This is a genomic window from Pseudozobellia thermophila, from assembly GCF_900141855.1.
Lineage (GTDB): Bacteria > Bacteroidota > Bacteroidia > Flavobacteriales > Flavobacteriaceae > Pseudozobellia > Pseudozobellia thermophila.
In genome coordinates this window covers 7,790-65,460 of record NZ_FQYU01000005.1, presented here as the reverse complement: position 1 = coordinate 65,460, position 57,671 = coordinate 7,790, and the positions used below count along the sequence as shown (strand labels likewise).

The window sequence follows — 57,671 nt, the reverse complement described above, 5'->3', positions numbered from 1 at the left end:
TTTACTTACCGAATTCACCGTTGATCGAATCGAAGGACGGAATTTTATAAGGTTCCTTCAAGCATTTGGGAGCAAAGCGGCCATAATTCGGTTTCATCCCCTAAAAACAAAAAATTAAGTTCATATCCATTTTACAAAAACCCTAAGAATGATGACAGATAGCCTTTCACAAAAATTAAAGAACGGTGCCACGGTCTACGGAACCTGTATTCTTTCCACTTCCCCTATTTGGTCCAAGGTTGTTGAGACGGCGGGCCTGGATTTTGTTTTTTTGGATACGGAACATATTCCCATGGACCGAACCGAACTTACCTTTCTTTGCCAAGTATACAATGCCCGGAACATCACCCCCATCGTCAGGATCCCAAGTCCGGATCCATATACAGCCTGTATGGTCAAAGATGCCGGGGCCATGGCCGTCCTCGCCCCCTATATCGAGAGCGTGGCCCAGGTAAGGCAAATGGTCGGGGCCACGAAATACCGCCCCCTTAAGGGAGTACGCCTACAGAATGTCATTAATGGGGACGAAACCTTAAAGCCCGAACTCAAGGCCTACATCGAAAATTTTAACAGGGGAAGCCTGTGCCTTATAAATATAGAGAGTACCGTGGCGGTTGATGCCCTGGACGACCTCCTACAAGTCGAAGGATTGGACGGCATTATCGTCGGACCCCATGACCTCTCCATAAATATGGGGCTTCCCGAACAATACGATCACCCCGATTTTGAAAAAACGGTAAAGAACGTAATACAGAAGGCACGGAACAAAGGCCTTGCCGCAGGAATCCACTTCCCTGCGGGCCCCGATCGCCAGATCAAATGGATAGGCGAAGGAGCCAATATCGTACTGCACAGTTCGGATATGTTTCTCTTTGGACAAAAGCTAAGGGAAGACCTGGCACTGATAAAGACAGCTGCCGGCGATACAATCATCCAGGCCGAAAACCCCGGTTTGGCCATATAACCTGCAAAACCTCCCTAACCCTCCTATACAATTGTATCGAATGAAAACAACGTGTAACAAGATCCGTTTTTTGAACCCGTTCGTTATGGGCATCTGTTTATTCGTGATGGCCGCCTACGGAGGCCATTCGCAAACCATCGATGTCAGCGGTTCCCGAATTATCCATTTCGAGAAAAAAGACAAGCTAATCAAAAAATCGGTCGAAGTCTTACAGGAAGAAGTGTACAAAAGAAGCCAGATCAAGCTGGGCACAAGCCATACATGGCCCAAAGGGCAAGGTCCCATCATAGCCATTGGTATCGAGGGGCAATTGGCCCCATTTCCATTGGAATATAGAAAAACCATTTCGAACCTGCCCGATATCGGAAGGGAAGGCTATAAAATTGCCGTTGCGCCCGAAACCAATACCGTTTTGGTAGTCGGGCACGATGCCCGTGGCGTATTGTACGGTATCGGAAAAGTATTGCGTAAAATGATCCTGCGAAAAGGGAGCATAAAAGTGCCCGTCGACCTAAACATGGCCTCGACCCCTAGGTACCCGATTCGGGGCCACCAATTGGGATATAGGCCAAAAACCAATGCCTACGATGCATTTTCGCCAAAACAGTTTGACGATTATATTCGAGACCTGGCCATTTTCGGAGCCAATAGCATCGAAATCGTACCTCCGAGAACCGACGACGACCCTACGAGCGTGCATATGAAGGTTCCGCCCATCGACATGATAGCGGAGCAATCAAGAATAGGCCAATCCTATGGTATGGATGTATGGATGTGGTACCCCAATATGGGCCAAGACTATTCACATAAAGATTCCATACAAAAGGAACTCAAGGAACGGCATACGGTTTTTAAGGCCTTGCCCAAATTGGATGCCCTGTTCGTTCCCGGCGGCGATCCAGGCGAATTGGAACCCGACGAACTGTTCGAATGGCTGCAAAAAGTGTCAAACGTGTTACGCCAATACCATCCTGAAGCAAAAATTTGGGTTTCGCCCCAGGTTTTCAGACCCACAAAAAAATGGTTCGATGCCTTCTACAAGAACGTCAACAAAGAACCCGATTGGTTGGGGGGTGTCGTTTTCGGGCCGTGGATCAAAACACCTCTACAAGAAATCAGGAAATTGATCCATCCTACGATTCCGATAAGAAGATATCCCGATATTACCCATAGTTTAAGCAGTCAATACCCAATTCCCAAATGGGATTTGGCCTATGCCATCACCCTTGGGCGGGAATGCATCAATCCCAGGCCTACCGACGAGAAAATGATCCACAATGCCCTTGACGAATATGCCCAGGGAAGCATAAGCTATTCCGAGGGAACCAACGACGATGTCAACAAGTTTGTGTGGAGTGACCAAGATTGGGACCCCGACACCCCGGTCATCGAAACATTGCGGGATTATGCCCGGTATTTTATCGGTCCCGATTATACCGAAGCGGTCGCCCAAGGGATCATTGATCTGGAGCGAAATATCCAAGGTCCGTTATTGGTAAACGACGGCGTTATGCGCACATTGCACCAATGGCAGGCCATGGAGGCGAATGCCCCCGAAGAGGTTATGGCCAATCCCCGCTTTCAAATGGGCCTTATACGTGCCTATTTTGACGCCTATACCTATAGAAGGTTGATCTACGAAACCGAATTGGAGCAGGCTGCACGCGAAACCTTGGCCCAAGCCAAGGACATAGGTTCCTTGGCCGCAATCGGCGAGGCCCGGAAAATATTGCGCAAAGCCGTTACCGAACCTGTCTATCCCGAATTAAGGGAGCGCTGTTTTGCCTTGGCCGATTCCTTGTTTAAAAGCATTGGGGCACAATTAACGGTTAACAAGCACAATGCGGCCGCCGGACGCGGCAATTTCATCGATAATATCGACCTGCCCCTGAACGATGCCATGTGGATGAACGACAAACTTAGGGCCATCGAAGCCTATGACCGCGAAGATACCAGGTTGAAAGAGATCGACCGGATGCTGCGAAGAACAGATCCGGGACCTGGCGGATTCTATGACAATTTTGGGTCTCCAAAAAGTTGGGCGAGAATAAAATCGGATGTCCCCCGTGAAGCGGACCCAGGCAATCTGGCCTCCCCGCGCATCAGTTTTGGCATTGGCCTCAAAGGAGAGGAATGGGTACACGAAATAACCGCCATAGGCTTTGAGGGGCAAGCTTCGCCCATGGCATGGATGCAACAAGTTACCACCCTTTACGACCAGCCCCTCGAAATCGTTTATGACCGGCTAGACCCCAAGGGTTCGTACACCATAAGGGTCGCCTATACGGGGCGCTTCCCTTCCAAAATAAGAATGGTGGCCGACGAGATCCCCGTCCACGATTTTATCAAGACAGGCGAAAAGCCCATTTATGAATTCAGTGTACCACAAGAGGCGGTCGCCGATGGAAAAGTCCTGTTCAAATGGACTTGCGGTGAAGGTGAGCGAGGGTCCCAAGTAGCCGAAATTTGGCTAATGAGAAACCATTAGCCGTCATCGGCAACGGGGCCACATAAAGTCAAATGAGGTATTTGGGGAGGATAGGCCCCAAGGAGCGTATCACCCCATTATAATTGCCCTTGCTAAAAACCACCAGGCCTTGGGCATAACCGATTCCCGAAAAAGAGAAGCGGAAGCCAGGGCAAGCAGGTCTAGAGTTTAAGAAAGGATTTGACCTGTCCTTGGAACACATGTTGAAGTTGCACCTATATCCCGGACAAATACCGCCCCTCTTAAATGGTAGCGTTTTCGGGATGGTCAGCGATCATTTGTTTCCCGTTGAGCCGGTGTCCCGACCATTGGCCGCCTTTGCCAGAACCACTTGTTCCAATCCCTTTATGATAACTTGATTGTAATATTCCTTAAGGTCCAAATAGTTGACCGCCGAAATGATTTCACTATTTATATCGAAGATCGTGGATAATTGGATTTTATTGCCCATATGCCGGATCACGTATTTATACTTCCCCAAATTGTCGGGTAGGTTCATCACAATGTTCTTGGGAAGCGATTCTACCACATACCCTTCGGGCAGGGTAATTTCGACCATATACCGGTCTTGAAAAGGAAACCCGTAATCGATCGGATATTCGCGCTTTTCGAGTTTAAAAGGGTTTTCCTCCTTCCTTAAAAAGGCCAAGGGATAAAAGTAGATCTTATCGTTTATGATATCGGCGCCGTTTTCCATTTCGTATGTAAAGGATTCGGTAACATTCCCTTCATAGCCAGCCGCATTTTTTACCTCGTATCCGGAAATTTCGATATTCGAAAGTTTACGCTCGAGGTCATTCAAGAACTCATCTTCTTCTTTCTCCTTATATCTTTCGCGGAATTGATATGCGGAATGATGGGTCAATCTAGATTGGTAGCTTCCCTCAATGGTGCCATCCGCACCGACAACCACCTTGAGCAAATGCATGTTGTCGGCCTTTTTGGGGGCGATACGGCCGATGTGCTTCCACACCTTATTGGGGTTATCGACCAATAGGCCGCCCCAGTTATAGTCCCTGATGGGCAATAGGTTGACGTCGCTGAACTCTTCGGTAGCATCCATATAATAATCCTTGCCGTTGATCGTGGCATGGGCTATGACATAGTTCAACCGGTCCAGTGTAGGAAAAAGGGGAATGGCGTTGTCCTTGGTGCTCAATATTACCGGATTGGCCTTTATACCCGCATACCTGAGCATAGCGACCAAAAGGAGGTTGATATCGGCCACATTACCCTTTTTTTCCTTGAGTGTGGTCTTTATACCGTTCTGAAAGGATTTTCCATCGACCCCGTTCCACGTAATCTGCTCCTTTACATACTTAAAAAGCAGTTTTAAGATTTCCAATTGATTCGTTTTGCCCTGCAACAAGGGGTCGAGTTCATTTTTAAAGGAGCGGGTCTTGTCCAATTCGTTCTTGTAATCGCTCGAACTTCCTATGGTCTTTGCCACGTCTCCCCAACTTTGGGAATAACTTTTGTAAACCGTTCCTGGAATATCGACAGAGACAAGTTCGAACAGGGCCCCTGAGCGATAATTGTCGATATTGTCGACATAACTTTCGGCCTTCAGGGCCGGAATATCCTTTAGGTCGAATCGGGTTACGACCACATCCATACCCAGACGATTGTCCATTTTTTTTTCGGTACTGGGCGTAAAGAATATAAAGCCCTTGTGGGTCTGCTTAAAATTAAACCCCTCGGGAGTTCTTAACTCGGCTTCCAAACGTTTGATGGGAATATCGCGTTGAAAGCGAAACTCGTCGATGTTCCAAATGAACGGTGAATTTATCCTATACATAAATTCAATGACCGACCCCTCCTTTACATTGGGCATGGTAAACTTTACCTGATCGTAGCTATAGCTATACTCGTTTTCAAAAATCTGGTCCTTGTCAAGTTCCGACTTTACGACCTTATCGTTTACCAAGTTGTAGGTAAACGCCTTGATCTTACCGACCGTTTCGCGTGCCGATTTTCCCTTGTACAGGTGGATCGTTTCCGTGGCGTGCCCGAAGCCGTTTTTCGAATACAGTTTTATGCGTTCGTGCACCTCTGTAATGAGCCTGGCCCCGCCGCCACTGGATTGCAGGTAGGTATTCTGGCTCCTATAAAGCACCGCTGCCTCGGCATCGGGGTCAAGCTCGTATTTTTCTTCCAGCAGTTCCTCTTTGCTTATTTCCCCGAACTCTACTTCCTGGGCCTGTAAGACTGCAATTAAAAACAAGGGGATTACCGACAGTATATTCTTGATTCGTGTCATAACATGGGTTTTACTACTACTTTGGCGTTGTCATATTTTGAAACGTTCTTTAAAAAATCTCGAAACCGGTCGTACTCGGTATTGGGATACATACCCGATTTGACCAGCAGTTTTCTTTTAAGCCTTATGCTTCCGTCAAGTAGCTCAAAGGCAAGGTCATACCTACCGTACTTGTTTTCGATTGAAATGGACTCGGGCATGGCCTCGATGGCATATCCTTCGGGAATACCGATGGTTATTTCATCTTCGTCCATAAAGCCCCGTTGTATTTCAAAGGGAAGCCGACGGTTCCTATAGCGGACAGGAACGAAACCGTACTTATTGAAGGCATTGGCGGCGAAGATCAACCTATCCCCACTTTTGGAAGCATAATGGGCGGCGTCAACGGACAAGTGTTCTGTAAAATGCACTTGGTCTTGGTCGTTTTCAAATCGATAGGAACCTATGGTCAGATTATTGACGTAATTCCAATAGTCTTTATAGTGCTCCTTCACCTTATCGTCCGACCGCTCGGCCAAGGTAAATCGATCGTCGTATTGAATCCCATAGGTATCGATCCTCACATCTCCCTCTATACTCCCGTCGACCTGTAACCTGTACGATGCCTTGGTCAGTTGATAGTTCTGTTCGTCAAGATATGCCGGTGTCGAAACGATCTCGCCCCCATCGGGCTTGATGACAAAGGCCTTTCTGTTGTCGGTAAAGTCGCCGACAAATCCGAAAGGATGCACCGACGAAGTACAGTCGATCCAATAATAGCGACCCTTATAGGGGATGGCCAAGATAACGTGGTTACCTTGGGCCAGATCGGCAAATTCCTCATCGAAATCCACCTGCTCCCTGCCCGCTTCGACATGCACGTAATAGGCTTCTACCCCCACTGCTTTCAAAAGGGCCTTAGTGTAGTTTGAAAGCCCCTTGCAATCTCCGTACTTAACACGGTCTACATCGATTGCGCTTATGGGCCGCATACCGCCTATACCCACCTGAACACTGATATAGCGTGTATTCTCCTGTACGTATTTGTAAATAATCTTGGCTTTTTCCAGGTCATCCTCTACCCCATCGACCAATTTTTTCACCTTTGATACGGTCGCTACGGGAAGTTCATCCCTTCCGCGTAACAGGTTGTCCGACATCCAAACGCCCAGATCGTTCCAGTCGTTAATGGTTGCATCGTAACCTTCATAGTGGAAATTGACCGGCCTGATCCGTATCTGCGGCACCAACTTAAAAAAGGAAGGGCACATCCCCTCTTCCTTGATCGCTTCCACATTTTTGGCCTGGAACAGGATACTGTTATTGTTTTCCTCTTTAAAGATTTCGACACCTTCTAGGTTGATTTCCTTCGTCAAAGGCTTTAAATCGGGTGTTGCGAAATTGATTTTGATGGAACTGTTCTCGGTACTCACCCTAAAATCTTCCAAAAATTGCCAAGACGCCGGCAGTTCGCCCGTATTCTTGGTTGATACCTCATAGGTAAATTCCAAGGTATAGGGATAGTTAATGGGGGTATAGGGGTAGTATTTCACTCGGGAATCGGAATAAAGCGTGCCGCCATCCACGGCACTTACATCCTTAAAGTTTTTTTCCCTAATCCTTTCGATTTGGTCGCCGGCAGCATTGTATACCCGTGCCTCAATATTTTTCACCCTACGCCCATTGTCGTATCCTACAAAGGCCACGGCGTATTTATCACCCGATTCATTTAATACGGTGACGACCTTCTTTCGCTTGATGACCATACTTTTTTGGGAAAGGAGGTCTACGACCATCTCATCCTGTCGAATTACCGCGTCGGCATTCCTGGTCAAACTTCCATCCAATAAAAGTGAACTGTAATTCGGGTCTTGTGAGATAGCACCTAGTACGTTGAATAACAAGAGAAGTAAGAAAAATAAGCGCATTGATGTGGTATGGTTGGTCTTTGGTCAACAACAAAACACCTATTTTTCCTACATAATTCCATAAATTTTCGACAAAATGCCCTTATTCTTTGTTCTTTGTATCGAAGACAATGGTCACCGGCCCATCGTTCAACAAGTCGACTTTCATATCGGCCCCGAAAATACCGGTTCCCACTTTTTTGCCCAGATCGGCCTCGATCTGTTGTACGAAGCCTTCGTAAAGGGGTACGGCCACGTCGGGTTTGGCGGCCTTGATATACGAGGGACGATTGCCCTTTTTGGTCGAGGCATGAAGGGTAAACTGGCTGACGACAATGGCCCCACCATCGATATCGATCAACGATTCGTTCATCACCCCTTGGGCATCGTTGAATATCCTCAGGTTGCATATCTTTCGAGACAGCCATTTGATGTCCTCCTGGCCATCGGCCTCTTCTATACCCAGAAGTATCAGAAGTCCCTTTTCTATTTCCGAGATTTTTTTTCCATCTACCGTTACGCTGGCCCTCGCCACCCGTTGAATTACTGCGCGCATATGATACTGTTGTCGAAAAAGATGAATTATTTTTTGTTATCGTGAATGTCGACCCTATAGTTATCTTCATCACCGGTTACCATCTGTACGTAACTCCGGTACCTGCTCCATGCGACCTCTTCCTTCTCCAAAGCCTCCTTGACCGCGCATTTGGGTTCGTCGATATGCAGGCAGTTGTTGAACTTGCAATCTCCCTTTAGGGCAAAAAATTCGGGAAAGTAATCCCCGATTTCCTCCTTCTCCATATCAACGATACCGAAACCCTTGATTCCCGGGGTATCGATAATCCTCGCACCAAAACCCAAATCGTACATTTCGGCAAAGGTAGTGGTGTGCTGTCCTTGCAAATGCTGTTCCGATATTTCGGCCGTCTTCAACTGCAGCTGGGGTTCAAGGGCATTGACCAAGGTAGATTTCCCCGCCCCCGAATGCCCGGCAAACATGCTGGTCTTACCTGTCATCAGTTCTTTCACCTTATCCACGTTCTTGCCCGTCTTGGCCGAAATGCCGATACAGGTATAGCCTACCTTGCGATAGAGGGCGGCCAGGTATTTTATCTCTGCCAATTCCTCTTCGTTATAGGTATCGATTTTGTTGAACAACAAGACCACCGGTACTTCGTATGCCTCCGCCGTTGCCAAAAAGCGGTCAATAAAAATGGTGTAGGTAGTGGGGTTGTTCAAGGTGACCAAAAGAAAGACCTGATCGAGGTTCGCCGCAATAATATGGGTCTGTTTCGAAAGGTTGACCGACTTGCGAACGATGTAATTCGCACGGTCCCTTATTTCGTGGATAACGCCGACCGCATCGTCGCCCACTTTCTCCACATCAAATTCCACTTGATCGCCAACGGCAATGGGGTTGGTGCTTTTAATGCCCCGTATGCGAAACTTACCTTTTATTCGGCACTCATAAAACCCACCATTTTGCGCCTTAACGGTGTACCAACTGCCAGTAGATTTGTATACGGTTCCTAACATTTACTTCATTTAGGCTACAAAGAAAAGCAATACTTTTATATAAAGCGACTTATAAGGTTACGGGACTGCCCATGAATGCCCCCCGAAAAACGCGACACCCCAAAAAACGAGGCAACCCCTCGGGTCGCCGATTGTCTTTAATGCAAATTTTAATCCCATATTTAAAAATGAAAAACATCCTTTTAACCACCGTCTTGGCCCTTGCGGCCCTTGGCCAATCAGAGGCCCAACAATTTAAAGTGATAACCAGCGTCGAATCGATCGTACCCAGTGGTATGGGAAGGTCGAGGATAATCGACGCGCGCGAAGACAAGAATTACGAGGAGTTCACCTCTGAGCAAACGGAGGACGACAACACCCGCAACAAGTCGAAACGCGGGGAGATACGCGTCAAAAACTTCGAGGAAACCAAGCTCTTGAACTTTTACAACATCGCCGGCATACGCTTTCAGAACATTGCGGCGAACGATGCGGTCATCTCGTCAAAACTTACCGACATGGCCGCAGAGGGCTGGGAGCTAGTGTTTGTCACCAGTGCGGTTGAGGCCGATGCGGGCCAAAATGACGGACAGGGTATCTTTATAACCCGCTATGTATTTAGGAGGGATTGATCCCTCCTTTTTACCGTCACAATCAAAAAGAAGCGATCTGGTAGGGCTGTTCCCCGCCAGATCGCTTCTTCGGTATAATACAAGAGTCCGCGAGTCGATTATCCTTTGATAATTTTCTCTTGGTGGTTGATCGATTCTTGGTGTATCGCCTTGAACACTTTCAACACAAACTCTTCGCTGAGCCCTTGTGATTCGCCTTCCAAGATCATGGCTCCCAAAATCTGGTTCCATCTGTTCGATTGGAGTACGGCCACGTTCTTTTCCTTTTTAAGGGCCCCAATGCTATCGGAAATCTTCATCCGTTTGCCCATGGTCTCGATCAACTGGCCATCGAGTATATCGATCTGTGCCCGCAAGTTGTTCAATTTGGAATTGTACTCGGCCTCGCTGTCGCTTTCCTTTCTTATTCTCAAATCCCTCATGATCTGCACCAGGCTGTCAGGGGTTACCTGCTGGGCGGCGTCGCTCCACGCATTGTCGGGATCGTGGTGCGTTTCGATCATCAACCCGTCGAAATTAAGGTCCAACGCGGTTTGCGACACATCGAAAATCATATCGCGCTTACCGGTGATGTGCGATGGATCGTTGATGATGGGCAAATCGGGAAAACGGGTCTGCAGGTCAATGGCCAACTGCCATTCGGGTATGTTGCGGTATTTGGTCTTGGCATAGGTAGAGAACCCTCTATGGATCACCCCAAGGTTTTTGATATTGGCGGTGGCCAAACGCTCAACGGCACCCAACCACAACGATAGATCCGGATTCACCGGGTTTTTGATCAAGACCACCTTATCGGTTCCTTCGAGGGCATCGGCGATTTCCTGAACGATAAAGGGGCTCACCGTAGACCGGGCACCGATCCACAATAGGTCGACATCGTGCTCAAGGGCCAATTCGACATGGGCCCTGTTGGCCACTTCGGTAGCCGTCCTCATTCCGGTTTCCTCCTTGACGCGTTGCAGCCATTTAAGGCCCAAGGCCCCTACCCCTTCAAAGTTCCCGGGTCGGGTACGGGGTTTCCAAATACCGGCGCGGTAGTAATTTACATCGGTATCTTTCAAACTATGGGCAATGCCCAATACCTGCTCTTCGGTCTCCGCACTACATGGCCCGGCAATGACCAATGGATGATCCAAGCCTAGGTCATCCAACCATTTTCTCATTTCTTTGTTGTTTTCCATTGTTTCGATTTTTCTGCGATAAAAGACAGAAAGGTTACTAAAAAATGCTCAGAGCTCTTCTCCTTATCCTTTTTGACTTTATATTTTCCTACTGTTACTATTTATTATTGATAATTGTTAATTGCTAATTGCTAATTGTTCATTGCTAATTGCTTATTGTTCATTGCTTATTGTTCAAGGGTATTCCGTTCAAAATTTCCCTGATCTTGTTGGTATCGTTCATTTCCTTATAGATCCCCTCGTAATCATCGTTCTTCAACAACTCCATAAATTCTTGAAGGTTTTGGATATACTCTTCGAGGGTCTCCACGACATTTTCCTTGTTGTGCCTAAAAATGGGGGTCCACATGGCCGGCGAACTCTTGGCCAGCCTTACGGTACTCTCAAAACCACTTCCCGCCATGTCAAAAATATCACGTTCGTTCTTCTCTTTATCGATAACCGTCTTTCCCAACATAAATGAGCTGATGTGTGACAAATGCGACACATAGGCAATGTGCTTGTCGTGTGCCTTCGGATTCATATACCGGATACGCATCCCCATTTCCCGAAAAAGCTCCAAGGCCCTTTCCTGGAGTTTAAAGGCCGTTTTTTCGACCTCGCAAATAATATTGGTCTTGCCCTCATACAAATTTTCGATTGCGGCCGAAGGGCCCGAAAACTCGGTTCCCGCAATGGGGTGTGCCGCCAAAAAGTTCCGCCTCTTCCCATGGTTTTCCACCACCTTACAGATCAAGCTCTTGGTCGAGCCGCCGTCGAAGACCAGGCAGTCGTCGTTTACGAGATCGAGAATTTTGGGAAGTTGTTCGACCATAACATCTACGGGAATGGTCACGATAACCATATCGGCTTCCCCCAATCGGTCGTAACCGGCCTTCTTATCTATAAGGCCAAGCTCCAAGGCTTGGTCTAAATGATCTTCGTTCACATCAATACCAAACAGGGTGGTATGGGGCCGCAAACGCCTAATGTCCTTTGCAAAAGACCCCCCGATCAAACCAACACCTACAACGAATACGTTCATAATACCTAGACTTCTCCTTTATTCAAATCGACTTATTGCTTCCTTAATCTTATCTTCCGCCACACAAAGCGAGAAGCGTATATACCCCTCTCCGTTACTACCGAAAATGGTTCCGGGGGTGATGAATATATTCTTGTCGTACAATACCTCATCTATAAAATCCTCGGCACCCTTGCTTCCCTGTGGCAACTTGGCCCACACGAACATACCTACCGCTTTTCTATCGTAGGTACAGTTTAACTTATCGGCCAGCTCGAAGATCAAATTTCTTCGAGATCCATACACCTCTTTTAGCGAATCGAACCAAGCCTTATCGCTCTTCAAGGCGGTAATCGCCCCCTTTTGGATGCCATAGAACATTCCCGAATCCATATTGCTCTTCACCTTAAGAACGGCATTGATGTGCTCGGCACTTCCCAAGACCATACCTACGCGCCACCCGGCCATATTAAAGGTCTTGCTCAATGAATTCAGTTCAAGGGCCACGTCCTTTGCCCCTTCAACGGCCAAAATGCTCGACGGCGCATCGTTGAGCACGAAGCTGTACGGGTTGTCGTTCACCAAAAGAATATCCTTTTCCTTGGCAAAGGCCACGAGCTCTTCGAACTGCGACAAACTTGCCGTAGCCCCCGTTGGCATATGCGGATAGCATACCCACATGATTTTTACATTCGACAGGTCGCTCTGGCGAAGGGCATCGATATCGGGAAACCATCCGCCTTCGGCATTGAGGTTATAGTATTTTACTTCCGCACCTACCAACTTGGTTACCGAGGTATAGGTCGGGTAACCGGGGTTCGGAACAAGTGCGACATCCCCTTCGTTCAAAAAGGCCATACTGATGTGCATAATACCTTCCTTAGACCCCATTAAGGGTAAAATTTCGTTGACGGGATCGGCATCCACCCGAAATTTATCGCGGTAGAAGCCTGCAATGGCCTCGCGCAATTCGGGCAGGCCTTGATAGCTCTGGTACTGGTGCGCGCCCTCTTCCCATACCGCATTCTGTATGCTTTCTATAATTTCCTTGGACGGGGCCAGATCAGGACTCCCGATACCCATATTGATAATGGGCCGGCCCTGGGCCATAAGTCCGCGTACCTCCCTAAGCTTTTTAGAGAAGTAATATTCTTCTACCGTATGTAAACGATTTGCCGTATGTATCATATCCTGGCATTTTTATATTCGCCCAAAACCTTGAAATCCTCTGCCATGATGTTCAAAAGCGATTTCGACTTCTCAAAATATTCATATTCCTCAAAAGTGACATCGACAAAGAAGGCATACTTCCAAGGGGTCTCGATTATGGGCAGTGACTGTATTTTTGTTAAATTCAATCGGCAATCACTCATCACGTTAAGCACAGCGGCCAAGCTTCCACGCTTATGGCCGGTAACAAACCGTACCGAAGCCTTGTTGATTTCCGACTTGGGCAGCTCTTTGTTTTTAGTCTTTACAATGATAAAGCGGGTTGCATTATTTTTAATGGTCTGAATCTCCGGCGCTACGATGTTCAAATCATAAAGTTCGGCGGCAACCCTCGGGGCGATGGCCGCCACGTTCTTTAATTTTTGCTCTTGAATGCACTTGGCGGTCTCGGCCGTATCTACATCTTCCACCATTTTAATTTGAGGATAGTCCTTAAAAAACTCCTTGCATTGCAGCAAGGCCATGGGGTGCGACCTTACCTCCTCTATATCTTCGATTCCCTGCCCTTTCAAGACCATTAAGTTATGGTTGATGTTCAAGTAATGTTCCCCGATTATATGCAGGTTATTGTGGTATACCAAGGCATAATTAGGGATAATCGAGCCCGCAATCGAGTTTTCGATTGCCATAACCCCCACATCGGCGGTTTTATCCAACAGCCTATCTACAAGAAAATCGAAAGACATACACTCTACCAATTGACTATCGTCTTCAAAGTACTCTTTGGCTACTTGGTGGTGATTAGAGCCTTTGATTCCCTGTATGGCTATTTTCAAATTCATGGTTTAATTAAAAATCTATATTCTTTAAACAAAAAAAAGTCCCGTTTTTCACGGGACTTTTACATAATATCTTGGCTTCAATATTCTATAACGGTCCCATACCTCTTTTAAAAAAGAAGTAGAAATAAAAACCGTTAAAGAAATATTGGTTTGACATTGTACACTTAAACTTCGGCTAAAGTAACAATTATATTTAAAAATCAAATTGTCTAACCTTATTTTTTTGCCCCAAAATTTTAAACCCTTTATAATTTACTGGAGATATTGCCTATTTTTGAACTGGCTAGGTGATACCCACAGCCGTACTTTTTTAGCTAAAACCCGGTAACCGAACCTACTTAAATCCCAAAATGCATGTCAATAGTCGTCAAGAACATTTCAAAGACCTTCGGTATACAAAAAGCCCTATCCGATATTTCATTCGAACTTAAAAAAGGTGAAATCGTGGGTTTTCTGGGGCCGAACGGGGCCGGAAAATCTACCATGATGAAAATCTTGACCACCTACCATCAGGCCGATGAAGGTAAAGCCTTGGTAAATAGCTTTGACGTGTCGACACAGAAAAAGGAGGTTCAAAAGAGCATTGGGTATCTGCCCGAGCACAATCCGCTTTACCTGGAGATGTACGTTAAGGAATACCTTGCGTTCAATGCCGATGTTTACCATACGGACAAAAAAAGAATCGAGGAGGTTATAGAAAAGACGGGATTGTCTCCCGAGGCCCATAAAAAAATCGGTCAGCTCTCCAAAGGGTACCGGCAGCGGGTCGGACTTGCGGCCGCCATATTGCACGACCCCGATGTGCTGATCCTCGATGAGCCCACCACGGGCCTCGACCCCAACCAATTGGTGGAAATACGCAGGTTGATCAAGGAAATCGGCAAGGAAAAGACCATTTTGCTTTCTACCCACATCATGAAGGAGGTAGAGGCCGTTTGTGATCGGGTATTGATCATCAACCAAGGGGTTTTGGTTGCCGACAAGCGAATGGACGATTTACGGGAAGAAGACGAGCAGATCATCGAGGTGGAGTTCGATTACCGGGTAGAAGAAGCCTTTTTACAAGGCCTGCCCCATGTTAAGCACGTTAAGAACTCAGGTGGCTTTGTATATGAGATTACCTTTGGCACCTCTACCGACATGCGTCCATCGGTCTTCGATTTTGCCCACGACAACAATCTCAAAACCCTTCAGCTGAGCAGAAAGAACAAAAACCTGGAAAGTTTGTTTTCAGAGTTGACCTCCAAAGCAAGCCAGGCACAGTAGTTTCCTAAAACTTTAAGGCCAGTCCTACACCGTTTTCGTTGGAGGTCGGCACCAATCGAAACGAAGTTTCTTTTTCGAGGCTCTCGTTGTAATTTAAAATGGCCTGCTTCTTGTTCTTCAACGCGCAATGGTAGAAGACCGAACCCACCAAGCCCGTAGCGGCAAAGGCGATTACGGGTCCCGTGACCGGTTTGTGATCCGCCTCGTTGACGATAAACCAAATTCCCGATCCGAAGTTAAGGGCGGCCACGCCCATACCGGCCAAAAGGCTTTTCTTCGATTTCTGCCAGTGTAATTGCGACACTTGGCTGTCTGACATAATTTTGTCGATTTCCTTCCAGGTCAATTTTTCCTTGTCTTGGTAAAACTCGGGGCCCCACATCCCTTGAAAAGAGGTAATCTCTTGGGCCATCGCACCCTGGCCAAAGGCCGTTAACATTGTCAGGGAGAGTATAATCAGTCGTATCCTTTTCATGGCTCTGTCTTTTGTTTAAAGTTAGTCAATACCGGCTAAACAAACCTGCCCAAAAATCGTTTCGGTTACTTTTAAGTTTAAAGGAACACACATTTACGAGGCCCGTGCTCAATCGGTCGCCATGATCAAGGCATCGACCACGGCGTTCAGCTCGTCCTGTACCTTGGGGTCGGTACAATTGATCAGAATCGAAAAGACCATCCCTTGGTCGGGATAGACATAGAAGTTGGAATACCCGCCCACGCCATTGCCCACATGCCCGTAATAAGGCCTGCCCTTGGCATCAATGCTAACCTCCCAGCCCAAGCCGTAATAAGTAGATTTTCCGTTGACGCTTTGGGCCGATAGAAACTGCCCCCTGGTGTTTTTCGACAGTATGCTACCTTCGAGATAGGCCTGCCCCAATCGGGCGATATCGGCGGAGGTAGAGAGGTAGCCGCCCCCGGCCAACTTATAGTGGTTGTTAACCCGTAAGGCATCCCTAAAACCCGACCTGTTCTTTGAATAGTAGTGGGTCCTGTTCAATTTGGGTTGCTCGCGTTTTGCTTCTTCGAAGTACCTATCAATACTATTTTCCCTGTTCGGTGCAAAGGTGTGCCGCATGCCCAAAGGCTTCAGCACCCGTTCTTCCACATAGGTCTCGAATGCCATGCCGCTGGCCTCCTGCATGGCCAAGGAGACCAAGACCCAATCAAAACTGTTGTACAGGTATCCGGTACCAGGTTCGAACAAGAGGTCGTCGTTCTCGAACAGCACCGTACCCTCTTTTATCGAATAGGCTTGGTCAAGGCCGTATTCCATTCCTTGGTACCCACGGATACCTGCGGTATGGCCGGCCAACTGACGGATGGTAAAATCCCATTTCTTTCGGGGGTAATAGGGCACGTAATCGTAAAAAGAGGCATCGAGGTCAATTATCCCATCCTCGACCATTACCCCCAATGCCGTCGCCGATATGGGTTTCGATACACTGGCGATCCTAAAAACGCTATACTTGGGATCGACCCTGACCTTTGTTTCCATTTCGGCATGGCCATATCCCTTTTGGTAGAACACCTGCCCCTTTTTCAATACGGTAATGGCGAGCCCCGGCACCCTTTTTTCATTCACCAGCCCCAACAACAGGTCATCTGCCAAGGCCATTCCCTTCAGCTCTTTACTTTCGCCCATTACCCTTTTCTTGGCAAAAAGGTGGTTAAGGTATTTTTGAATCGGGTTCATACGGATCTATTCTCGGCCTTCTATCCCGTAAAGATATCGGACCTTATTCAAACAGCAGCCGCCCCTTGTAGATTTCTTCGACTTCGACCACATCGGGCCTGTTTTTGGCGATCACATCGCCCGTACCGCGAATGGTGCCCCGGATCGACACCCGAGGGTTTACGAACATGTCGTTCGATCCCCGATGGTTAAGGGTAATGTTTTGGGCCAACAGCTCCCCGGCCTCGATCCTGGAATCGCCTGCAGCGATGTTCAGGCTAAGGTCCGTCACATTTCCGCCCAGCTTAAAATAGGCTATACCATTGACCAACACACTTAAACTCCCCGAAGCCACCTGTAGGTCGAACTCCCCATCGGTGGTTTCCGATTCGGGGTTAATAAAACTTTCCGATATCAAGGCAAGCTTATCGTAAGACAAGACCCCGTCGCTCTCGATACTTAACCCCGTACTGCTCCTGATTTCCGAAATATTCGGCGCGGTTACGTAGACCGTGGTCAGGCCGTAGTCCCTAAAATAGTTGCAATCGTTGGTATCGCGCAACAGCAAACGCCCGTCTTCGACCACGGCACTCACCTCGTCCCTAAGAAATTCACCGGTCTCTATTTCCACCTTTTGCACATCGCCCTGTTTTACCACCAACGATACGTTCTCGAAAACGGTAATTTTGTCAAAGTCGGCAACCACAACTTCCTCCCGAAGCAGGTTCCCCGAATTTTGCAGGCAATCGGGCGCCGATTCATTATTGCACGCAACAAGGATCAAAAACGCCCCCAATACAGCGGTCGCCAGCGACCTACCCGACCAAAGGGGACTATACTTGGCGGCATTGCCTAAGTTGTTGTCTTGCTTCCTCAATTTTACCTGTCGATATTTCATAAGCGCACCCCTATTCCGAATTCGACCGCCTCTGCGGCGGCACCGTGTGATTTTAAGCTTACAACACCAAAAACCCTATCCCCAAAATAGCGTTTTAAGCTAAAACGGTTGTATACCCTACCCTCAAAATCGTAAGGGTAGTACACATAATAGCCCAATTGCGTCTCTACGGACAGTCTGTTGATAAAGAGCTCATGGCCTATAAAAATGCCCGTACGTTTGTAATCGGTATCGGCATCGATGTTGTTCTCGGGAAAGGAAATGGACTGGTAGCGAATCAGCTCCTTTAAAAAATTGCTGAAGAACACGTCGGTTCCCAACTGCAGGGCGCTCTTTCTCCCCAAGCGTTTGTCCGCATAGGCCGAAAAGATATAAAAAGGGTATTGACCGTGGCCGATGTTATCGCTTTCGTTCACTCCTCCCCGAAAAACAAGATTGAACCTGACGGGCTCGGTAACCTGTACCTTCTCCCCTGTTATAAATTCCGTTGGGCCTCCATCGAGGGTATAGACCACACCGGCATTAAGGGCCAAGGTGTTGGTCGAGGTATTGGGCGCCTTAACATTGGCATTTGAATAATGGACGAGCATAAGGCCGAGCTTAAGCCCCAAATTTTTATAAATCTGCTCTTTGTGGTAATTGAACATCAAAAAGGTAGAGCTCAACAAACGCGACCCATAGGCATTGTTCCTAAAATTAACATCCCTGTCGTAGGGATTGGTCGCATAGGATACCCCTTGCCCGATACGCAATTGGAGGTTCCTCCTCAGAAAATAAAAATTGAAATGGGCGTACAGACCGTAATTATCGCCGAGCGTCCCGTTATGTGAATTTTGATAGATAAAGGAGGCCCCCAAATCGGGGTAGTTGTACCATTGCTGCCAATCTTCCGAACCGAAGGTCTTTCGGTTGTAGCCCAAGACCACCCCTGTGGGGTGTTCGGCAATCAAATGCGATATATCGGGGTTGTGCAAAATGATGGACCCATAAAACGCACTGGCGTCAAAACTGTAGCTATGGGCGCTTTTGCCCTCTTGCGAGAAAACACAATACGCCGAAAAAAACAAAAGCAGAAATAACCTCAGGTTCATGGCAGGCAAAGGTAAGTACCTCCTTCGAAATAGAAAGCCCCGCTGCCTAAAAAATGGTAGGCGGCCCAAAACGGGCCGCTGCTTCTTCCTTTTTGGGCCATGCGCAAACCCGCCATTAAAACACCTTTTCGGCAATAGCCCTAATATTGTCCGACTTGCCCATCGAATAATAGTGCAATACGGGCACACCGGCGTCCTTTAGCTCCTTCGATTGCTGAATGCACCATTCTACGCCCACCTGGCGCACTTCCTTGTTCGTCGCGCAGGCATCGACGGCATCGACAAGGTCTTGGGGCAGGTCGATCCTAAAAACCTGGGGCAGCAACTGAAGGTGCCTTTTTACCGCAATGGGCTTTATTCCCGGTATGATCGGCACATCGATCCCCATGGCCTTGGCGGCGTCGACAAACTCGAAATACTTTTGGTTGTCGAAGAACATCTGGGTCACCACGTAGTCGGCCCCGGCATCGACCTTTTCCTTTAAGCGCTTCAGGTCCGATTTCAGCGAAGGGGCCTCCAAGTGTTTTTCAGGGTAGCCCGCCACCCCGATGCAAAAATCGGCGCAGTTATCGGTCTCGACCGTGTCGTGCAGGTAGTTGCCGCAATTCAGGTCCTGTATTTGCCTTACCAGGTCGACGGCGTAACTATGTCCGCCTTGGGTCGGCTTAAAGTATTTTTCCTCGCGCATGGCATCCCCACGCAGGGCCATAACATTGTCGATGCCCAAGTAGTGGCAGTCGACCAGCAAATACTCCGTTTCCTCCTTGGTAAAACCGCCACAGAGCACATGGGGCACCGTATCCACATCGTACTTGTGCTTGATCGAGGCGCAGATGCCCACCGTACCCGGGCGCATCCGGGTCAATTTCTTGTCCAAGAGTCCGTCCCGATCGATATAGACATACTCTTCCCTCGAAGTGGTCACATCAATGAACGGAGGGTCAAACTCCATCAACGGATCGATATTGTCGTACAATTCCTGTATGTTCTTCCCCTTGACAGGCGGAATGATCTCAAAGGAAAACAAGGTTTTCCCTTTTGCTTTCTTAATATGGTCGGTTATTTTCATTTACTTTCAATATATCTATACCCAAAACAATTTTATTTTATCTACACGGGGCGTTACCGCCCTACTTCGCAGGCCGGTCGGGCTTTCGGCTTTATTTTCGAGCTTCGCTCAAAAGATACCGCCTCAATCCCTAACGCGGGCCCCTTGGCCAGCCATTTTTAAGAACGCCCCTTCGCGCCTTGCTCAATCGTCCGCTATATTGGGGGCCAGCCATTTGGCCGCCTCCGCGTAATCCATGCCTTTTCTTTGTGCAAAATCGCGCACTTGGTCTTCCTTAATTTTCCCGAGGCCGAAATAGCGGGCCCCGGCATTGCCGAAATAATAGCCCGACACCGATGAGGCGGGCCACATGGCCAGGCTGTCGGTCAGTTTCACCCCGATCCGCTCCTCTACCTTCAAGACCTCCCAAATGGTCAGCTTTTCCAAGTGATCCGGACAGGCGGGGTAGCCCGGGGCGGGCCGTATGCCCTTGTACTTTTCCTCGATCAAGGCCTCGTTGTCCAAGTTCTCGTCGGCGGCATAGCCCCAATATTCCGTCCTTACCTTTTTATGAAGGTATTCGGCAAAGGCCTCGGCCAAGCGGTCGGAAAGGGCCTTGATCATGATCGAGTTATAATCGTCGAGGTCCTTTCTGTATTTCCCGGCCATTTCTTCGGTACCGAATCCCGTGGTCACGCAAAAACAGCCGATATAGTCTTCCTTTCCGCTGGTCTTGGGCGCGATAAAATCGGCCAGGGCGTAATCGGGCACGCCCTCCCTCCGCTGCAACTGCTGGCGCAGGGTCCTGAAGATAAACTTTTCATGCCCTACTTCAACCTCTATGTCGTCGTCATTGTCCAAGGTATTCGCCGGAAAGAGTCCGAAGACCCCCTTGCCCCTTAACTTCTTGTTGGCCAGTACGTCGTTGAGCATATTTTGCACGTCGGCAAAAAGTTCGGTAGCCTGTTCGCCCACCACCTCGTCCTTCAATATATCGGGATAGCGGCCGTGCAGCTCCCAGCTCCTAAAGAACGGGGTCCAATCGACATAGGGCAGCAACTCCCTTAAATCGACATCCTCGATTACCTGGATCCCCATTTTTTTGGGTCTTACGATTTCCGCCTTCCCCCAATCGATTTGAAACTTGTTCTTTCGGGCCTCGGCCAGGGTTTTGTACGTCTTGTGCTGGGACCGGTTCAAAAACTTCTCCCTGAACGCATCGTAGTCTTCCTTTATCGATTTTTTATAGGCCGCCGATGTTTCCTTTTGCAGCAGGTCGCCCACCACGGTTACGGCCCTTGAGGCATCGTTTACGTGCACTACGGCCTCGCTGTATTTCGGGTCGATTTTTACGGCGGTGTGCGCCTTGCTCGTGGTGGCACCCCCGATCAACAGGGGAATCTTAAAGTTCTTGCGTTCCATTTCCTTGGCCAAGTGTACCATCTCGTCCAACGACGGGGTAATCAGGCCGCTCAGTCCGATGACATCCACCTTTTCCTCAATGGCGGTTTCGATGATCTTTTCGGGCGGTACCATAACGCCCAGGTCTACGATCTCGTAATTGTTACACGCCAGGACGACGCTTACGATGTTCTTTCCGATATCGTGTACATCGCCCTTAACGGTGGCCATGAGTATTTTTCCGTTGCCCTTTTCGTCGCCCACTTGAGGATTCAAGAGCTTTTCCTCCTCGATATAGGGCAAGAGGTAGGCCACGGCCTTTTTCATGACCCGCGCCGATTTCACCACCTGGGGCAGGAACATTTTACCGCTTCCGAACAGGTCGCCCACCACGTTCATACCGATCATCAAATGCCCTTCGATCACCTCAATGGGTTTGTTCGATGCCTGGCGGGCCTCTTCGACATCTTCAATGATAAATTGATCGATCCCCTTTACCAATGCCCGGGTAATGCGGTCTTGCAAGGGCTCTTCGCGCCACGAAAGGTCGACCTTGTTTTCCTTGGCCTTGCCCACGACCGAATCGGCAAACTCGAGCAGGCGCTCGGTGGCATCGTCCCTTCGATCGAGAATAACGTCTTCGACCATTTCCAAAAGGTCTTTGGGAATATCGTCGTAGACCTCCAGCATACTTGGGTTAACAATGCCCATGTTCATGCCCGCCTTGATGGCATGGTACAGAAATACGGAATGCATGGCCTCCCGTACGGGGTTGTTTCCCCGAAAGGAGAAGGACACATTACTTACCCCGCCGCTTACGCTGGCATAGGGCAGGTTTTCGCGGACCCATTTGGTCGCTTCGATAAAGTCCAAGGCGTTGCGCCTGTGCTCTTCCATACCCGTGGCCACGGGAAAGATGTTAAGGTCGAAAATGATGTCTTCGGGTGGAAAACCCACCTCGTTTACCAGAATATCGTAGGAGCGCTTGCAGATTTCGATACGCCTGTCGTAGGTATCGGCTTGGCCGACCTCATCAAAGGCCATCACGATTACCGCAGCACCGTATCGCTTGATCAGTTTGGCATGGTGCACGAATTCGTCCTTTCCTTCCTTTAGGCTGATCGAGTTCACGACCGATTTACCCTGAACCACTTGTAGGCCCGCCTCGATAATATCCCACTTCGAGCTATCGATCATGATCGGTACCCGGGCAATATCGGGTTCGGCAATGACCAGGTTCAAGAATTTGACCATGGCCTCCTTTCCATCGATCAGGCCGTCATCCATATTGATATCGATAATCTGGGCTCCCCCTTCGACCTGTTCGCGGGCCACATCGAGGGCCTCCTCGAATTTTTCCTCCTTGATCAGGCGCAGGAATTTTCTAGAACCGGCCACATTGGTACGCTCCCCCACGTTGATGAAATTGGAATCGGGAGTTACCACAAGGGGCTCGAGACCCGAGAGGGTCAGAAACCGTTCCTGTCCTTTCGCCGGCGGTATGTTGGTATTATTTGTTGTCATTGTCAATACGGTAAATTACTATTGCGCTGTCGAAACCGTTCTGGGATCGTACTTTTCCACCAGTTGGGCTATGGCGGTGATATGCTCGGGCGTGGTACCGCAACAGCCCCCAACAATGTTCACCAGGCCCTTCTCCACATACTCTTTGATCTGCGCCGCCATTTGTTCGGGCGTCTCGTCGTATTCGCCGAAGGCGTTCGGGAGACCCGCGTTCGGGTGTGCCGAGACGGCATGACCGGTCTTTGACGCCAACACCTCCAAATGGGGGACCAACTGATTGGCCCCAAGGGCACAATTGAAACCTACCGAAAAAACAGGTATATGCGATATGGAAATCAAGAAAGCTTCGGCCGTTTGTCCCGAAAGGGTCCTGCCCGAGGCATCGGTAATCGTACCGCTGACCATGATCGGCGGGTCTATGTTTCGCTCTTCCTTCACTTCCTCAATGGCAAAAAGAGCGGCCTTGGCGTTCAGCGTATCGAAAATGGTCTCTACCATAAGGATATCCGACCCGCCGTCGAGCAAGGCCTCTACCTGCTGTTTGTAGGCGACCCTCAATTCTTCAAAGGAGATGGCTCGAAAACCTGGGTCGTTCACATCGGGAGACATACTTGCCGTTTTATTGGTAGGGCCGATACTTCCGACTACGAACCTCGGTTTTTCGGGCTCTTTTTCGGTAAACTCGGCAGCCACTTTTTTGGCGATTTTGGCCGATTCGTAGTTGAGCTCATAAACCAGGTCTTCCATATGGTAATCGGCCATGGCAATGGTCGTACCCGAAAAGGTATTGGTCTCTATAAGGTCGGCCCCGGCCTCGAGGTACTTTCGGTGCACCTCGGCAATCGCCTCGGGCTGGGTCAGCGACAACAAATCGTTGTTGCCCTGAAGGGGATGTGGCCAATCTTTGAACCGCTCTCCCCTGAAATCGGCCTCGGTAAACTTGTAGCGCTGTAACATGGTGCCCATGGCGCCATCCAAAACCAAAATCCTTTCCTTTAATATTTCGCGTATATCTTTCATCGGTATGCTCTATTCTCACTTATGGCCTAAAAGCCTTTCTATTTGCCACCCGCACGAGCCTGTTCTCGCTCGCGATGGCGCTGCGCTGTAACAAAAAATCAATATCAAGTAAGGGAATATATAAACGGACAAGAATTGCCGCTCTTTGTTATCTGCCCCAACAAAATTGGGATAGAATGTAGCACCTTCTTTATGAGAAAAGGGTTGCCAAGGCTTCAATGGGTCTAGTCCCTCCACCTTTCTTGATAACGATTACAGTGTATAAATGAACGGTTGCAAAGTAACGTCAAGGCTTTACCAAAAACAAGTAAACCCCGACTTTTTTTCCGTAGTACAAACCTTCCGAGGCCGTGGCTGTCGGAAGGTTATGGCACTACTATCAAAATTCGTATACGGCCGAGTATTAAGAGATGCTCTGTACGACCTCTTTCTTGGCTTCTTTTTTAGACCCATCGAATCCGGTCACCCCTCCGACCGTGGTATATTTCATCACATAACGCTTGTCGGGGTTGATGATCTGGTAGGCGTATTGGCACATGACGGCCGCCTCGTGAAAGCCGGACAGGATCAGTTTCAATTTTCCTTCATAGGTATTGACATCGCCAATGGCAAAGACACCGGGTATGTTGGTCTGGTAATCCTTTGCGTTGTTGACCTTAATGGCATTGCGTTCTATTTCAAGCCCCCAATCGCCTATCGGCCCCAATTTGGGCGAAAGTCCGAACAGCGGGATAAAGTGATCGACCTCAACATAGGTTTCGCCCTTTTCGGGATCGTTGTGCTTAACGACCACGGCCTCGAGATGCTCGTCGCCATACAGTTTTTTCACCTCGGCCTCGGTGTACAGCTTGATCTTGCCCAATTTGGCCAACTCCCGTGCCTTTTCAACGGAATCGAGGGCCCCTCTGAATTCCTTTCTACGGTGGACCAAGGAAACTTCGGAGGCTACATCGGTCAAGAAAATCGCCCAGTCAAGGGCCGAGTCGCCACCTCCTGCGATGACCACCTTCTTGTTGCGATACACCTCGGGATCTTTGACCATGTAGGCCACTCCCTTGTCTTCAAAATCGACTATGTTGGAAATAGGTGGTTTTCTAGGTTCAAAGGAACCCAATCCTCCCGCGATAACCACAACGGGTGCGTGGTGTTCGGTGCCCTTATTGGTGGTCACTACAAAGGAACCGTCATCGAGCTTGTCCAAGGTCTCCGCCCTTTCCCCCAGGGTAAAACCGGGTTCGAAAGGTTTAATTTGTTCCATAAGGTTGTCTACCAAGGTACCCGCCAAAATTTCCGGAAAGGCCGGAATATCGTAGATCGGCTTCTTGGGATAGATTTCCGAACACTGCCCACCGGGCTGTGGCAAGGCATCTATCAAATGGCACTTCAGCTTTAGCAAGCCCGCTTCGAACACTGTAAACAAGCCTGTCGGACCCGCACCAATTATTAAAACATCTGTTTTTATCATATCGCTTAACTTAACTCTAATTCATGATTTTTGACAAGCTCCATAATGCGGGCCCTGTGCCCCACTACTTCCCCGATGATTATAATCGCCGGATTCGCCAATTCCTTTTGAGCGGCCACCTCCTCGATCGATTCCACGGTACCCACTCCTATTTTTTCGTCCTTTCTAGTACCGTTCTGGATAATGGCGACAGGGGTTTTCGATTTTCCCTCGGCCTTAAAGAGCGCCACTATTTGGCTTAGTTTGGACATTCCCATTAAAATGACCACCGTAGCCTTACTTTTGGCTGCCAAGGCCACATCATCGGACAGTCTATGCTCTTTGGTCGTACCCGTAATTACCCAAAAGCTCTCCGTTGCCCCCCTTTTGGTGACGGGTATGTGCTGCGAGGCAGGAACCGATAGGCACGACGAGACACCTGGCACCATTCCGATCTCGATACCGAATTGGGCCGCATATTCCATCTCTTCGGCCCCTCGGCCAAAGACAAAGGGATCCCCTCCCTTTAAGCGTACCACATGATTGCCGGAAGTTGCCCTGTCGACAATGAGCTGATTGATCTGTTCCTGTTGATAGGCATAACAGCCCTTTCGCTTCCCTACAAAAATCTGTTCCGCATTGGGTGCATATTGCAACAGTTCCGTATCGACCAAGGCGTCGTACAGAACCACATCGGCCGATTCGAGGGCCTTGATTCCCTTGAGGGTAATCAACTCCACATCGCCCGGACCGGCACCGATCACCGTCAACCGTCCACGGTTGGCAGCTGTACCGGTCTCGAACCTAAAATCGTTATATTTCCTTTTTTGGTCTTCCATTCTCGGTTACGCCTCGGCCAATTCTTGTTTTCTATACGCCTCCACGGTCTGTAAAAAGTGCCGTGCATCCTCCAAATAGCTTTTAGCAAAAGCTTCGGTGGGCTCGTTCTTATTCAGTTGCAGCGCAAGCTCCTCAAATCCGCGGCCCAGGTCTATTCGGCCCGACGCGACAAATTTGGCGTCAAAGTCCTTGATGATGCCCGCATGGGTATTTACCTTGGCCTTTTCGGCGGTCAATAGCGCCTTGGCCGAATTTACCATCGAAGTATACGAATAGTAGATACTGGCCGCCCATTTTCCGGCTTCCAAGGCTTCTTTGGCATTCTGTATTTTTTCCTCGCTCTCAAAAAGCAGGGTAGCGATCAAGTCGATGACCACACCGGCACACTCACCGATACCGATGGCCTTCTCGTAACGCTCGCTATTGCCCCAGTCAATAAAATCTTCGGGACTCAGGTTACTTACATCGGAAAGGGGGGTCAAAAAGTCATAGAAATACATTTGTCCCTTTTCTTGGTAGTAATCGGCATACGATTTACCCTTTCCGTTGGCCTCATAATCGTCGAGGATCAAACGAAGGGCCTGGGGACCGCGTTTACTGGGTATTTTCACCACCTTATCGGCAAAACGCCCGTTTCCGTTACCGTCGTTGCTTCCGCCCAACAGTACCTGCAGGGCCGGGGCCACCAACTTGTCCTTGGTTCTAACGCTCATTCCCTGAAAACCGATATGGGCCATATTGTGTTGGCCACAGGCGTTCATGCACCCACTGATCTTTATGGTCACATCATCATTGGCGATATAGTGCGGATATTCGGTTCTGATAACCCGCTCCAATTCTTCGGCAATTCCCGTACTGCTCGCAATACCCAAATTACAGGTATCGGTACCTGGGCATGCCGTAATATCCAATGCCTTGTTATAGCCTGCTTCGGTAAAGCCCAAGTTGGAAAGTTCTTGGTAAAAGAAAGGCAGCAACCCTTCCCTAACGTAGGGGATTAAAATATTTTGGCGCAACGACAGACGAATTTCGCCCGCGGCGTACTCGCTTACCAAATCGGCCAATTTCCTGGCTTTGTCGGTATACCAATCGCCCAGGAGCACCTTGATTCCTATGGCCACAAAGCCTTGCTGCTTTTGCGGGACAAGGTTGGTCGATTTCCATGCCTCGAAAGCATTTTTATCCGCTATCTCAACTTGGGGCACTTCCACTTGGGCCACCTCAACCTTGGGATAGGCTTCCGCATCGATAGGATACGACTGGTAAGGAACGGCTTTTTGTTCCTCGGCCAACAAGGCCTTGAATCCGTCAAGGCCGATATCCTTTATCAAGAACTTCATACGTGCCTTGGCCCTACTCTTTCGTTCGCCGTATCTGTCGAAGACGCGAACGACCCCATCCATCAATGGAATGATCTTATCGCTCTCCAAAAAATCAAAAAGCACATCGGCATGCCGCGGTTGTGAACCCAGTCCACCGCCCAACATTACCTTAAAGCCCCTTACCCCATCCTTAAGTTTGGCGATAAAGCCCAGGTCGTGCATATAGGAAAGTCCGGTATCGGCGTCGCTCGCCGAAAAGGACACCTTGAACTTACGTCCCATCTCTTGACTGATCGGGTTACGCAAAAAATACTGAAAAAGGGCATGGGCATAGGGCGAAACATCAAAAGGCTCGTCTACATCGATGCCGGCGGTTTCACTGGCGGTTACGTTCCGTACGGTATTACCACAGGCTTCGCGCAACGTTACGTCGTCCTTTTCAAGTTCGGCCCAAAGCTCGGGAGTCCGGTTCAGGTCGACATAATGGATCTGGATGTCCTGCCGGGTGGTTATGTGCAAACGGCCGGTCGAATACTCGTCGGAAACGTCACAGATACGCTTCAACTGCTTTGAAGTTACCTTTCCGTAGGGCAGTTTGATACGGATCATCTGCACCCCTTGTTGACGCTGGCCATACACTCCCCTGGCCAAACGAAGGCTTCGGAATTTTTCCTCGTCGACCTTTCCTTCTTGAAAAAGCCTGATTTTCCTTTCCAGCTCGAGGATGTCCTTTTCAACAACGGGATTCTCTATTTCGGTTCTAAAACTCTGCATGTTTCTTCTTGTTTTCAAACTCCGGACAACTACCTCCGAGTATTTTATTATATTTTTCCTATAGATTTAATAGATAATAAGACAACGCTAAGTGCGGTTCCTTTTTTCCTAGTCTTCCTTTAGCTGATGAACCCTGCGCCGACCGTATTGTTGGTTTGGGTATCGATCAAGATAAACGAACCGTTGGTGCGGTGGTCTTTGAACTTATCGTAAAAGATAGGCTTGTTCAACTTAAAGCTCACCTGGGCGATATCGTTCATGCCCAGACCGTCGACCTCAGTTTCGATACCCGAATAATCGGGGTTGATCTTATGGTGTATGTTATCGACCTTGGCCAACACCTTGTTCACGCCGTGCTGTACGACGTATTTTTTTCCGGGTGTCATTTTATCGGAGTCCATCCACGATACGGTCGCGGTAAACTGCTTGTCGATTGTCGGCAGATCCCCTGCCTTGACCAACATATCGCCCCTACTCAGGTTGATCTCGTCTTCTAGGGTAATGGTTACCGACGAACGCCGTGCGGCGGTTTGATATTTTTTATCGTAAAAATAGATTTCCTTGATCCTTGAGCGGGTCTGTGACGGAAGTGCCACCACCTCGTCGCCCACACTTAGCTCCCCGCCATAGACTTTTCCGGCGAAACCACGGAAATCGTGATGCTCCTCGGTTTTAGGTCGGATGACGTACTGAACCGGAAACCGCGGGGTTCCCACATTGTAAACATCCTTTCGATCCAAGGCCTCGAAGTGCTCCAACAGGGCCGGACCTGTATACCAAGGGGTTTTATCGGACTTGTTCACCACATTATCGCCCTTAAGCGCACTTACGGGAATAAAGGTGATTTTCTGGTCTTGGTAATCGCGTTTGGCCATGAGTTGTTCAAAATCGGCCTTGATCTTGTTATAGGTCTCTTCGGAGTAATCGACCAAATCCATTTTATTGATCGCCACGACCACGTCTTTGATCCGCAACAGGTTGTTGATAAAAAAATGCCTGTTGGTCTGTTCGATCACCCCTTTTCGGGCATCGATCAAAATGATGGCCGCCTGGGAGGTAGACGCCCCGGTAACCATGTTACGCGTGTATTCTACGTGGCCAGGGGTATCGGCGATGATGTAACTTTTCTTGTCGGTTGAAAAATAGATATGAGCCACATCTATGGTGATGCCCTGCTCGCGTTCGGCCACTAGGCCGTCGGTTGCCAATGAAAAGTCGAGGTAGTCGTATCCCTTGCTTTTACTGGTCTTTTCTATGGCCTCCAACTTATCGCTGGTCAACGATTTGGTATCGTACAGAATTCTACCGATCAAGGTACTTTTTCCGTCGTCTACACTTCCTGCGGTTGCAATTTTTAGTACTTCCATTTTATGCTGTAAGTTCGTTCTTCGTCGATATGCGACGCTTCTTAAAAGTATCCCTGTTGTTTTCTTTTCTCCATGGCGGCCTCGGAGCGTTTATCGTCGATACGCGCACCTCGTTCCGATATGGTCGAGTCTTTGATCTCTTCGACTACCGATTCGATATCGGTAGCGTTGGAGAAGACTGCCGCCGTACAGCTCATATCGCCAACGGTCCTGAACCTGACCATGCGCTCCAACACCTCTTCGTCCTCTTCCTGGTATACATACTCGGAGTGCGACCAGATCAGGCCGTCCCTCAAGAATACCTTTCGTTTGTGGGCAAAGTAAATAGAGGGAATCTCAATTTGTTCTTCCTTGATATAGGACCAAACATCGAGCTCCGTCCAGTTGGAGATCGGAAACACCCGGACGTTCTGGCCCAGTTCGATCTGCCCGTTCAACATATCGAACAGTTCGGGGCGCTGGTTGCGCTCGTCCCACTGGCCAAAATCGTCACGTACCGAAAAAATACGTTCTTTGGCGCGGGCCTTTTCCTCGTCGCGTCGGGCTCCACCGATACAGGCATCGAACTTGAACTCCTCGATCGCATCCAACAAGGTGGTTGTCTGCAAGGAGTTTCTACTGCTATACCTACCGGTCTCTTCCTTTACCTTGCCCTGGTCGATGGAGTCCTGAACCTTTCTTACGATAAGCTCAAGCCCCAGATCCTTCACCAGCTTATCCCTAAACTCAATGGTTTCGGGAAAGTTGTGCCCCGTATCGATATGCATCAGGGGGAAGGGTATCTTCGCCGGCCAAAAGGCCTTTTGCGCCAACCGCACCAAGGTTATGGAATCTTTTCCTCCGGAAAACAATAATACCGGACGCTCGAATTGGGCGGCCACCTCCCGTAAAATATAGATGGCCTCGTTTTCAAGGGCGTTAATATGCGATGTATCTGTCATATAATTTAAATTCCGCAGTGCATGGGCATCTGCCTATTTACATTGTCTTTTTATTGGGTATGTAAGCCGCATTCGCGGTTTTCCAACACTTTGGTCGGATCAAAATATTTGTGTTCGTTGGGCAAATCGTGTTCGGCCAGATAGGCGTCCAATTCGGCATCGCCCCAATGGTAGAAGGGGCTCACTTTAAGCACCCCGTCCTTGCCCAGACTCAGCACGTTCAACGAATCGCGCAAAGCGGTCTGCCCCTTTCTAAGGTTGGTAAACCACACGTCGGGCTTATGCACGGCCATCGCCCTTCTAAAAGGCTCCAATTTTACCTGCTCGGTAAACTCGGCATGCCTGGGATCGTCAACTTGCGGAATACCCATTACCACGTCGCGGTGCGCACTGGTCTGACGGGGCACGTATAGATCGATGTTCAGCTTTAGCCGTTGGATCAGGTCTTCGGCGTGCTTGTAGGTATTGGGGGTATTGTAACCCGTATCGCACCAAATGACGGGAATATCGCCTTTTACCTGCGATACCGCATGGAGAATATTTACCTCGTAAGGCCTAAAATTGGTGGTAAGCACAGGTCTTTCGGCATTGTCGATAGCCCAAGTGATTATCTCGGAAGGTTGCGCTCCCTCGAATTTTTTATTTAGTTGCTGTATTGTCTCTTCTGAAAAAGCCATATTTAACGAATTTATTTGCCCCAGCCGATCTTGTTCCAAACCCGTTCGTGAACGAAATAAAGGAACATTTTGGTTACGAAATCTATCGAGGCAATAGAGGCGGCTATGGCAACCTCACCGGTTAGTATATAGGAAATAAGGAGGGTATCCAAAGTGCCGATTACCCGCCAGCTTACCGCTTTGGCCACACTTCGGATGGGCCTTTCCGACTTTTTGTCCTCCGAAAACTTTTTCTTGGAAGCCTTTTTATCTAATATCAATTGATCTACAATCATGGTTTTTTCTAAAATCTATTACCCTATTAATTTAATAGAGTAAGCAAAAATAGAATTTTTTTTCAAACCAAGACGTAGCAAACCCAAAGAATTTACAATTACCCTATAGATTTAGTAGATTAATAACAAAACAGGGGAATGTTTACAGATTTATCACGTACACAGCCCTATGGCCCCACCCTTGGGAGCGATCGGGCCCGCATGTAATGGTATGGCACCATTGACCGGCAGGCATGACGGCATACAGGCCGGTCTTGGTGCGAAAATTACATCGGGTTATGGGGATGTTTCATAGCAAACCAATGGCGAAACCCCCGGTCGAAGTCGACCATTTTCAATCCAGAATACATGTCAGCAGGACCGCTATCATGCGCCAGCGGGTGACTTTTCGGAGGCTTGAATGTCCTTGGCCACTGCCTGAACCTCGTCCATTACCCGTAATAGGTTGCCCCCCCATAGTTTGGCAATTTCTTCCTCGGTATACCCCCTCTTCACCAATTCCTTGGTAACATTCAAGGTTTCGGAAGCATCTTGCCATCCGGTAATACCTCCGCCCCCATCGAAGTCGGAGCTGATACCAACATGGTCTATGCCAATTTTTTCGACCATGTAATCAATATGGTCTACAAAATCGGCAACGGTAACGCCTGTAGGGGCATCGGCTCTCCCGTTGGCGATCGAATCGGCCAAACTTCTAACCTTGCGATAGTTCTTAAAAAAGTCCTTTCGCTTGTCGTCGGGAAGACTGCGCAATTCGGAACGCTCGTACCACGTAATTCCCAGGCTATCGGCCACCTCTTTTTGTATGGTCGATAGATACTCTGACCGTATCTTGTCTTTTTCGGTATTGACATACGAACTAAAGGCCACGGTCTGGACAACGCCCCCGTTTTCCTTCATCCACTGCAACTGTTCGTCATCGAGGTTTCGGCTGTGGTCGCAGAGCGCCCTGGCCGAGGAATGGGAAGCGATGATAGGGGCTTTTGAAAGTTCTATCATTTGCCGCATCGATTCCTTGCCCGGATGGGACACGTCGATCATGATACCTACGCGGTTCATTTCGGCCACTGCCTCCCTGCCCAGTTCGCTAAGACCGTTATGGAGCCACACATCGTCTTTCTCCCCGGTATTGGAATCGCAAAACTGGCTATGCCCGTTGTGCGAAAGCGATATGTACCGGGCGCCCATATCGTAGTACCTTTGGATTTCACTTAAATCCTCACCAATGGGATAAGCGTTCTCCACCCCTATCATGGCCACCTTTCTTCCACTGGCCGCAATTTCCCTAACCTCATCCGAACTCGTGGCCAAACCGATACGGTCCGGGGCAAACTCCTCGCACAGCCTATGTATAGCCTCAAACTTGGCCATTGCATTCTTACGGGCTTTCGCATAACCTTCTTCACTCAGGGTATCCTGCCCGGTGTACACGATAAACCATACGACGTCGAGCCCCCCTTCTTCCATTTTCGGCAAGTTTACCTGTGTGCCAAGCCGTTGCGTATAGTTAACACTATCGGTAAAATTGTCGACATTGATATCGCAATGGGTATCTATTGTCAATACCTTATCGTGAATTTGTCGGGCCAATTCGTCGGGATCGGCCTCGGGTTTTTGTTTGGGAGATTCAGCGCAGCCCGCCAAAAACATCAATGCCAAGAATGCGGTAAGTTGTTTCATAATTTCAGGGTTTCTATATAATTCTTATTTCGTTCTTACCTATTAAAGTTAATGCTTATTTATTGGTAATCGGATGGGGTACGTCCCACCATAGGTTGGTGCCCAAGTTATCGGGACCTTGAAGGCTCACCGCCGCATTGTAATTTTCGGTATTGTTCGTCGGGTAATCGTTGTCGTAGCCCTGCCTTACCGGCACTGCATCGCCGTTCAGGGGCTGGGTTGCCGGTTCAAGTTCGGGGTAGCCTAGACGTCTCCATTCGCTCCAAGATTCCCATCCCTGTAAATAAAGTGCCTTCCATTTTTCTTCCGCAATCTGCTGCATGGCGGTCATGGGGTCAAGACTCAAGGGGTTATCGGCAAGATACCCATCGACATTATCCGCCCCCCACAATTCGAAGGAGGCCTCTATCCCCTTTTCGTAATAGTCGCTCGCACTCCCCGAAATCCATCCCAGTTCAACAGCCTCGGCCAAAGAGAATGCCACTTGCGAGTAGGTAAAGATATGGCCTGGCGACGAACCGTTGTAGATCACATCACTCGCTATAAAGGACACGTCTGCCGCCAACCACTCCGAGTTCGGCAAACCGTAGGGCATCCCTACATATTCAGGGGCTTCCAAAGAGACCGAAGACCTTGTATATTCGGCGTAGACCGAAATACGCGGATCGTTGTCGGCCAACAGGCGATCGATCATCACATCGCTAACGGCATAATCTTCACGTGTCTGGAACCTATCTTGCCACGGATTATCGTTATTGTCATCGCTTAAAAAGGGGTAATATATTGTTTCTTCCGATGACGCTATTGCCCCGGGCATCGCCTCTATGAACTTTGTCGCCGCATACCCGTTAGGCTCGGGATACACGTTCGACAACCTAAGGGCCATGATCATTTTTAGGGTGTTCGCAAATTTTTTCCAGCGCTCCATGTCACCGTCAAAGATAATGTCGCCCGTTGGGCCATTTCCGCCATCTATCAGGGCCAGGGCCTCATCCAAATCATTGAAGAGTCCGTCGTAGATGGCCTCTTGGGTATCAAATACGGGATAGGTATTTTCAACCCCCGAAAGGGCCTCGGTATACGGCATCATACCCCAACGATCCGTAATCTGTTGGTAAAAATAGGCCATGAGGATCTTAGCTACCGCTATTTGATTGGCATTTGAACCGTAGACGGTTTGAAGGGAAGCCGTGGCCTCATCCGAGTTTACATCGACGATGGCCATTAAGTTTACCAAGGGATTCTGGTAAAGGTAATCCGAATCAAAACTCAAGGTACCGTACCTAGAGCCATCGGTATAGGTAATTTGCGAAATCTGTTGGGTATACAAAAGGCCCATATAATCGGTAACCGCATCGCCAACATAGCGTTGCGCATAGGTTAAGAGTCCACTACTTACCACCTTCGATGTTGCATCGGGGTCTACGTTGGTTTCCCCAAAATCCACAGTATCACAAGCGGAAAGGAACAACACCCCTACTGTAAAAGAAATTTTGCCAATATATTTTTTCATGATATCCCTTTTCATTTTTAATTCGTGTTAAAAAGATAGTTTTACACCAAGTCCATACGTTCTTTGATTGGGGTCCTGTGCCGCCTCGGTCCACCTAATATCGTCGTCGGTACTGTTGTACGATTCAATTTCGGAAGGGTCTATTCCGTCGATATTGGAATAAATCAACCAAAGATTATTGGCATAGAGGTTGATGGATACCGCGTCCAAGAATGTTTTCTCTATCAACTTTTGGGGCAGGCGGTACCCAAGCGACAATTGACGCAGTTTTACATAACTCGCATCGTAGATCCACTCACCGGCCTTCCGGTTCTTTATCTTAAAATAACTGTAGGCACTGGTATAGTAAGACACCGGGCTCCCGGTCTCGCTATCGACCCCCTCTACCAGTACCCCGCCCGAACCCGGACTCGCATTTTGGGCCAAGACTTGGTTGACCTCATTGCCTTGGCTGTCCAAAACGGGGTCTCGCAAGGGATTTCCGAGCTCGTTGTCGCCCACGGTAAAATCGCCAATACCGGAGTAGGCCAAGAGTTGTGGGGTTACCGCATAGAATTCCCCACCACCTTGGAAGTCTATTGAGAAACTCATGTCAAAATTCTTATAGCGGAAAAAATTGACCAACCCACCGTTGAAGTCGGCCTGAATATTGCCCACCTTAACATAGTTGTCGGTGTAAACCGGCAGTCCGTTACTATTGATCAAGGGCGCCCCCTCTTCGTTGGTCACCAAATCGTAGCCGTAGATATTGCCCCAGTCGTCGTTGGCATCGTGCACCAGACTGGCGGTACGACCGGTGGCTACCTGAACGGAAGATACCAAATCGTTGATCTTGACGACTTTTTTGTCAAAGTTTGAAATATTGAAGTTGACATCCCATGAGAAATCGTCGGTACGGAAGGGAGAAACGTTCAGGGCCAGTTCCCACCCCTTGGTCTCTATCACGGATCCATTCCCCACGGTTTCGGCATATCCGGTTGTGCCCGTTAAGGTCAGGGCCGTCGGCAGATCCTTGTCGTCTCTTTGAAAATAGGTGAAGTCCAAACCAAATCGGTTTTGGAAAAATTTAAGTTCGGCACCTATTTCCTTCTCCTCCCTTACCCCGCCCCGTAAAAATGGGTTGGCCAAGGTTTCGGGAACACTGAGCGTTACATTTGAGCCATAGGGATTGGATACGGTATACGAGTCTTGCAACTGATAAACGTCGGGGAAGCTCGGAGCCTGGGCGATACCCGCCCTAATTTTACCAAAGCTTAAAAAACCAACCCCCTTCATCAACTCGCTAAAAATAAAACTACCCGTTAGCCCATAGGTATTTAGGGTGTTATCGTCGGGCGTGGCCGTAGACCCCCAGTCCCTCCTAAAAGAGCCGTCTATATAGGCCATATTCTTAAATCCGACGGATAGTGTGGCGAACAGGGAGTTAAGCTTTTCGTGGCTACTATCGCGTTCGTAGTTGGGGGTATCCACCGAAGTATCTATACTATAATAACCCGGGATCTGAAGTCCCCCGACCGATTCGTTTTTAAGCCACTTGTACTTTCTTTGGTTAACCTGCCCCCCAACACTCGAAACCAGGTCAAAGTCACCAAAGGAGTCGTTGTAACTCAGCTGGGTATAGGCCTCGGTAAAGCTATTCTGCTCGGTCTGTTCCTTGAACCAGGGCAATGAGAGACCGCCCCATCCGGTTCGATCGTCGAAATTGGTCAGGTCGAAGGTCCTTCTTATATCTACCAAGGCCTTTACCTTATCGCTAAAATCGTACGATAAGCCAATGCTGCCGTATACGGCATTTCGGGTTTCGTTGTTGATGTTTTCGTAAACCTCGAAATAGGGCGAGTCCCAATAAAGCGGGGTCGGGTTATCGTAAGACCTCATGTTCCAGGAGACAATCTGACCGTTACGCTCGTAATTTTTGAGGCGGTCCATATCCAACTGCCGCTGCCACCATTCGTTGAAATTACCGGCATACCCCCGTTGTTGCGGGTTGTTGAAGGTATAGCGGTATTGGTAGTTGAAGGTCCCCATAAACTTCAGTTTTTCGGTAAGGTTGTAATCGCCCTTCATCGAAATCGTCGTCTGCCTGCGCTCGTTATTGGGAATGATGAGGGTAGAATTAATATGATTGATGGTGGTTTTGATGCTGTAGTCCTCCCCGCCCTTTAAGAAACCCAAGGTTACGTTGGACGTTACCCCGGTATTGAAAAAATCGCGCACGCTGTTGGGACTGGGCGACCAAGGCCTGAGCTTCCCGTATTCGGGATCGCCTTCGATCCAGCTGTCCCAATGGCGTACCAAGGTACCGTCAAGTCTAGGGCCCCACGATTCGTCCGCCGAGTAATTCGGGATGTATTGACCATTGAGCACCGAAAATTCCTGGGTATACCCACCACCGTATTCGTCTTGATATTCGGGCAAGAGGTAAAGTTGGGAAATGGAAGAAGCAATATCGACCGTAATCTTGGACTCCCCGGGCTTGGCGCTCTTGGTCGTTATGATGACCGCACCGTTTCGGGCCTCCGGGCCATAAAGAGCGGTTCCGGCTATTCCCTTCAATACCGATATATCGGCCACATCCTCCATATTGATGCCTACGGGCGAGGTCAACTTGACACCATCGACAATATACAGCGCCCCCACTTCGCCCCGAAGCCTAATGTTGGATGCCTCAAAGGTAGAACTCGGCGAACCCACCAATTGCACCCCGGCGATTTTACCGGCCAAACCTTGACTAATATCGGTTTCCTTGGCCATTACGATATTTCCACCATCGATACTTTGCTGGGCATATCCCAGGCTTTTTTTCTCCCTTTTGATTCCCAGGGCCGTGACCACCACCTCTTCCAGTGCCTGCGAATCCTCTTCCATCATCACCTCCACTACAGATTGGCCTTCGATTAAAACCGTATGGTCTTTAAGACCTAGATAAGTAAAAATCAATGTTTGTCCCTCATCGGCCGCAATGGTATATTTTCCGTCGAAATCGGTCTGTGTACCACGGGTCGTGCCCTGAACGAGAATATTTACCCCGGGCAACGGGAGGCCGTTTTGATCGATTACCGTTCCTGAAATAACCCCTTCCTGCCCCCATGCAACATTGAACATGAACAGCAATAGCAAAACTGTTGTTTGTTTGTACTTATTGATCATTTTCTAATAGTTTGAGTGATTTTCGCTTTTTCATTCAAATATTCACAACGAATTAACTGATTTTAAGATTTTTTTTAAACTAAAATCTGAATATTATTGAATTATTATCAAATGAATAAAACGGCAGGGTATTTTTTCCCAACCCAAAATTTTTACTGCACTTTTATTTCAATATTGATTCCCGAAAAAAGACGTAAAGCGTAAGATGGAAGTAATGCCACGAGAAAAAATCCTTCGTTGACCGGTGGACTCCCACAGCCGAAGCGCCTAAGGGAGGCAAGCAGGGCATAGTTGCCCGCAGCGCCCCAAAACAATGGAATAAGAAGAGGGGTGGCGCTAGGTTTGCCTATTGGCCAAAGGCCATTCCAAGCAATAAAGGCCATGGCCTATTGGGTTGTTTTGCCTACCTACCGGCAGGGGGGGGGTACGTTCCTTAAGCCGTACGCCTATCCCGGCACAAGGAAAGATATTCGATAAAATCGAGGGGAGGGTCAAATCAGCAGGTCGGCCAAGGTATTGTTGCGGTACACCTCCAGGTTGGCATCCCGAACCTTGAGCATCAGTTTGTTGACCGAACAGGTACTCTCATCGGGGCAGTCGGTACATTTTTCGTAGAAATTCAAACTTACACAGGGCACCATGGCGATCGGCCCCTCAAGAATGCGCATCACATCGGTCATCAAGATATCCTTGGGGTCCTTTATAAGGTAATACCCCCCGCCCTTTCCTTTTTTAGAGCCCAAGAAACCACTTTTGCGCAACGACAGGAGTATGCTCTCCAAGAACTTTTGGGAGATGTTCTCACATTTGGCGATCTCGGAAATCTGTACCGGGGCCTTCTCCTTTTGCGATGCCAGGTAGGTCAGCGCCTTTAGTCCGTATTTGGTCTTTTTAGAGAGCATGGGGTAAATATAGGAAAAATTGAGACGAGTAAACAGTGGCCCTGCCCGACTAAAAACCACAAAACCCTTTCGATATCGACCAAAGAAACAAAAGCTTCCACCCCGATAGTGCGACACCTTTTTATTTTCAATTCACCCCCCCAATAACCGCAGTTCGGCAATAGCTTCTTTTGAAAAGCATGGCATTACCCAACCTTTACCCCTGTAAACAAAACAAATACCAGCGAATTCCGTCTTCCATTCTAAAGCCGTTAGAAAAGAGAGACCGCTGGACGACGAAAGACCGAACGTATTGACAAACATCACCAAGAAGCTAAGCGAGACCAGAGGCAATATCGACGAGAAAGACCTTGAGCAATTGTATCAACCATGTTACAAAGAACCTTATAAACGAATCGCTGTAACCTTTTGCCGTTGGCAAAGAGATCGAGGATTAAGTTTCCTGTAAAAGAAAACCCATTAAAACAAAAAAAGCTTCCTTCGGGAAGCTTTTTTTGTTTTCCCTCCAACCTTACAGTTCTGCCTTTGAAAAGGTCAAAAACCACCTCGATCATTACGCCCGTCCCTGTACCGTTTTAGGTCGACAATGGGCCAGAACGAAGGCGAAAAACACTTAAAAAAAACGGTACACAACGTTGATAGTTAACCATTTGTTGCAGCCATTTGATCATTTGCCTTTTGAGGCAACCTGCCATTCGAATAGATTTGGGTCAAAGAATAATTCGAAAACCTAAACCCATTACCATGTCACTAAAACAGAACTATCTTTTGGCCCTTATTTGCTTAGTGGCCACTGGTTCATTTGCCAGGGACATCTACGTTGCCAAGAACGGGGATGACAACAACCCCGGTACGTTGGAGCTACCCTATTTGACCATTGCGAAAGCGGCCAGTGTAGCGGTCGCCGGTGATGTCGTCTTTATTAGGGAAGGCACTTATGAAGAAACTTTGGCCCCTTTGAATTCCGGGAGTCCGGGCCAGCCCATCGTTTTCCAGTCGTATCCCGGTGAAAAAGTGGTCATCTCGGCCATGGAAGCCCTATCGGGTTGGACCCACGATGGCGGTTCCATATACAAGACGACCGTGCCCTTTCCCTCTTTGGGACAGGAAAACTTTGTAATGCACGACGAAACGGCCTTGGATCTCGCCAGATGGCCCAACAAAACGGACGCCGATCCCTTTGCCCTTGGAACCTTGAGAAATACGGGGGGCAGCAATGGCGATGTTGTCAACGGCGCCTATTTGACGGAAGCATCGATTCCCGGAATTGACTGGAGCGGCGGGGCGGTCTGGTTTTACGGCGACAAGCCCGGCAGCGGTTGGTTGGCCTGGAAAAGGACCATAACCGGTAGTTCTTCCGGCAGGGTAAACTTCGACCTGACCACCACTGCCAATGAAACATGGGTCAGAACATTTCACGCCCCGGCAGATCTAGGCGACTTTTATCTAGAAGGGGCAAAGGAGGCCCTAGACTACCAAAACGAGTGGTACTACGAAGAGTCGACCCAGACGCTTTACGTACAGCTGCCCAACGGCAAGGCCCCGGAAGATGGCCAGGTAAAAATGAGACGTCGTTTGGAAACGATCAACCTTAAGGACAAACAGTACATTGAAATACGCAATCTTGCGGTTTTTGGAGGAAGCATCAATATGGAGGACAGCTCAACGTGGTGGGGCACCAACCCGAACAGCCTAACAACCCACAACGTACTTTACGGGGTAACTTCCCTATATGGAAACCATACCCAAGGGATTACCGATAGCTCGCGAACCAACAAGGCCAATATACATGTACAGGGATCGAACAACAGGATCGAAAAATGCGAGATCGCCTTCAACGCCGGTGCCGGCCTGGTCGTAAGGGGCAACGACCACCAAATCATCGACAACTACATCCACGATTGCAATTTCCTGGGTTTTTACGACGCCCCCCTTGTCGTAAGGGGCATTAACCATACCCTGGTCAAGAACAATACCGTCTTCAGGGGAGGTAGGGACGCCATTCAATACAACGGTTCCGACAATGAGTTTTCCTATAACGACGTTTCCCAAAGCAACCTTATAGCCGACGATTGCGCCCTTTTCTATACGGTAGGTCCGCAGTACACCACCGAAATCCACCACAATTGGTTCCACGATACCGCTTCTGGAGGAAGCAAATATAAAGCCGCAGGAATCTATTTGGACAACAATGCCGCGGGATTTGTGGTGCACCACAACGTCGTTTCGAATACCGAATGGACGAGCGTACAGATCAACTGGAACGGCACCGATATCGATATTTTCAACAACACTTTATGGAACGGTTCCGAGGTTATGGGGGCATGGCACAAAGAAGGAACCTCGTTCTCGAACGTTCGGGTCTGGAACAACCTCGGAAGCGATCCGAATTGGGAACCTCAATCCGACAAACAGCATAATTTAGTGGTTACCGCAGATGTTTTTGTCGGTGCCGACAATGGCGATTTCAAACTAAAACCGGGTACTTCCCCTATCGACCAAGGGCGGGAAATACCCGGAATCACAGATGGGTTTAGTGGCGACAAACCCGATATCGGTGCCTACGAACATGGTGGCGATTCTTGGGATACCGGCATTACCTGGGAGCCCAAATTCGGACCTACGAGCCTAGGTTGCTACGGACTTCCGGGAGAAAACTGTATCGCATTCGATCCCAATGACACCGATGCCGACGGGGTCGGCAACGCGGACGACCAATGCCCCAATACACCCCTAGGGGCCACGGTGAATACCAAAGGATGTCAAATATTCAGCCTGCCCGCAGACAATTTCAGGGTAAAAGGAACAGATGAATCGTGCAGTACCAACGATGACGGTATCATCTCCATTACATCCGCAGCGCCATCCCTTCAGTTTAAGGGAAGAATCATGGAGACCGGGGCAGAAAAGGACTTTACCTCCGGAACTTCCTTCACCGGTTTGGCCGCCGGAAATTACACCCTTTGCATCAGCACTGCGGCCGATGCCGACTTTGAACAATGCTATGAGGTATCGATAAAGGAACCTGAAGGACTAACCGTCTCATCGACAATCGACAACACCAAAAAACAAGTGACCCTAAACTTGGACGGCAGTACCCATTACAATATAAACCTCAACGGAAAGACCACGACCACCGATTCAAGCCAGATTACCTTAGATCTCTCCGAAGGACCGAACGAGCTTTCGGTGTACACCGATAAAAATTGCCAAGGAAGGTTCGAAAAAACGATCGATGTATCGGACCACATTACCGTTTTCCCCAATGAGGTAGAAAACCAGTTGACCATAGCCTTCCCAAGACCTATCCAATCTATGGTCTCCCTTTGGTTAATTTCCTCCACCGGAAAGGTAGTCGTAAACAAGACCGAAACCATAAACGACAAAACGCTTGCACTCGATGTCGGACACCTAAGTTCTGGAATGTATTTTCTTAAGATAAGTTCGGACAACATCAACTCACAAGCCAAAATCATCAAGCAATGACCGCCAATAGCCTTGCAAAACCCTGCTTTCTTATCTTGAGCGCCCTATTATTGGGCTGTAGTAATGGGGATAGCGATGGAGAGCCCCTCCCGGGGGAAGCCCCCGCACCGAAAAGTTCGGTGTTGCTCTTTCCGAAAAAGGACGAAGCCTGTTACCAAGGAGACGTCATCTCCCCTACCCAAACCCGGGTTAGGTTTGAATGGGAGCCCTCTGCCCATACCGACAATTACATATTGGTCTTAAAAAACCTGGCAACCGATGAGGTAAGCGAACACCAAACCTCGGACACTTCGATTGCCTTGACCATTTTAAGGAATACCCCCTATTCTTGGAGCGTAATTTCAAACTCGAACCAAAGCCCTACCAAGGCCAGCAGCGAAACCTGGAAGTTTTACAGTTCGGGTGAAGGTGAGGATAACTACGCCCCCTTTCCGGCCGATATAACCGCCCCCTCCATGGGCTCCAGCGTACCTTCCCCTGTAACCTTAAGTTGGAAGGGGAGCGATGTCGATGACGATATTGCTTCGTACGACCTGTATCTCGACACCAACAATCCCCCGAGCCAGTTTCTCGCGAATACAAGTAATACCAGCATAAAGGGGATAGCCTTGAAAAGCGGAACAGTTTATTACTGGAGCGTAATTACCAAAGATAAAAATGGGTCCAGTTCCCGATCACCTGTCTTTGAATTCAAAATAGAATAGCGTTCAGGGTCGGCCCCTATCAGGGACACTTGAAAACAAAGGGCAATTGCCCTGGGTTTATCCCGACCGTCGTTCTGGGCACCCTAAGGGTATTGGCCCTGGCCTCCCCTTAACCCAAGGCCTGCGAAATATCGGCGATAATGTCGTCGATATGCTCCAATCCGACCGAAACCCGTACCATACCGTCAGATATTCCGGTTTCCGCCCGTTCCGCGACCGATAGCTTGCTATGGGTCGTCGACGCCGGATGCGTAACGATACTTCGCGAATCGCCCAAATTGGCCGACAAGGATAGCATTTTGATGGAATTGAAAAACTTTTGACCGGCTTCCAATCCGCCCTTTACCTCAAAGGCGACCACGCAGCCACCTGCCTTCATCTGCTTTTTGGCGATTGTATACTGGGGATGCGATTTTAGGAATGGATATTTTACCCAGTTTACCTTATCGTTGCTTTCCAAAAACTCGGCCAACTTCAGGGCGTTGTCGCAGTGGCGGTCGACCCGAACGGCCAAGGTTTCCAAGCTTTTTGAAAGTACCCAGGCGTTAAAGGGAGACAATGCCGGCCCGGTAATCCGGGAAAAACGGTACACCTTGTCGACCAATTCCCTTTTTCCAACGGTAATACCGGCCAGCACACGCCCTTGCCCGTCCATTAGTTTCGTTCCGGAGTGGATGACCAGATCCGCCCCGAACTTGATCGGCTGTTGCAAATAGGGCGAAGCAAAACAATTGTCGACCACCAAGATCAAATTGTGTTTTTTGGCTATCTTTCCCAGGGCCTCCAGATCGAGGATATCGACACCCGGATTGGTAGGGGACTCCGCATAAATAATTTTGGTCTTCGGGGTAACCAAGGCCTCTATCCCGTCTAGGTCATCGATCTTAAAATAGGTGTGGTCGATGTTCCACTTCGGAAAGAAGTTGGTGAACAAGGAATGGGTAGACCCAAAAATGCTCCGTGCCGACAATACGTGGTCGCCACTGTCCAGAAGGGCGGCCAATGTCGAGAATACCGCCGCCATACCCGATGCAAAGGCAAACCCTGCCTCGGCAACTTCCATCTGGCAGACCTTTTCAACAAATTCGGAGGTATTCGGATTCGAATAGCGCGAATACACGTTGCGTTCCTTCTCCTCGGCGAAAGAGGCCCTCATATCCTCGGCATCCTCGAACACAAAACTGGAGGTGACATACATGGGTACCGAATGTTCCAGGTTATCGGACCTCTTTAATTGCGTACGTATAGCGTTTGTTTCAAATTTTCGGTTCATTGTATTTGTTATTATCGACCTAACGGCCGCTTCTTCTATTGACTATCCCTTCTCGGCTATTCTCAAAATATCGCCGAACACTCCGCGGGCGGTTACCGCCGCACCGGCCCCTGCACCTTGGATCACCAATGGGTTTTCTCCATAGGATTCGGTATAAATTTCGATAATGGAATCGGACCCTTTTACTTGGCCCAAAGCACTTTCCTTGGGCACCGAGATCAATTTAACTTCCAAAATACCTTTCTCCTTTTGAAGGTCGCCGTGCAGATCGCCCACATACCTCAGCACGTGACCGGGCTTTTGGTTTGTTTTGATCTGCTTGAACTTTTCGTCCAAGACATCAAGTCGTCCCAGAAAATCGTCGACCGTTCCTTCCCGCAATTCCTCGGGAATCAGGTTATCGATCTCGATATCGGAAAACTCGTTGCCCAGATCGAGTTCCCTGGCTAAGATCAACAGTTTTCTGCCCACATCGTTGCCCGAGAGGTCTTCCCTGGCATCAGGCTCGGTATAGCCCTTCTTCATCGCCTCCCTTAAAATGGCCGAAAAAGGTTGGTCCGCTTCGGAAAAGGTATTGAAGATATAGCTGAGCGACCCCGAAAACACTCCTTTGATCCGGGTGATGTTCTCGCCTGAAAGGTGCAATAGCTTTATCGTATCTATCAGGGGAAGGCCCGCCCCCACATTGGTTTCATACAGGTATTGTTTTTGGTGTTTGGCCAATTCCTCGCGCAGCAGCTTGTAAAAATCGAACCTGAGCGTGTTCGCTATTTTGTTGGAAGACACGAGGTCGAAACCGTTTTCCACCAACTCAAAATAATGGGCGACAAAATCCTCGTTGGCGGTATTGTCGACGGCGATCAGGTTTTCCAAATGATGCTTTTTGGCGTAGTCGATAACCTTTCGATAGCTATAGGCCTCGCCCTTTTCCTCCAGGGCCTTTTTCCAGTTTTTCGAAATTCCCTTCTTCTCCAACAGCAACTGCCTTGAGTTGGCAACCGCAAATACGTTCAGGTCGATGCCCTTTCGTTCTTCGATGGTCTTCTTCGAGCGCAGGATCTGTCCGATCAAGGTTCCTCCCACGTTGCCGTGGCCGAAAATGGCCAGGTTCACCTTCTTGCTGATGCCGAATATCTGTCCGTGCATCACGTTAAGCGCCTTGTGCAGGTCCGATTTTTTGACCACTAGGCTTACGTTCTTTCCCGAAACCGTGTTATTGAACAACAAGGGAACGATCTGGTTTTTGATCAAGGCATTGAAGGGCTTGTGGAAGGTGCTTAGGTCCTGCCCTACCACCGATATGACCGATACCTCATCGAGTACGGTGATCATATTGATGTCTTTGGATCGGTAATCGCCGGCAAATTCGGCATCGAGGGCCTTCTTGGCCCTAAAGGCCTTGTCGGAATCGACCACCAGGCCGATACCGCGCTCCGACGAGCCTTGTGAAACGATGCTCACACTGATGTTGTTCTGTTCGAGCGCCCTGAAAATCCGTGCGTCTATACCCACCTTGCCGAGGAGTCCCCTCCCCTCCAAGTTGATCAGGGAAACGTTTTCAATGACCGACAGGGATTTTATGCCCCCCTTAGTGGTCTTGGCGCTGATCAGGGTACCCTCGTTATCGTCGTTGAAGGTGTTAAGAATACGCAGGGGAATGTTCTTTTCGATAAGCGGGATGATGGTCTTGGCGTGCAATATGGTGGCACCAAAATTGGCCAGCTCATTCGCCTCGCCGTACGAAAGGTTGGCTATTCGCCTGGCATCGGGCACCAAATCGGGGTTGGCCGTAAAAATACCGTCGACATGGGTATAGTTCTGAAGCTCGTCCGCATTTAGAAAATTGGCAAAAAGGGCTGCCGAATAATTGCTTCCATTTCGGCCCAAGGTGGTGGTCTCCCCTTGTTCGTTCGATGCGATAAACCCGGTAATAACGGGCACCGTGTCGTGGTCTAAGTGCGCAAAATGCCTAAGGATATTTTCCTTTGACCGGGCCTCGTCGACCGAGGCATCGCCAAAATTGGAGTCGGTCTTCAGCAACTTACGCGAATCGACAAATTCGGCCGATACCCCTCGCCCTATCAATAGTTTGCTCACCAGTTTGGCAGAAATGAGTTCGCCAAAAGCCAGGGCCTGGTCCTTAATTTTCGGGCTGTAATCGCCCAATAGGGAAACCCCTTCGAGCAATTTGGCCAACTCCTTGAACTCTGCGGACAGGTTCACGTTTTTAAAGGTATGCCTTTGGTATTTTTCGAACTCCTCAAAATCCTTGTAGTAGTTCTTACCCGAAGCGGCCTTGTCCAAGAGCTCCTCGATCCGGTCGGTGGCCTTGCCACGGGCCGAAAGGATCACGGCAATGTTCTCGCCTTCGTTCACCTTGCGGGCAACTATGTCGAGTACCCTGCCCAAGCCTTCGCCATTGGCCAGCGACTTTCCCCCGAACTTCAATACCTTTAAACGTTTCGACTTTCCGTTTTGACTAAATATGGGCAGTAAGAGTTGCTCCATCTGATCGAATTCGATCAAAAAGGCATCGTGGCCGTGCAGGCTGTGCACCTCGCCATAGGTTACGTTGCTCTGCGCCTGTGCCAGTTGCTTAAAGGTTTCCTTGTTTTCCTTGGCGGTAAAGAACAGATCCGAATCTACCCCGACGATATGGATGTTCATATCGCTGTTCTGAAGCTCGATAAAGTTTTTGTCGCCGTCGCGCATAATATCGATGGTCTTCAATAGCTGGTTCATCAGCTTATAGGCCGACAACTGAAAGCGCTCTTGCAGTTTTTCGCCGTGGTGCATCAACCAACTTTCTACGTTAAAGACCTGGAGTTCCTCGTTGGTACTCCGTTTAAAGCGTTCCTTGAACGACTCCGGCGTACGGTAGCACAACATGGCGTGCATACGGGCATCGTGAACGGGTTTTTTCGAATTGACCAAAAACTGCTCTTGGATCTGGCAATTGGCGATCAACCAATCGGTAGACTTCCAGTCCGACGCCACGGGAATCAGGTGTTCGGTAATCTTGGGGTCGAGGGCCGCCATTTCCCAAGCGATACCCCCACCCAGGGAGCCGCCGATAATGGCATACAATTTTTTAATCTGCAGCTGTTCGAGGCCCCATAGAAAGATACGGGCGATATCGCCCGCCACAAAATCCTTGTAGTTTTCTATAATGAACTTGTCATAGCCGTTTCCGGGAATGTTGAACGACAAAATGGTATACTTCCTGGTGTCTATGCATTTGCCTTCGCCTATGAGCGCAGACCACCAACCGCCGTCACCGGTTACATTGGAGTTACCGGTTAGTGCATGGTTGACCAATACAATAGGGGCGCTGTGCAGTTCTTGGCCGAACAGCTGGTACGAAAGCTCAATGTCCTGGGTTACGTTGCCCAGGGTGGTATAATTCTTTAATTTAAGATGATGAAGCATACGTGGTTCAATTAGGCCCGAACCCAAGAAGGGAGCGGGCCCTATTAGCATTTATTCCAATTTTACTTTAAGGAGGCGAAGGCATTTTCCAAATCGGCCTTCAGATCGTCTATATCTTCGAGACCAACGGACAGGCGGATCAGGTCTTGGCTTACGCCCGCGGCCGCCTGTTGCGCTTCGTTCAACTGTTGATGGGTCGTACTTGCCGGGTGGATAATCAAGGACTTGGTATCGCCGATATTGGCCAGCAGCGAGAATATTTTGGCGGCATCGGTAACTTTCTTGGCCGCCTCAAAACCGCCTTTTACCCCAAAGGTTACCAGACCGCTCTGCCCTTTGGGCATGTACTGTTGTGCCAGGTCGTAGTATTTGCTGCTCTTCAGACCGGGATAGTTTACCCAGGCCACCTCTTCCCGGCCTTCCAGCCAAGTTGCCAGGGCCAGGGCGTTGGCACTATGCTGTTTTACGCGAACGTCCAAGGTCTCAAGGCCCTGAATGATCTGAAAGGCATTGAACGGACTCAAGGCTCCTCCGAAATCGCGCAATCCTTCCAAAATGAGTTTAAAGGTATACGAAGCGGCACCTAGGGCCTCGTGATAGACCAAACCGTGATAACCGGCCGATGGCTCGGTAAATTCAGGGAATTTTCCGTTGGCCCAGTTAAAGGTACCGGCATCGATAATGGCACCGCCCAAAGAGGTACCCTGCCCGCCAATGTACTTGGTCAGGGAGTGGATCACGATATTCGCCCCGTGCTCAATCGGGTTCAACAGTGCGGGCGTGGCCACGGTATTGTCGACGATAAACGGCACCTGTGCCGCCTTTGCCTTTTCCGATATCGCCTTTAGGTCGAGCACATCAAGTTTGGGGTTGCCCAAAGATTCGACAAAGAAGGCACGGGTATTGTCCTGTACCGCCTTTTCGAAATTGGCAGGGTCCGACGCATCGACAAATGTGGTGGTGATCCCCAATCGGGGAAGCGTTACGTTCAACAGGTTGAACGTACCTCCGTAAAGGCTACTCGAAGCTACGATATGGTCGCCGGCCTTCAACAAGGTCATCAGCCCGGTCGAAATGGCGGCGGCCCCCGATGAAAATACGACCGCCCCTATCCCGCCTTCGACGGCGGCCAGTCTTTTTTGTAGGATCTCGTTGGTAGGGTTGTTCAAACGGGTATAGATAAACCCAAGTTCAGCCAAGGAAAAGAGGTTGGCCGCATGGTCGGTATCGTTGAACACGTACGATGACGTTTGATAAATGGGCACCGCCCTGGTTCCTCCCGTTTCGGCGGGATCATGGCCGGCATGCAATGCATTGGTCGAAAATTTGTGATCACTCATGGTAACTGATTTTTAAATGTTTACAAAAAAATACATTAAAAAATCCAAACGCCACACTGCCAACGCTGCAGTTAGGTTTTATCAAAAAGTTATAAGAAAGCGAAAAATTACGGAAGTAATCTGTTGCGTTATCTGCCCCAATATGCCATTGGGATAGAACGTAGCACCTTCTCCGCCCGGACAATTTGATCGGACAAAGGGTTGCTAAGGCTTCAAAGGGTCTATTCCCTCCACCTTTCTTGATAACTATTCAATACGTGTTTGAACTTTTGGAACAGCAAATATATATACGGAAAAATTAAATTCCCCTTATTTTATTAAAAATTTATAGTTTGAAGGCCTTTTTCACCTCATCTACCCGATCCAACTTTTCCCAGGTAAAGAGCTCCACCTCTTTTTCAACCCTTCCGTTGTAGGGCGACTCATAAACCTTTTTTACCACTTGGGGCGTTTTTCCCATATGGCCGTATGCGGCCGACTCAAGGTAAATGGGGTTTCTTAGCTTTAACCGCTCTTCGATGGCGAAGGGCCTCATATCGAACAGTTCCCGCACCCGTCGGGCGATCTCGCCATCGGTCAAATCGACCTTGGCCGTACCGTAGGTATCGATAAATATCGAGGTGGGCTCAACCACCCCAATGGCATAGCTTACCTGTACCAATACCTCATCGGCCACCCCGGCGGCCACCAGGTTCTTGGCCACATGGCGCGCGGCATAGGCGGCACTTCGGTCTACCTTGCTAGGGTCCTTTCCGCTAAAGGCCCCACCGCCATGGGCACCCTTGCCCCCGTAGGTATCAACGATGATCTTTCTTCCGGTCAATCCCGTATCGCCATGGGGCCCGCCGATAACAAATTTTCCGGTAGGGTTGATATGGTACGTGATATCGTCGTCGAACAAGGCCTGGATCTTTTCGGGCAACTGGGCCTTGACCTTGGGAATCAGGATCCCGACGACATCCTTTTTGATCTGGGCCAACATCTTGTCGTCATCGGCATCAAAGGGGTCGTGCTGGGTAGAGACCACAATGGTATCGATACGCACCGGTACGTTCTCATCGGAGTACTCGATCGTAACCTGGGCCTTGGCATCGGGCCTCAAATAATCGATTTCGGTACCCTCCCTGCGCAAGTCGGCCAATACCTGAAGTATCTTATGCGAAATATCAAGGGCCAGGGGCATATAGTTTTCGGTCTCGTTGGTCGCGTAACCGAACATCATACCTTGGTCTCCCGCACCTTGTTCCTCCTTCTTGCCGCGATCGACCCCTTGGTTGATCTCTTGCGATTGTTCGTGGATCAATGAAATAACACCGCACGAATCGCCGCTAAATTGATATTCGCCCTTGGTGTACCCGATTTTGTTGATCACCTCCCTGGCTATTTGCTGAACATCCAAATAGGTATCGCTCCTGACCTCTCCCGCAAGTACGACCTGCCCGGTGGTCACCAAGGTTTCACAAGCTACTTTACTATCGGGATCAAAGGCCAAAAAATGGTCTAAAAGCGCATCGCTGATCTGATCGGCCACCTTATCGGGATGTCCTTCGCTAACCGACTCTGATGTAAAAAGGTACGACATAATACTTCTTTATTTACTAAGGATTTGAAAACGGCCCTAAAGAAGTATGATATGGAAGAGGTCCACAATCAACTGCTTTAGCATTTTTTTGGCACCTTGTCGGTAGTCGTAAAATTGAAACTACCTTACAAGGACTAGAGGTTGCAATCAGTCAAATCCTTCCTCCTGGTTTTATAATAGGATGCAAAAGTATAAAAATATGTGCTAACCAAAAGACTTGGCCCCTTTTATTTGCAAAATGACCGGGCGGGTCGATTGCCCCACCGGCCCGTGCGCCTAGATATCGTATTTTATGGAGAACAGAACATAACGGGGCTGCACGTAGTACGATTGGGTCGTAAAGTAAAAATCGTTCGTGCTATCGCGGTTTAGGGTCGTCGTATTCAAAAGGTTCGTACCCTTGACCCCGAATTCCCAGCGGCTGTCCTTTTTTTGGTAGGTCAGGTTCGACTCCAAGAAGCTATAGGTATTGTCGATCGTATCGGCCTTATCGGTATAGCTATAGAAGTCGTAATCCAGGGTAAAAATAAAGTTCTTTAGGAAGGCCGTATCGAAACGGGCATAGGGCCTCTTGGTATAATACGTCGTCGCCAGCCCCCCGTTGTCGTACTTGTTAACGGTATACCTATAGCCCAATTCCAAATTAGGGGCGTTCTGAAAGTTGGTAGAGAGGGCTCCGGTATAATTTTGGGTAAAGGCGTCGGAGGTACGCCGCTCGCCGTCGACCAGGTTATTGGTCGTAGACCAGGCCACGTTGCCCCGTACGGAACCCTTTATCTTGCCAAAGGTACGCTCGTACCTTCCATTGGCCGACAGGGACTCGTCCTCGAAATTGGAGTTGATGGTCGTACCGACCCTATTGATCCCTATGATATCCGTACTGCCCTTGAGGGCATCGATTCGTTTGGTATAGGCGATATTGGCAAATATGTTCGTAAAATTGAACATATTGAAACTAAAGAAGTTCAATGAGAGGTTATGGTTGAGGGCACTTTCCAGGTCCCTATTTCCACTGTACACCGAATTGTAGTTGTTGAGCACGTAGCCTTCGGCAAAATTGCTTACATCGGTAAAAGAACGCGTCACCTGGTAATTGAACCGGATGTTCTCCGATTTTTTCAATTGCGCATTGATGTAGACATCGGGCAAGAGGGAGGTGAGCTTGTCCTCCACCACACTGCCCAACTGCTCGTTCTTTACGTTATACCGGTGTAGGGTAACCCCCGGGTTGAAGGTAAAAATACCCGATATCACCTTGTAATGGAACCCCAAATAGAGGTCTGACACGTTAAAGGTGACCTCGTTGCCGTATTCGCCCCCCTCCATATCGAGAACATCGCCATTGTCCAAGATCTGGAAAATTCCCGAATAAAAATTTTGATGGCTCTGGGTGGTGCCCAGGGTAAAATTCAAATTGCTCTTTGCCCCCAGTACGTAATAGTAATCGACCTTGGCATCCACTTTGTTGGTCACCACGTTCTTGACCTGGTTCATATTGTACTCCCCTTGGCTTTCGTCCACGGGAAAGATATCGGTAAAGGCGAACTCGCTTCGTATGGCTTCATAAAACGGATCTTCGTCTTGATACAGGTGCTGTGCCTCTACGGCAAAAATGTTTTTTTCGTCGAGGGTGTAGTAAAGATTGAAGTTTTGGTTGACCGATAGGGGCTTTTGACTTTTGTTCTCCTCAATCTCGTCGGTAATGTCGGATACGGAAAGTACGTTTACCCGCTCGTTATCGTCCGACTGTTTGAGCAGCACATCGTAATCGACCTGTAAATCGGCATCGGGCTTGTACCTTGCACTCAACTTGGCCAACCCCAAATGGACGGTCTGATCGGTGTCGGTCGTTGCCTCTTCGGTGTCGTTACTGGCGATGTACGCCGTATTTCTCTGCGATTTCATGAGCGTACCGGTGTACGAATACACCCCAAAACCACTTAGGTCGAGCGATTCGGTGGGGGCATAACTGAAATTGGCCGCGGCAAACTTCGTATCGATATCGTTGGCCCTGTTGTTTTGGGCGGTGGTAAGCCCCAGTGCGTCGGCGCCCGTATTGATCGAACTGCCGCCCCTCGAATTAAGGTTCCGGAAACCGCCCGTAAAATTTCGATAATCGCTTCTGGTAAAGGGCACCTCGCCAATATTGTTAAGGTCCGTTATGATATTGATACTGTACTTGGGACTATAATAAAACAATTTCGGGTGCGCCAAATACCTTTCATCGGGCCCGAAACCCGCTGTCAGCTCGCCGAACCAGAAATTCTTTTTTCCCTGTTTGAGTTTGATATTGAGGGCCACATTGTCGTCGTCGTTGGTCAGTCCTTTCATTTGCGAGACTTCGTTGTAGTTTTTAAGTACCTCGACCTTGTCGAGGGCGTTTGCCGGTATGTTCTCTACGGCCAATTTCGAATCGCCGTCGAAAAAATCCTTGCCCTCGACCATCACCTTGGAGACCGTTTTTCCCTCAACCTCTACCTGTCCATCGTCGTTTACCTCGACCCCCGGTAGGTTTTCGAGTACGTCCTTCAATTTTTTTTCGGTGCCCGATACAAAGGAATCGGTATTGTAGACGATGGTATCGCCCTTAACCGAAACGGGCATTTCGTAGGTTACCTCCACCTCGTCCAATTCGGCGGCCTGCTCTTGCATGACGATATCCTTTGTCGCGTCGGTCTCGCCCGCCGTAAAGGTGAACGACTCGGTCTTGAGCCCCAGGTAGCTTACCTTGACGTTGTATTGCTGGCCCGACTTGAGCTTGAGCTTGTACTGGCCGGCGTGGTTGGTAATGCCGTACGATTCGAGGCCCTTTGTCGCGGCGTTAATGGCTATGACATTGGCCATGTCGACCCCCGTGCCCAAACTATCCTTGACCGTACCGGAAAGGGTTATTTCCTGTGCCCGACCGGCTACCACGACCATCAGGAACATGGCAAACAACAATACATTTCTCATTCTGATTCTAAATTGAAGGAAAATTCATTTTTGATTAAGCGCTTCGTGGCGGTTACGACCTGCCGTTACGGCCTCCGCCCCTTCTGTTCCTGAAGTTCTCGCGCATCTCCTTGGTCTTCTCTTGCGCTATTTGGTCGTATTCGGCCTGGGTTACCCTTTTGCCTTTGCCCGGGGGCTTGATCTCTACCTTTTCCGAAGGATTCAGCGTAATCTGCGAACAAACGATCGTCGTAATATCATCGCTTACGGCAAGGATGAGCCCCGGTAGGCCCCAATAGGACGAAGGCCCTTGGTTGACGGGAATCTCGGGCGTATACCAAGCCACCACTTCGACCTCCTTGATAATAAACTCCTCTTCTTTCTTGGCCTCATTGGCATCGTCCCCACCCCTTCTTCGGAATATGGCCCTCATGTTGGGCCGCTTGATCGTCTTGGTCGCCGTAGCCTTAAAAGCCGTATAGTTGCCTATTTGCTTGGTCTCGTCCCCCAATTTCCAATCGAGCGTCTCGAGGCTGTCATCAACGAGGAAAATTTTACCGTAGAGATCGTTTTTCACCAAATACCTCCGCTCTTTTATATTCTTATAGTAGGGCCCCTCCGACCCGGTCAAGGCCCCAAAGCGAGGCCCACGGCCTCCCCCACCTTGACCACTCGGTTGCTCCAGGCGCTCTTCTTCGGTGTACAACGACTCCGTTTGATTGAAGTTGAGCTCATAGACCCTTTCATTGGCCTTTTTCATACGTTCCAAAATCTCCTTTTTCCGGTCTTCGGGAATCTGGCGGTTGCCAAAATCCATATTTACCTGGGTCTTGCTTTGGTAAATCGCCTTTCCTTGAAAATCCTGGGCCTGCCCATTGATCACGAATAGGACGGCGAACAAAGTGAAAACAATCGAATTTCCCATACCTTAAGTATCATATTACCCCTCTTCGACTCGTTAAATCGCCCAGGGTTTAATACGCCCTGCAAATAAAATTTAAATTCCCAAGTTTTTTTTGCTTACCCGATATCCTTTGTATCTTGTATCTTCGTATTTCCTTTAGAGAAAACACAACCATAAAATTAGACACACCTTATGCACATTGCAGTTGCCGGGAATATCGGTGCCGGAAAAACCACACTAACTAGGCTATTGGCAAAACATTACAAGTGGGAGGCCAATTTCGAGGACGTTGTAGACAACCCTTATCTCGATGATTTTTACAATCAAATGGAGCGATGGAGCTTTAACCTTCAGATCTACTTTCTGAACCACCGCTATCGCCAGATCCTTAAGATCAGGGAAAGCGGCAAGAACATTATACAAGACCGCACCATTTACGAAGACGCCTACATTTTCGCGCCCAACCTGCACGCCATGGGCCTTATGACGAATAGGGATTTCAGCAATTACGAGAGCCTGTTCGAGCTCATGGAAAGCTTGGTACAGCCGCCCGATCTGCTTATTTACCTTCGCAGTTCGATACCCAATCTGGTCAAACAGATCCACAAACGGGGCCGTGAATACGAAAACAGTATTTCCATCGATTACCTGAGCCGCCTTAACGAACGCTACGAGGCTTGGATCCACGGCTATAAAAAGGGCAACCTGCTCGTAATCAATGTAGACGAACTCGATTTTGTTGACAACCCCGAAGACCTGGGCTCGGTGATCAACAAGATCGACGCCCAGATCAACGGACTTTTTTAGGGGGGACAAACGTTCAAAACAAGTCCTTATCATTTAAGAACGGGTCAGATAAACCCGTTTTTTTTGGCGTGTTCTATGGCCTGTTCGGTACTTTCTACCAATAGCACGGGGGTAGTGTCGTAATCTTTAAAGACCGACTTTACCCTCTGCATCTTTTTTTTGTGCGCAACGCTTCTCAAATAGATGGCCAATATGGCCTGGGGGTGCTGTTGGGCGATTTCTTTGTAGATATCGGCATCGTATTCACCACTATCTCCGATCAAGATAAACCTTAGCCCCGGGTAGGTCTTTAAAATATTCAATATTTCCTTTTGCTTCTGCGGCTTTTCCTTGGGCGATTTCCATTTTCCGAAAAGCGGAAAACTTCGCAAAAGAATAGGGCCTTTGGGAAAGTTGTTCTTTTGCAGGAACATTTCGAGGTAGCGGTAAAGGTTCCACGGGCTATGGCTAACGTAAAACAAGGGGTTGGCCTCATTACCCAACCGGCCCCGATGCAACAATTGGTAAAATTCTGCCGCCCCGGCCAGGGGGGTACGCTTATCCGCCGTTTTAAAAACCGTATTAAAAATAACCTTCCACTTTAACGAAGATACCACACCGGTGTGCAGAATGGTATCGTCTATATCGCTGATAACACCGAATTTGGCCTTTGAAGACGGTATAAGCATCTCTCCCGGAAAACGGTTCTGATAAAGCACATCGCGTTTTAAGCCGGGGTCGCTAAACGAAATTTCGAAATTGAGCCAGCCCTCGCCATTGGTCAATTCGCGCAAGTTATTGCACTGGCCCTCTAGTTTGTAATAGCCCGAATTGTCCGTTTTTCCCTGAACGGTCCTACCATCGGGCAAGGTAATGGTTACGGGGGTATGGCGTACCTCATCGGTTTCAAAACGTTTGTACGTATTCAATACCAGGTTAAAAATTCCCTTTTGGGCCAGGTCTATTCCTTCGTCTTCCAGGGCACGGCCCCTTGCGTAAAAATGGGAGTCGGTACCATAGCCTTGAAAAGCAATAATCTGCAGTTTGTCTTTCTTACCGAACCATGTCATACCTTAAAATTACCGAATATTTGGCCTGCCGTATCGTTGGGGCTTCGACAAATATCGCAATTCGAAGATAAATACATTTTTCAAATTCTGGCCAGGGCCTTCCCCTTGTTCAAAGTCCCGACCTGATCAAAGCCCCGCGGCCGGTTCACTCACCCAAGGCACCGGTTGGCTCATTGCCCCTTTTTATCAAAAGGCCATCGCCCTAGCTTTACGGCAAGTTAACCCTTAAACCCTTTGATATGGAACCGAAAAAGAATCGCATGTCGGACCTGAACCGAAACCGGGGCCTTTATTTTGTACTGGGCCTGCTATTCGTAATGCTGCTTACCCTTGTTGCCCTCGAATGGAAAACCTATGACAGGGGCCTCGATTACGACATCTCGATGAACGTAGAAGACCCGCTGGCCGAAGAGGTGCCCCTTACCATACCGTACAAAACACCTCCGCCCCCACCGGTACAGGCACCCCCCATTATCGAGATCATCGACGACGAGGAAGAGCGCATCGAAAGCGAGATCGCAGCAACGGAAACGGACCAAGAGGAAAAAATTCTTGAGGTAGGCGACGTAGAGGCCCTGGAGATGGAAGAACCCGAGGAAGTCCCCTTTATCATGATCGAGGAAGTCCCCGTTTTTCCCGGATGCGAAAAGGAAAAGACCGCCGAGGACAAACGCGCATGCTTTCAAAAGATGATGGGCCGGCACATCGGCAAGAATTTCAGGTATCCTGAAATCGCACAAGAATTGGGCATCGAAGGTCGGGTAAGCGTGATGTTCGTCATTCAAAAAGACGGCAGTATCGGCAACATCCGGTTGCGTGGCCCCGACAAATCGTTGGAAGCCGAGGCACGGCGCATTATTGAAAAGCTACCCCGAATGACACCTGGCAGACAACGCAACACGGCGGTGCGGGTACCTTTCAGCATTCCCATCAACTTTAGGCTTGAATAAGGCGAGGGCCATCTTGGACGCCCTTTTCGGCGACGGTCGGCCCTACTTGGTTTGTTGAAAACGCCAAACGGACTTCCCCTTATTTTATGTCGCCCAAGGCGGGAAGCGAAGTTCCCATATTTTTTTTGGCCTTGGCGAAGCGGTAACCGACAGTTTTTGGGTACCCCCCTTTTGGCAAGGATCCACTTGCCCGTATACGGCCTGCTTGTAGCCTGGTTTTTAAAGGGCAAGATGGACCCGAACCACGATATTAATCATTTTGTATATCAAATTTTGACTTGAGCATAAATTGATATACAAAATAAACAATTAAAAGTTGCCGTCGGCTGCTTGAAATACAGAGGGTTGTCTATTTTTTTATATTTTAGGGCGGGATAAGAAAGTTGCATATATTTACGTGATGGTCGATGATACCTCCGGCCCGTAAAAAACCGGGCGGTCGAGGCCGCCGCCCTACCTTTTTT

At 48.9% G+C, this 57,671-nt stretch carries 42 protein-coding genes and 2 riboswitches; of the genes, 8 read left to right on the top strand and 34 right to left on the bottom strand.

Annotated features, from left to right (window positions below):
- Positions 1 to 148: 148 nt before the first annotated feature.
- Together BUB37_RS13510 and BUB37_RS13505 are read left to right on the top strand one after the other, a co-directional pair.
- Positions 149 to 964 carry an HpcH/HpaI aldolase family protein gene (locus BUB37_RS13510; RefSeq protein ID WP_212635295.1) on the top strand — a complete coding sequence of 272 codons (816 nt, stop codon included), beginning with the start codon at positions 149 to 151 and terminating at the stop codon, positions 962 to 964.
- A gap of 40 nt (positions 965 to 1,004) precedes the next feature.
- A complete protein-coding gene (locus BUB37_RS13505; protein ID WP_072994356.1) occupies positions 1,005 to 3,452 on the top strand; it encodes a type 1 glutamine amidotransferase family protein in 2,448 nt (815 codons plus the stop codon).
- Between the two features lie 274 nt (positions 3,453 to 3,726).
- Here the strand turns inward: BUB37_RS13505 and BUB37_RS13500 are convergent, their stop codons facing one another.
- The 4 genes from BUB37_RS13500 to rsgA all read right to left on the bottom strand — a co-directional run bounded on the left by BUB37_RS13500 (position 3,727) and on the right by rsgA (position 9,134).
- Entirely contained in the window at positions 3,727 to 5,712 is a 1,986-nt protein-coding gene (locus tag BUB37_RS13500; protein WP_072994355.1) for a transglutaminase domain-containing protein, read from the bottom strand.
- A complete protein-coding gene (locus BUB37_RS13495; protein ID WP_072994354.1) occupies positions 5,709 to 7,619 on the bottom strand; it encodes a DUF3857 domain-containing protein in 1,911 nt (636 codons plus the stop codon). The genes BUB37_RS13500 and BUB37_RS13495 overlap by 4 nt, the downstream gene beginning before the upstream one ends.
- Positions 7,620 to 7,701: 82 nt before the next feature.
- On the bottom strand, positions 7,702 to 8,154 hold the full coding sequence (dtd, locus tag BUB37_RS13490; protein WP_072994353.1) for a D-aminoacyl-tRNA deacylase: 453 nt from the start codon (positions 8,152 to 8,154) through the stop codon (positions 7,702 to 7,704).
- Between the two features lie 26 nt (positions 8,155 to 8,180).
- Positions 8,181 to 9,134, bottom strand: a complete 954-nt coding sequence (rsgA, locus tag BUB37_RS13485; RefSeq protein WP_072994352.1) for a ribosome small subunit-dependent GTPase A — start codon at positions 9,132 to 9,134, stop codon at positions 8,181 to 8,183.
- 167 nt (positions 9,135 to 9,301) lie between these two features.
- Here rsgA and BUB37_RS13480 point away from each other — a divergent pair, with 167 nt between their 5' ends.
- Positions 9,302 to 9,745: a hypothetical protein gene (locus BUB37_RS13480; RefSeq protein WP_072994351.1), complete on the top strand. Its 444-nt coding sequence runs from the start codon at positions 9,302 to 9,304 to the stop codon at positions 9,743 to 9,745.
- Positions 9,746 to 9,843: 98 nt separating this feature from the next.
- Here the strand turns inward: BUB37_RS13480 and BUB37_RS13475 are convergent, their stop codons facing one another.
- From BUB37_RS13475 to BUB37_RS13460, 4 genes are all read right to left on the bottom strand, one after another.
- Positions 9,844 to 10,926 (bottom strand): bifunctional 3-deoxy-7-phosphoheptulonate synthase/chorismate mutase type II, encoded by a 1,083-nt coding sequence (locus tag BUB37_RS13475; protein ID WP_072994350.1) that lies wholly within the window; start codon positions 10,924 to 10,926, stop codon positions 9,844 to 9,846.
- A 160-nt stretch (positions 10,927 to 11,086) separates the two neighbouring features.
- The gene (locus BUB37_RS13470; protein ID WP_072994349.1) at positions 11,087 to 11,950 is read right to left on the bottom strand and encodes a prephenate dehydrogenase; all 864 of its coding nucleotides are present in this window, start codon (positions 11,948 to 11,950) and stop codon (positions 11,087 to 11,089) included.
- Between the two features lie 18 nt (positions 11,951 to 11,968).
- Positions 11,969 to 13,117 (bottom strand): pyridoxal phosphate-dependent aminotransferase, encoded by a 1,149-nt coding sequence (locus tag BUB37_RS13465; RefSeq protein ID WP_072994348.1) that lies wholly within the window; start codon positions 13,115 to 13,117, stop codon positions 11,969 to 11,971.
- Positions 13,114 to 13,941: a prephenate dehydratase gene (locus BUB37_RS13460; RefSeq protein ID WP_072994347.1), complete on the bottom strand. Its 828-nt coding sequence runs from the start codon at positions 13,939 to 13,941 to the stop codon at positions 13,114 to 13,116. The genes BUB37_RS13465 and BUB37_RS13460 overlap by 4 nt, the downstream gene beginning before the upstream one ends.
- A 354-nt stretch (positions 13,942 to 14,295) precedes the next feature.
- On the opposite strand from BUB37_RS13460, the gene gldA reads away from it, so the two are divergent.
- A complete protein-coding gene (gene gldA / locus BUB37_RS13455) occupies positions 14,296 to 15,207 on the top strand; it encodes a gliding motility-associated ABC transporter ATP-binding subunit GldA (RefSeq protein WP_072994346.1) in 912 nt (303 codons plus the stop codon).
- A gap of 4 nt (positions 15,208 to 15,211) precedes the next feature.
- Here the strand turns inward: gldA and BUB37_RS13450 are convergent, their stop codons facing one another.
- From BUB37_RS13450 to BUB37_RS13360, 19 genes are all read right to left on the bottom strand, one after another.
- Entirely contained in the window at positions 15,212 to 15,682 is a 471-nt protein-coding gene (locus tag BUB37_RS13450; RefSeq protein WP_072994345.1) for a hypothetical protein, read from the bottom strand.
- A gap of 108 nt (positions 15,683 to 15,790) precedes the next feature.
- Positions 15,791 to 16,903, bottom strand: a complete 1,113-nt coding sequence (locus tag BUB37_RS13445) for a serine hydrolase domain-containing protein (protein ID WP_072994344.1) — start codon at positions 16,901 to 16,903, stop codon at positions 15,791 to 15,793.
- Positions 16,904 to 16,946: 43 nt separating this feature from the next.
- On the bottom strand, positions 16,947 to 17,780 hold the full coding sequence (locus BUB37_RS13440) for a head GIN domain-containing protein (protein WP_094766732.1): 834 nt from the start codon (positions 17,778 to 17,780) through the stop codon (positions 16,947 to 16,949).
- Positions 17,777 to 18,871, bottom strand: a complete 1,095-nt coding sequence (locus BUB37_RS13435) for an acyloxyacyl hydrolase (RefSeq protein WP_072994343.1) — start codon at positions 18,869 to 18,871, stop codon at positions 17,777 to 17,779. Before BUB37_RS13435 ends, BUB37_RS13440 begins: the two co-directional genes overlap by 4 nt.
- Before the next feature lie 115 nt (positions 18,872 to 18,986).
- The gene (gene metF / locus BUB37_RS13430; protein ID WP_072994342.1) at positions 18,987 to 19,940 is read right to left on the bottom strand and encodes a methylenetetrahydrofolate reductase [NAD(P)H]; all 954 of its coding nucleotides are present in this window, start codon (positions 19,938 to 19,940) and stop codon (positions 18,987 to 18,989) included.
- A 183-nt stretch (positions 19,941 to 20,123) separates the two neighbouring features.
- The gene (gene metH / locus BUB37_RS13420; protein ID WP_072994340.1) at positions 20,124 to 22,844 is read right to left on the bottom strand and encodes a methionine synthase; all 2,721 of its coding nucleotides are present in this window, start codon (positions 22,842 to 22,844) and stop codon (positions 20,124 to 20,126) included.
- A gap of 18 nt (positions 22,845 to 22,862) precedes the next feature.
- A complete protein-coding gene (locus BUB37_RS13415; RefSeq protein WP_072994339.1) occupies positions 22,863 to 23,864 on the bottom strand; it encodes a homocysteine S-methyltransferase family protein in 1,002 nt (333 codons plus the stop codon).
- 145 nt (positions 23,865 to 24,009) lie between these two features.
- Positions 24,010 to 24,116, bottom strand: a riboswitch (SAM riboswitch).
- 151 nt (positions 24,117 to 24,267) lie between these two features.
- Positions 24,268 to 25,329 (bottom strand): NAD(P)/FAD-dependent oxidoreductase, encoded by a 1,062-nt coding sequence (locus BUB37_RS13410; protein ID WP_072994338.1) that lies wholly within the window; start codon positions 25,327 to 25,329, stop codon positions 24,268 to 24,270.
- A 5-nt stretch (positions 25,330 to 25,334) separates the two neighbouring features.
- Positions 25,335 to 26,147 (bottom strand): uroporphyrinogen-III C-methyltransferase, encoded by an 813-nt coding sequence (cobA, locus tag BUB37_RS13405; RefSeq protein ID WP_072994337.1) that lies wholly within the window; start codon positions 26,145 to 26,147, stop codon positions 25,335 to 25,337.
- A gap of 6 nt (positions 26,148 to 26,153) precedes the next feature.
- The gene (locus tag BUB37_RS13400; RefSeq protein WP_072994336.1) at positions 26,154 to 28,244 is read right to left on the bottom strand and encodes a HEPN domain-containing protein; all 2,091 of its coding nucleotides are present in this window, start codon (positions 28,242 to 28,244) and stop codon (positions 26,154 to 26,156) included.
- Between the two features lie 119 nt (positions 28,245 to 28,363).
- Positions 28,364 to 29,611, bottom strand: coding sequence for a sulfate adenylyltransferase subunit 1 (locus BUB37_RS13395; protein WP_072994335.1), 1,248 nt, complete (start codon positions 29,609 to 29,611; stop codon positions 28,364 to 28,366).
- 41 nt (positions 29,612 to 29,652) lie between these two features.
- A complete protein-coding gene (gene cysD / locus BUB37_RS13390; protein WP_072994334.1) occupies positions 29,653 to 30,552 on the bottom strand; it encodes a sulfate adenylyltransferase subunit CysD in 900 nt (299 codons plus the stop codon).
- Between the two features lie 50 nt (positions 30,553 to 30,602).
- Positions 30,603 to 31,229: a phosphoadenosine phosphosulfate reductase domain-containing protein gene (locus tag BUB37_RS13385; RefSeq protein ID WP_072994532.1), complete on the bottom strand. Its 627-nt coding sequence runs from the start codon at positions 31,227 to 31,229 to the stop codon at positions 30,603 to 30,605.
- Positions 31,230 to 31,240: 11 nt separating this feature from the next.
- Complete coding sequence (locus tag BUB37_RS13380; RefSeq protein ID WP_072994333.1) at positions 31,241 to 31,504, bottom strand: DUF2061 domain-containing protein; 264 nt, start codon at positions 31,502 to 31,504, stop codon at positions 31,241 to 31,243.
- Positions 31,505 to 31,870: 366 nt separating this feature from the next.
- Positions 31,871 to 33,184, bottom strand: coding sequence for a dipeptidase (locus BUB37_RS13375; protein ID WP_072994332.1), 1,314 nt, complete (start codon positions 33,182 to 33,184; stop codon positions 31,871 to 31,873).
- 55 nt (positions 33,185 to 33,239) lie between these two features.
- Positions 33,240 to 34,697: a SusD/RagB family nutrient-binding outer membrane lipoprotein gene (locus tag BUB37_RS13370; RefSeq protein WP_072994531.1), complete on the bottom strand. Its 1,458-nt coding sequence runs from the start codon at positions 34,695 to 34,697 to the stop codon at positions 33,240 to 33,242.
- A gap of 27 nt (positions 34,698 to 34,724) precedes the next feature.
- Complete coding sequence (locus BUB37_RS13365; protein WP_072994331.1) at positions 34,725 to 37,847, bottom strand: SusC/RagA family TonB-linked outer membrane protein; 3,123 nt, start codon at positions 37,845 to 37,847, stop codon at positions 34,725 to 34,727.
- 152 nt (positions 37,848 to 37,999) lie between these two features.
- A complete protein-coding gene (locus BUB37_RS21465) occupies positions 38,000 to 38,230 on the bottom strand; it encodes a hypothetical protein (RefSeq protein ID WP_139278115.1) in 231 nt (76 codons plus the stop codon).
- A 108-nt stretch (positions 38,231 to 38,338) separates the two neighbouring features.
- Entirely contained in the window at positions 38,339 to 38,749 is a 411-nt protein-coding gene (locus tag BUB37_RS13360; RefSeq protein ID WP_072994330.1) for an RrF2 family transcriptional regulator, read from the bottom strand.
- 744 nt (positions 38,750 to 39,493) lie between these two features.
- On the opposite strand from BUB37_RS13360, the gene BUB37_RS13350 reads away from it, so the two are divergent.
- Both BUB37_RS13350 and BUB37_RS13345 read left to right on the top strand, forming a co-directional pair.
- Positions 39,494 to 42,235: a T9SS type A sorting domain-containing protein gene (locus BUB37_RS13350; protein WP_139278114.1), complete on the top strand. Its 2,742-nt coding sequence runs from the start codon at positions 39,494 to 39,496 to the stop codon at positions 42,233 to 42,235.
- Positions 42,232 to 42,939: a hypothetical protein gene (locus tag BUB37_RS13345; protein WP_072994327.1), complete on the top strand. Its 708-nt coding sequence runs from the start codon at positions 42,232 to 42,234 to the stop codon at positions 42,937 to 42,939. The genes BUB37_RS13350 and BUB37_RS13345 overlap by 4 nt, the downstream gene beginning before the upstream one ends.
- Positions 42,940 to 43,048: 109 nt before the next feature.
- Here BUB37_RS13345 and BUB37_RS13340 read toward each other — a convergent pair whose 3' ends face one another.
- The 6 genes from BUB37_RS13340 to BUB37_RS13315 all read right to left on the bottom strand — a co-directional run bounded on the left by BUB37_RS13340 (position 43,049) and on the right by BUB37_RS13315 (position 54,422).
- Complete coding sequence (locus tag BUB37_RS13340) at positions 43,049 to 44,212, bottom strand: trans-sulfuration enzyme family protein (protein ID WP_072994326.1); 1,164 nt, start codon at positions 44,210 to 44,212, stop codon at positions 43,049 to 43,051.
- A 42-nt stretch (positions 44,213 to 44,254) separates the two neighbouring features.
- Positions 44,255 to 47,641, bottom strand: a complete 3,387-nt coding sequence (thrA, locus tag BUB37_RS13335) for a bifunctional aspartate kinase/homoserine dehydrogenase I (RefSeq protein ID WP_072994530.1) — start codon at positions 47,639 to 47,641, stop codon at positions 44,255 to 44,257.
- A 62-nt stretch (positions 47,642 to 47,703) separates the two neighbouring features.
- A complete protein-coding gene (locus BUB37_RS13330) occupies positions 47,704 to 48,981 on the bottom strand; it encodes an O-acetylhomoserine aminocarboxypropyltransferase/cysteine synthase family protein (RefSeq protein WP_072994325.1) in 1,278 nt (425 codons plus the stop codon).
- A gap of 125 nt (positions 48,982 to 49,106) precedes the next feature.
- Positions 49,107 to 49,230: riboswitch (SAM riboswitch) on the bottom strand.
- 76 nt (positions 49,231 to 49,306) lie between these two features.
- Positions 49,307 to 50,563, bottom strand: coding sequence for a methionine adenosyltransferase (gene metK / locus BUB37_RS13325; RefSeq protein WP_072994324.1), 1,257 nt, complete (start codon positions 50,561 to 50,563; stop codon positions 49,307 to 49,309).
- A 276-nt stretch (positions 50,564 to 50,839) separates the two neighbouring features.
- Positions 50,840 to 53,518 carry a TonB-dependent receptor gene (locus tag BUB37_RS13320; RefSeq protein ID WP_072994323.1) on the bottom strand — a complete coding sequence of 893 codons (2,679 nt, stop codon included), beginning with the start codon at positions 53,516 to 53,518 and terminating at the stop codon, positions 50,840 to 50,842.
- 52 nt (positions 53,519 to 53,570) lie between these two features.
- Positions 53,571 to 54,422 carry a GLPGLI family protein gene (locus BUB37_RS13315; protein ID WP_072994322.1) on the bottom strand — a complete coding sequence of 284 codons (852 nt, stop codon included), beginning with the start codon at positions 54,420 to 54,422 and terminating at the stop codon, positions 53,571 to 53,573.
- A gap of 171 nt (positions 54,423 to 54,593) precedes the next feature.
- On the opposite strand from BUB37_RS13315, the gene BUB37_RS13310 reads away from it, so the two are divergent.
- Positions 54,594 to 55,208 (top strand): deoxynucleoside kinase, encoded by a 615-nt coding sequence (locus BUB37_RS13310; protein ID WP_072994321.1) that lies wholly within the window; start codon positions 54,594 to 54,596, stop codon positions 55,206 to 55,208.
- A 44-nt stretch (positions 55,209 to 55,252) separates the two neighbouring features.
- Here the strand turns inward: BUB37_RS13310 and BUB37_RS13305 are convergent, their stop codons facing one another.
- Entirely contained in the window at positions 55,253 to 56,257 is a 1,005-nt protein-coding gene (locus BUB37_RS13305) for an App1 family protein (RefSeq protein ID WP_072994320.1), read from the bottom strand.
- Between the two features lie 239 nt (positions 56,258 to 56,496).
- Between BUB37_RS13305 and BUB37_RS13300 the strand changes: the two genes are divergently transcribed.
- Positions 56,497 to 57,207 (top strand): energy transducer TonB, encoded by a 711-nt coding sequence (locus BUB37_RS13300; RefSeq protein ID WP_072994319.1) that lies wholly within the window; start codon positions 56,497 to 56,499, stop codon positions 57,205 to 57,207.
- Positions 57,208 to 57,671 lie beyond the last annotated feature (464 nt).

Excerpts from the sequence above, each read along its gene's own strand:
- BUB37_RS13510 (WP_212635295.1), top strand. The coding sequence starts at position 149 with ATGATGACAGATAGCCTTTCACAAAAATTAAAGAACGGTGCCACGGTC.
- BUB37_RS13505 (WP_072994356.1), top strand. The coding sequence starts at position 1,005 with ATGAAAACAACGTGTAACAAGATCCGTTTTTTGAACCCGTTCGTTATG.
- BUB37_RS13500 (WP_072994355.1), bottom strand. The coding sequence starts at position 5,712 with ATGACACGAATCAAGAATATACTGTCGGTAATCCCCTTGTTTTTAATT.
- BUB37_RS13495 (WP_072994354.1), bottom strand. The coding sequence starts at position 7,619 with ATGCGCTTATTTTTCTTACTTCTCTTGTTATTCAACGTACTAGGTGCT.
- dtd (WP_072994353.1), bottom strand. The coding sequence starts at position 8,154 with ATGCGCGCAGTAATTCAACGGGTGGCGAGGGCCAGCGTAACGGTAGAT.
- rsgA (WP_072994352.1), bottom strand. The coding sequence starts at position 9,134 with ATGTTAGGAACCGTATACAAATCTACTGGCAGTTGGTACACCGTTAAG.
- BUB37_RS13480 (WP_072994351.1), top strand. The coding sequence starts at position 9,302 with ATGAAAAACATCCTTTTAACCACCGTCTTGGCCCTTGCGGCCCTTGGC.
- BUB37_RS13475 (WP_072994350.1), bottom strand. The coding sequence starts at position 10,926 with ATGGAAAACAACAAAGAAATGAGAAAATGGTTGGATGACCTAGGCTTG.
- BUB37_RS13470 (WP_072994349.1), bottom strand. The coding sequence starts at position 11,950 with ATGAACGTATTCGTTGTAGGTGTTGGTTTGATCGGGGGGTCTTTTGCA.
- BUB37_RS13465 (WP_072994348.1), bottom strand. The coding sequence starts at position 13,117 with ATGATACATACGGCAAATCGTTTACATACGGTAGAAGAATATTACTTC.
- BUB37_RS13460 (WP_072994347.1), bottom strand. The coding sequence starts at position 13,941 with ATGAATTTGAAAATAGCCATACAGGGAATCAAAGGCTCTAATCACCAC.
- gldA (WP_072994346.1), top strand. The coding sequence starts at position 14,296 with ATGTCAATAGTCGTCAAGAACATTTCAAAGACCTTCGGTATACAAAAA.
- BUB37_RS13450 (WP_072994345.1), bottom strand. The coding sequence starts at position 15,682 with ATGAAAAGGATACGACTGATTATACTCTCCCTGACAATGTTAACGGCC.
- BUB37_RS13445 (WP_072994344.1), bottom strand. The coding sequence starts at position 16,903 with ATGAACCCGATTCAAAAATACCTTAACCACCTTTTTGCCAAGAAAAGG.
- BUB37_RS13440 (WP_094766732.1), bottom strand. The coding sequence starts at position 17,780 with ATGAAATATCGACAGGTAAAATTGAGGAAGCAAGACAACAACTTAGGC.
- BUB37_RS13435 (WP_072994343.1), bottom strand. The coding sequence starts at position 18,871 with ATGAACCTGAGGTTATTTCTGCTTTTGTTTTTTTCGGCGTATTGTGTT.
- metF (WP_072994342.1), bottom strand. The coding sequence starts at position 19,940 with ATGAAAATAACCGACCATATTAAGAAAGCAAAAGGGAAAACCTTGTTT.
- metH (WP_072994340.1), bottom strand. The coding sequence starts at position 22,844 with ATGACAACAAATAATACCAACATACCGCCGGCGAAAGGACAGGAACGG.
- BUB37_RS13415 (WP_072994339.1), bottom strand. The coding sequence starts at position 23,864 with ATGAAAGATATACGCGAAATATTAAAGGAAAGGATTTTGGTTTTGGAT.
- BUB37_RS13410 (WP_072994338.1), bottom strand. The coding sequence starts at position 25,329 with ATGATAAAAACAGATGTTTTAATAATTGGTGCGGGTCCGACAGGCTTG.
- cobA (WP_072994337.1), bottom strand. The coding sequence starts at position 26,147 with ATGGAAGACCAAAAAAGGAAATATAACGATTTTAGGTTCGAGACCGGT.
- BUB37_RS13400 (WP_072994336.1), bottom strand. The coding sequence starts at position 28,244 with ATGCAGAGTTTTAGAACCGAAATAGAGAATCCCGTTGTTGAAAAGGAC.
- BUB37_RS13395 (WP_072994335.1), bottom strand. The coding sequence starts at position 29,611 with ATGGAAGTACTAAAAATTGCAACCGCAGGAAGTGTAGACGACGGAAAA.
- cysD (WP_072994334.1), bottom strand. The coding sequence starts at position 30,552 with ATGACAGATACATCGCATATTAACGCCCTTGAAAACGAGGCCATCTAT.
- BUB37_RS13385 (WP_072994532.1), bottom strand. The coding sequence starts at position 31,229 with ATGGCTTTTTCAGAAGAGACAATACAGCAACTAAATAAAAAATTCGAG.
- BUB37_RS13380 (WP_072994333.1), bottom strand. The coding sequence starts at position 31,504 with ATGATTGTAGATCAATTGATATTAGATAAAAAGGCTTCCAAGAAAAAG.
- BUB37_RS13375 (WP_072994332.1), bottom strand. The coding sequence starts at position 33,184 with ATGAAACAACTTACCGCATTCTTGGCATTGATGTTTTTGGCGGGCTGC.
- BUB37_RS13370 (WP_072994531.1), bottom strand. The coding sequence starts at position 34,697 with ATGAAAAAATATATTGGCAAAATTTCTTTTACAGTAGGGGTGTTGTTC.
- BUB37_RS13365 (WP_072994331.1), bottom strand. The coding sequence starts at position 37,847 with ATGATCAATAAGTACAAACAAACAACAGTTTTGCTATTGCTGTTCATG.
- BUB37_RS21465 (WP_139278115.1), bottom strand. The coding sequence starts at position 38,230 with ATGGCCTTTATTGCTTGGAATGGCCTTTGGCCAATAGGCAAACCTAGC.
- BUB37_RS13360 (WP_072994330.1), bottom strand. The coding sequence starts at position 38,749 with ATGCTCTCTAAAAAGACCAAATACGGACTAAAGGCGCTGACCTACCTG.
- BUB37_RS13350 (WP_139278114.1), top strand. The coding sequence starts at position 39,494 with ATGTCACTAAAACAGAACTATCTTTTGGCCCTTATTTGCTTAGTGGCC.
- BUB37_RS13345 (WP_072994327.1), top strand. The coding sequence starts at position 42,232 with ATGACCGCCAATAGCCTTGCAAAACCCTGCTTTCTTATCTTGAGCGCC.
- BUB37_RS13340 (WP_072994326.1), bottom strand. The coding sequence starts at position 44,212 with ATGAACCGAAAATTTGAAACAAACGCTATACGTACGCAATTAAAGAGG.
- thrA (WP_072994530.1), bottom strand. The coding sequence starts at position 47,641 with ATGCTTCATCATCTTAAATTAAAGAATTATACCACCCTGGGCAACGTA.
- BUB37_RS13330 (WP_072994325.1), bottom strand. The coding sequence starts at position 48,981 with ATGAGTGATCACAAATTTTCGACCAATGCATTGCATGCCGGCCATGAT.
- metK (WP_072994324.1), bottom strand. The coding sequence starts at position 50,563 with ATGTCGTACCTTTTTACATCAGAGTCGGTTAGCGAAGGACATCCCGAT.
- BUB37_RS13320 (WP_072994323.1), bottom strand. The coding sequence starts at position 53,518 with ATGAGAAATGTATTGTTGTTTGCCATGTTCCTGATGGTCGTGGTAGCC.
- BUB37_RS13315 (WP_072994322.1), bottom strand. The coding sequence starts at position 54,422 with ATGGGAAATTCGATTGTTTTCACTTTGTTCGCCGTCCTATTCGTGATC.
- BUB37_RS13310 (WP_072994321.1), top strand. The coding sequence starts at position 54,594 with ATGCACATTGCAGTTGCCGGGAATATCGGTGCCGGAAAAACCACACTA.
- BUB37_RS13305 (WP_072994320.1), bottom strand. The coding sequence starts at position 56,257 with ATGACATGGTTCGGTAAGAAAGACAAACTGCAGATTATTGCTTTTCAA.
- BUB37_RS13300 (WP_072994319.1), top strand. The coding sequence starts at position 56,497 with ATGGAACCGAAAAAGAATCGCATGTCGGACCTGAACCGAAACCGGGGC.